The following is a 57,391-nucleotide window of genomic DNA, read 5'->3' as shown; positions in this document are numbered from 1 at the left end:
CCCGTGTGCTCTCGGCCATCGGCAAGGACCGGGCTGCCAGGCGCTGGCACTCCGGCGAGCACGGGCCGCATACACCGATCGCACACGCCGCTCCCGCGCAGTGCTCCACCTGCGGCTTCTACTGGCTGCTCGCGGGTGGGCTGCGGCAGACGTTCGGGGTCTGCACTAACGAGTACGCCCCCGACGACGGCAAGGTGGTCTCCGCCGACCACGGGTGCGGCGCCCATTCCGAGGCCGCCGTGCTGCCGCCGCCGGTGGAGCAGGCCATCCCGATCCTCGACGACCTCGGCTACGACCTGATGGAGGAGGAGCCGGGGGCCGTCGCCGGCTTCGCCGAGGAGCCGGGCTCGGCCGAGGAGCCGGGTTCCGTCGACGAGTCGGGGTCGGAGGAGCTCGGTCATTCCTGATCGAGGTGTCAGGCTGGGGGCAGAGCGATAACCGGGTTTCCTGTCGCCGGTGGCCGCTAACCTACCCTGGCCCACCCTCAACCTCATCAGGATCGTGATCGATGACCGACACCTTTGGCTGTGACCGGATGCGGGCCGCCGTCCTCGCCGCGTGGACTGCCTCGCCCGCCAGGTTCCGCGAGGACGCCAACGCCGAGGAGGACTTCGCGCTCGGCGGCTACCGCGACCGGCTGATCGTCGAGCTGGCGCAGAACGCCGCCGACGCGGCCCTGCGCGCGGGCGTGCCAGGGGTGCTGCGGCTGACGTTGCGGGGCGACGTGCTGACCGCGGCCAACACCGGCGCCCCGCTCGACGCGACCGGCGTGCAGAGCCTTTCCACGCTGCGGGCCTCCGGCAAGCGCGACGAGGCGGGCGCGGCCGGGCGCTTCGGCGTCGGGTTCGCCGCGGTGGTCTCGGTGACCGACGCGCCGTCCATCGGCTCGCGCGGCTTCGAGGCGGTGCGCTGGTCGCGCACCGACACCGCGGCGCTGGTCGCGGAGATCCCCGCGCTGGCCGGCGAGCTGGCCGACCGCTCGGGGCACGTGCCGCTGCTGCGGCTGCCGTTCGACGAGCCGCCCCTGGTCGACATCCCGGAGGGCTTCGACACGCTCGTACGCCTGCCGCTGCGCGACGCGGCCACGGTCGAGGCGGTGCGGCGGATGCTGGCCGAGACCAGCCCGGCGCTGCTGCTCGGCCTGCCCGCGCTGGAGCTCATCGAGATCGACGTCGAGGGCGAGACGCGCAGGGTCGTCGCCGACGGCTGGCACGTGGTCTCCGACTCCGGGGAGTTCACGCCCGAGCAGGTGGCCGCGCTGTTCGCGGACCGTCCCACCGAGGAGCGGTCCCGCCCCTTCTGGTCGCTGCGCTGGGCGGTACCCGTCACCGGCACCGGCGAGCCGGGGCCGCTGCCCGCGAGCGTGCCGCCCGTGGTGCACGCGCCCACGCCGAGCGACGAGCCGCTCGACCTGCCCGCGCTGCTGATCGCCTCGTTCCCGATGGCCACCGACCGGCGGCACGTCGCCAAGGGGCCGCTGGCCGACTTCCTCGTCGGGAAGGCGGCCGACGCCTACGTCCGGCTGCTGCGCGAGCTGCCCCGCACGTCCAAGCTGCTCGACCTGGTGCCCGCGTTCATGGGCAAGGGAGAGCTGGACGCCAGGATCCGGCGGGCCGTGCTGGACCGGCTGCCGGGCACGCCCCTGCTGCCCGCCCTGTCCGCGCCCGCGCCTGCCGTGCAGACGCCGTCGTTCGCCGACGCCGAGGTCTACGAGCCCGACGCCGCCTGGCAGGTCGAGCAGCCCGCGCCCGAGCCGGAGGCGGGCGGCTGGGTGGTGAGCGGCCGCGAGGCGGCCGTGCTGGCCGCCGGGTCGGCCGAGCTGCTGGCCACGGTCGCCGCTTTCGTGCCCGGCCTGCTGCCGGCCGGCTGGCCGCCGCGCCATCCGGCGATGACCGCGCTCGGTGTGCGCCGGGTCGAGCTGGCCGACGTGGTCGACCTGCTGTCGGGCGAGGCCGTGGAGGGGCGCGAGCCGTCCTGGTGGCGTTCGCTGTACGAGGTGCTGCCCGTCGACGACCCCGAGTCGCTGGGCGCGCTGCCGGTGCCGCTCGCCGACGGGCGCGTGGTGCGCGGGCCGCGCGGCACGCTCATCCTGTCCGACGGCGGGGCCGAGCTCGACCTGACGCCGCTCGGGCTGCGCATCGTGCACCCGGAGGCGGCCCACCCGGCGCTGCTGCGGCTGGGGGCGGCCGAGGCCACGCCGCGTACGGTCCTGGAGGACCCGCTGACCAAGGCCGCGGTGGCGCAGTCGCTCGACAGCCCAGAGCCCGAGCCGGTGGCGCGGGCCGTGCTCTCGCTCGTCCAGGCCGCCGGGCTGGCGCCGGGGGAGGCGCCCTGGCTGGCCGAGCTGGCCCTGCCGGCCGCCGACGGCGAGCTCTACCCGGCCGGTGAGCTCATGCTGGCCGACGGCGCGCTGGCCGGCGTGCTGGAGCCCGGCGGCCACCTGGGCATCGCCTCGGCGGCGCTGGAGGAGACGTACGGCTCGCGGGTGCTGGCCGCGGCGGGCGTGCTCGACGGGTTCGCGGTCGTCCACGACGAGGACGTCCTGCTCGATCCCGACGAGTGCGACCACGACCTCGACGGCGAGGTCGACTGGCTCGACCACGTGCTCGACCTGCTGCCCGAGCTCGACGTGCCCCCGCTGATCCCCGAGTTCACGGCCGTGCGCGACCTGGAATTGGTCGCCGACTGGCCGGCGGCGCTGGCGCTGCTGGCCAGGCCGCCGCTGCGGGCCGCGCTCCACCCGCTGCGGATCGCGGGCGTCGAGGTGCCGTCCTACACCGCGTGGTGGCTGGCCCGCCATCCGGTGCTCGACGGGCGCAAGCCGCTGGAGCTGCGCCTGCCCGGCGCGGACCCGCTGCTGCAGGGCCTCTACGCCGACGCGCCCGCGGGGCTCGACGAGGGGGCGCTGTCGATGATCGGCGTCCGCACCACACTGGCCGAGCTGCTGGCCTCGCACGGCGGCCCCGAGGAGCTGCTCGACCTCATGGCCGACGAGTCCGTCGAGGTCGACCGGGCCCAGTTGCGCGCGCTGTGGGTGGCGCTGGCCGGCGTCGATCCCGAGCGGGTGGCGCCGCCGTCGCGGGTGCGGGCGGTGCTGCGCGGGTCGATCGTGGTGGCGGCGGCCGAGGACGCCGTGGTCGTGGAGGCGCCCGACCTGCTGCAGCTCGTCGCCGACCGGCCGCTGGTGCTGGCCCCTTACGACCTGGCCGAGTCGCTGTCGGAGCTGCTAGACCTGCCGCTGGCGGGCGAGCTGACGACCGGTGAGGTGACCTCGGCGGGCGAGGTGCGCGAGGTGCCGGCCGAGGTGCGCTCGCTGCTGCCGGCGGCTCCCGGCACGTACGTCGAGCACGAGAAGCTGCTGGTCGACGGCGTGGAGTGCGCCTGGCGCTACTTCGAGGGCGCCGTGCACTGCACGGGGGTCGACGGGCTGGCCCGGGGGCTCGCCTGGGCGACGGGGCAGTGGGGCGACCGGCTCGCGGTGGCCGCGCTGCTGCGCGATCCCGACGCGGTGCCGCTGCTGCTGGCCGAGGCCGACCTGTCGTAGCCGCGTCTCAGGGGTCCGCTTGACGGCGGGCCCCTGAGGCTAGTTGTCGCGGGGGCGGCGCACCATCCACATCCCGAGGAAGCCGAACGCCACTCCCGTGACGCAGGTCCAGATCCACCACTCGTTCCCGGGTGCGGGACGGAAGATCAACAGGACGACCAGGGCGACGGCCCAGAGGGCCGTGCCGACGCCGACGGCGGCGACGTCGTTGGTCTTGATCGGCTCTGGGTCGGGGTGCCACTGCTTCACGTGGTTCAGCCTAGCTTCCAATAGTGTCTCGATCGTATTACTGACACTTTCCGCAGGTCATCCCATACTGTCACCCTTCGCGTCGTGAGCGACACAAAGAACACTGAACCCCGATCCGCACTGGACCGCTTCTTCGCGATCACCGCGCGAGGATCGACCGTCTCCCGGGAAGTCCGGGGCGGTCTGGCCACCTTCTTCACGATGGCGTACATCGTGGTGCTGAACCCGTTGATCATCGCCACCGGCAAGGACATCGACGGCGAGTACATCGGCGACGGCAGCGCGCCCAACATCGCGCTGGTGGCCGCCGGCACCGCCTTCGTGGCCGGCGTGATGACGATCCTCATGGGCGTCATCGGCAAGGTGCCCTTCGCGATGGCGGCCGGGCTCGGGCTCAACGCCTTCGTGACCTTCAACATCGCGACGGTGATGAGCTGGGAAGAGGCCATGGGCCTGGTCTTCCTGGAAGGCGTCATCATCGCGATCCTGGTGCTGACGGGGCTGCGCACCGCGGTCTTCCACGCCATCCCCGCCCAGCTCAAGACCGCCATCAGCGTGGGCATCGGCCTGTTCATCGCGCTGATCGGCTTCGTGGACGCCGGCTTCGTGCGCAAGGCCCAGGGCACGCCCCTGGAGCTGGGCATCGCCGGCAACCTCACCTCGTGGCCGATCTTCGTCTTCATCGTGGGCCTGCTCGCCACCGCCGCGATGGTGGCGCGCAAGGTGAAGGGCGCCATCCTCATCGGCATCGTCGGCACCACGGTCCTCGCCATCGTCGTCGAGGCGCTCACCAAGGCCGGCAGCTTCTCGGCCGAGAACCCCGGCGGCTGGCAGCTCAACCGGCCCACCGTCCCCGAGCAGATCTTCGGCTTCCACAACCCGCTGACGCTGTTCGCCGAGTTCGACCCGATCGGCGGTTTCCAGCGGGTGACGATCCTGCTGGCCGTATTGTTCGTCTTCACCCTGCTCATCACCGACTTCTTCGACACCATGGGCACGGTCGTGGGCGTCGGCCGGCAGGCGGGGCTGGTGCAGGAGGACGGCATGCTGCCGCGTACCAAGCAGATCCTGCTCGTCGACTCGATCGGCGCGGCGGCGGGCGGCGCGGGCTCCGTCTCCTCCAACACGACCTACATCGAGTCGGCGGCCGGCGTCGGCGAGGGCGCCCGCACCGGCCTGGCCAGCGTGGTGACCGGGGCGCTGTTCCTGGTGGCCATCTTCTTCGCGCCGCTCGTGACGGTGGTGCCGTACGAGGCCGCCGCGCCCGCGCTGGTCGTCGTGGGCTTCCTCATGATGACCGCGATCCGCGACATCGACTGGAACGACTACGAGATGGCCATCCCGGCGTTCCTCACGATCGTCATCATGCCGTTCACCTACTCGGTCTCCAACGGCATCGGCGCCGGCTTCATCAGCTACGTGCTGATCAAGGTGGTGCGCGGCAAGGCGCGCGAGGTGCACCCGCTGCTGTGGGGCACCGCGGTGCTGTTCGTGCTCTACTTCGCGATCGGTCCGATCCGGGCGCTGCTCGGCATCTGATCGCGCGTCACGCAGGCCCGGAGCCGCCCCGCACACGCGGGGCGGCTCCGGGGTATCAAGGGGTGAGACGCCTAAACGGTTGGGGAAATATCGTGGACTGCCGTATAGTTAGCAAAGGTAATGACTCATGCTAACCAACACCCCGCACAAGACAGGTCTGCGCGGCGACGCGGGTCTGGCTTCAGCCTTGCGCGTGTCGCTGACAAGGCTCAACCGACGACTCAGACGACAGGCGGCGGCGCACTCGCTGACGCCCACCCAGTTCGCGACGCTCGCCGCCGTGGAGCGGCACTCCGGGATTACGCCCGGAGAGCTGGCCGAGCTGGAGAAGGTGCAACCGCCCTCGATGACCCGCGTGATCGCCGGTCTAGAGGAGCGCGGACTGGTCGCCCGTGGCCCGCATCCGACCGACCGGCGCCAGGTGACCGTGACCGTGACCGAGGCCGCCCAGAAGCTGCTGAAGGAGGAACGCCGACGCAAGGACGCGTGGCTGACGCAGCGGCTGAAGGAGCTCTCCCCGGAGGAGAAGTCGATCCTCAGGCAGGCCGCGCCGATTCTGGAGAAGCTCAGCAGGATATAGAGCCTGAGCAACCCAGGACCGGGATGTTCCGGTCGCTCAGGATTCGCAACTACCGCATGTTCGCGGCCGGTGGCGCCGTCTCCAACGTCGGCACCTGGCTGCAGCGCACCGCCCAGGACTGGCTGGTGCTCGACCTGACCAACGGCAGCGCGGCGGCGCTCGGCACGGCGACCGCGCTGCAGTTCCTGCCGATGCTGCTGTTCGGCATGTTCGGCGGCGTGCTCGCCGACCGCTACCCGAAGCGCCCCATCCTCGTCGCGGCCCAGAGCCTCATGGCCATGCTGGCCCTCACCATCGGCGTGCTGACGATGACCGGCAGCGCCCAGGTGTGGCACGTGTACGTGATGGCGTTCCTGCTCGGCATGATCTCCTGCGTGGAGGTGCCGACCCGGCAGGCGTTCGTGGTCGAGATGGTCGGCCGCCGCGACCTGCCCAACGCGATCGCGCTCAACAGCTCCATCTTCAACCTGGCCCGCGTGGTCGGCCCGGCGCTCGCCGGCGTGCTGATCTACGTGCTCGGCGGCACCGGCCCCATCTTCCTGGTCAACGCGCTGACGTTCGGCGCGGTGATCTCCTCGCTGGTGTTCATGCGCGCCTCCGAGCTCAACCCGGCCGAGCCGGTGCCTAGGGCGAAGGGGCAGCTCCGCGAGGGCCTGCGCTACGTCGTACGGCGCGAGGAGCTGCTGCTGCCGGTGCTGCTCATCGGGTTCGTGTCGATGTTCTCGCAGTCGTTCTCGATGTCCATAGCGCTGATGGCGCGCGAGGTGTTCAAGGCGGGCGCGTCGTCGTTCGGCCTCGCCTCCAGCATGTTCGCGGTGGGCGCGCTGGGCGGCGCGCTGCTCGCGGCGCGCAGGGCCAAGCTGACGAACAAGGTGCTGTTCGCCGGGGCGATCGGGTTCGGGGCGTTCCAGATCCTCACGGCGCTGGCCCCGTTCTACCCGGTCTACCTGCTGCTGCTGGTGCCCACCGGGGTCGCGCTGATCACCGTCAACACGGCCGCCAACGCCAGCGTGCAGCTCGCCACGTCGGCCGAGATGCGCGGCCGGGTGATGGGCATCTACATGCTGGTCTTCACCGGCGGGGCCCCGCTCGGCGCGCCGCTGGTCGGCTGGCTGTCGGAGCTCGGCGGGCCGCGCCTCGGGGTGCTGCTGTCCGGCGTGCTGGTGCTGGCCGGGACCGGGCTCGCGGTCGTGGTGTCGCGGCTGATCAGCCGCAGGGTCTCCCGCCCCACCCTCGCGATGGCCTGACCCGTCCGCGCCCGCTCCCAGCGGGCACAATGTGTTGGCATGAGGCTCTTCGCGGCCCTGGTGCCGCCCGACGAGGTGCTGGACGAGATCGAACGCGCGATCGCGCCGCACGTCGGGCAGGTGCCGGGGCTGCGCTGGCCCGACCGGGCCACCTGGCACATCACGCTGGGCTTCTTCGGCGAGGTGCCCGAGCGGGCGCTGCCCGAGCTGGAGACCCGCCTGGCCCGCGCCGTGCGCCGGCATCACGCGCTCGACCTGGCCTTCGCCGGATTCGGCGCCTTCTCGTCCGCCCGCCGCGCCCGCGTCTTCTGGATCGGCGTCACCGGCGACTCCATGACCAGGCTCGCCGACTCCGTACGCGCCGGGGCCCGCCGCGCCGGGGCCACCGAGACCGACGCCAAACCCATGCACCCGCACCTCACGCTGGCCCGCGCCAGGACCGAGACCGACCTCCGCCCGCTGGTGGAGTCGCTGTCGGGGTTCAGCGGCTCGCCGTGGCGGGCGGAGACGGTGCGGCTGGTGCGCAGCCGTACCGGACCGCAGGTGAGGTACGAGTCACTCGCCGAATGGGCGCTCGCACCCGCCGAGCCGGGCTAGGCTCCAGGGCGTGGATCGTCCTCGTCCTTGGCTGCTGCCCCTGGTGCTCGGCCTGCTCCTGCTGATCGTGGTGCTCGGCGCGCTGCTCACCTGAGCCCTACCAGGCGTAGTCCTCCGGCGCGGTCCTGTGACCGGGGAAGATCTCGTCCAGGCGGGTCAGCACGGCGTCGTCCAGCTCGATCTCCAGCGTGCGCATGCTGCCTTCGAGCTGCTCCAGCGTGCGCGGGCCGATGATCGGCGCGGTGACCGCCCGCTGCTTGAGCAGCCAGGCCAGGCCCACGTGCGCCGGGTCCTCGCCCAGCTCGTCGCAGAGCTTCTCGTACGCCTCGATCTTGTCGCGGTGCTTCTCCAGCTGCTTGACGATCTGCTCGCTCGCCGAGCGGCCCTTGTCGATCTTGCGGAGCACGCCGCCCAGCAGGCCGCCGGCCAGCGGGCTCCACGGGATCACGCCGAGCCCGTAGTCCTCGCAGGCGGGCAGCACCTCCAGCTCGACCGCGCGGGTGAGCAGGTTGTAGTGGGACTGCTCGCTGACCAGGCCGAGGAAGTTGCGCCGGGCGGCGGTCTCCTGGGCCTTGGCGATGTGCCAGCCGGCGAAGTTCGAGGAGCCGACGTAGAGGATCTTGCCCTGCTGGCGCAGGACCTCCATCGCCTCCCAGAACTCCTCGAACGGGGTGTTCCTGTCGACGTGGTGCGCCTGGTAGATGTCGATGTAGTCGGTCTGCATGCGCTTCAGCGAGGCGTCGCAGGCCCGGCGGATGTTGAGCGCCGACAGCTTGCTGTCGTTCGGCCACTCGCTCATGCCGCCGTAGAGCTTGGTCGCGATGACGGTCTTCTCGCGCCGCCCGCCGCCCTGGGCGAACCACCTGCCGATGATGTTCTCGGTGATGCCCTCGCCCAGCTTCCAGCCGTAGACGTTGGCGGTGTCGAAGAAGTTGATGCCCAGCTCCAGGGCCCGATCCATGATCGCGAAGGAGTCTTCCTCCGAAGTCTGCGGGCCGAAGTTCATGGTGCCGAGGCAGAGGGGGCTGACCTGAAGGCCACTGCGTCCGAGGTTGACATAGTCCATGGATCCAACCCTAAAGACCTGGAGCGCACTCCAGGCCAGACGCTTCCCGGCGCGCCGGTGGGGCATGATGGCGGCGTGGGGGATGCCTTGATCCGGATGCTCGCGGCCGTGTTCGCGGCCTGTTGCCTGGCCGTCGTGCCCGTCCATGCGGCGGCGGCCGACGACGACGAGCGGATGGAGAAGCTCTTCACGTTCAAGGACCCGAGGATCACCGAGTCCAGCGGCCTGGCGGTGTCGCCCACCCATCCTGGCATCTACTACACGCACAACGACAGCGCCGCCGCCCCGACGTTCTACGCGGTGGACGGCGAGGGGCGCACCCGGGCGACGTACCAGCTGCGCGGCGCGGAGGCGCGCGACTGGGAGGCGATGGCCGCGAGCAAGGACCCGCGCACCGGGCGCGGCGTGCTCTGGTTCGCCGACATCGGCGACAACCTCGACGGCGCCTGGCCCGACGTGTCGATCTACAAGGTGATGGAGCCGCAGCGGCTCGGCGACGCCACGCTGCCCGCCGTCCGCTACCGGTTCCGCTACGCCGACGGCGCGCGCAACGCCGAGGGCATCATGGTCAACCCGAGGACCGGGCGGCTCTACGTGGTGTCCAAGGAGTTCGCGGGCTCGGTCTACGCCGCGCCGAAGACGCTGCGCACCGACCGGACGAACGTGCTGCGCAGGGTGGCCACCGCGCCCATCATGGCGACGGACGCGGCGTACGCGCCGGACGGCTCCTCGTACGTCGTGCGCACCTACTTCTCCGCCACCCTCTACAAGCCCTCGGGCGAGACGATCGCGAGGGTGACGATGCCGCAACTGGAGCAGGCGGAGTCGATCGCGTTCACGGCGGACGGCAAGGCCCTGCTCACCGGCAGCGAGGGGGCGCGGAGCCCGGTCTACCGGGTGCCGCTGCCCGCCCGCGCGCTGGCCTCCGCCTCGCCGGGCGCCACTCCTGCGCCCACCCCCACCCCCACCCACAGCCCGGCCAAGGCCGAGAGCGGCATGGACGCGCAGGCGGACAGTGCGGCGGGGGGCGGGCTGGCGCTGAAGGACGTGCTCATCTGGCTCGCCGCGGCGGCGACGGCCATCGGCGTGATCACCTTCATCGCCCGCCGGACCGCCTGAGGCGGCCGTCACCGACATCGCCCGGCGGACCGCCTGACCGACCTCAGCCGACCACCTGACCGGCCTCAGCGGCCGCCGCCGCGCATGGTCGCGGTGAACATGTCGCCGCGCAGCGCCCGCTCCACCACCTCGATCGAGCGCGACAGCCGGACCAGCCGCGGGCCCTCCTGCCGGTAGGCGTCGAGCACCGCCTCGATGGCGTGCGGCGGCAGGTGGCCCTTGAGGTCGACGGCGGCGGCGCGGTAGCCGGCGCGGGCGGCCTCGACCGCCGAGTGCACGTGGTGCCTGGCCATGCTGGCCAGGGCCACGGGGTGGCGGCGCAGCACCTCGTAGGCGCGGTAGTCGGGCGGGACCGCGTCGAGCAGCCAGGCCACGGCCGAGGTCTCCCAGTCGGGGACGCTGGGCGGTCGGACCTCGGCGGGCCACTCGGGCGGGACGTACATATCGGCATCGTACTCATGTTCGATTCGTCCTGATATGGCGGGGACGGGCGGTAAGCCGGGAAAATCGGTCATGTGACGGAGAGAATCGGGATCGTGGGCGCCGGGATCGTCGGGCTGGCGGTGGCGCGCGAGCTCGCCGCCACCCGGGGCGCCGAGGTGACGGTGCTGGAGAAGGAGGACGGCGTCGCCGTCCACCAGACCGGGCACAACAGCGGCGTCGTCCACGCGGGCATCTACTACCCGCCCGGCTCGCTCAAGGCCAGGCTGTGCCGGGAGGGCGTGGCGCTGCTCAAGGACTACTGCGCGGCGCACGGGCTGCCGTACGAGGAGGTGGGCAAGCTCGTCGTGGCGAGCACCCACGCCGAGCGGGCAGGTCTCGCCGCGCTGGCCGAGCGGGCCCGCGCGAACGGCGTCCCCGGCATCGCCGAGCTGGACGCTCTCGGGCTGCGCGAGGTCGAGCCGCACGCGGTGGGCGTCGGCGCGGTGCACTCCCCGCACACGGCGATCTGCGACTTCCCCGCCGTCGCCCGCCGCCTCGCCGAGGACGTCGAGGAGCTGGGCGGGTCCGTACGCCTCGCGCACCCCGTCCGCGGCATTCGCGAGCGCGCGGGCGGCGTGCAGGTGCTGGCCGCCCGCCGGATCTTCACCTTCGACCGCCTGGTGGTCTGCGGCGGGCTCGGCACGGACGCCGTGGCCGCGATGGCCGGGCGGCCGGGGGAGGTGCGGATCGTCCCGTTCCGTGGTGAGTACTACGCGCTCCAGGGCGCGGCGAAGGAGCTCGTACGCGGGCTGATCTATCCGGTGCCCGATCCGCGCTATCCGTTCCTGGGGGTGCACCTGACCCGTACGGTCGGCGGCGAGGTGCTGGTGGGGCCGAACGCGGTGCTGGCGCTCGCGTACGAGGGCTACAACTGGCGCAAGTTCGGAAATATCCGGCAAATTCTTGGTTGGCCCGGCACCCTCCGCCTGGCCCGGCAGCACTGGCGCACCGGGATCAAGGAGGTGCGCGGCAGCCTCGCCAAGGGCGCCTTCGTCCGGGCCGCCCGCCGCTACGTGCCCGAGCTGAGCGGCGCCGACCTCGTACGCGCGCCCGGCGGCGTCCGCGCCCAGGCCGTGGCCAGGGACGGCCGGCTGGTGGACGACTTCGTCGTGGACGTGCACGGCAACGTCGTGCTGGTCCGCAACGCCCCGTCGCCCGCGGCCACGTCGAGCCTGGCGATCGCCAGGCATGTTGCCGGAATTGTCCCAGCACTCGTCCGTTAAAGGCATCCTTATGGTGATGGAATCACGCCTGCTGATCGTCGAGGACGACCCCAACATCCTCGAACTCCTCGCCGCGAGCCTCAGGTTCGCGGGTTTCGACGTGACCACGGCGAAGAGCGGCGTCGACGCCGTCGCCTCCGTGCAACGACACCGCCCCGACCTGGTCGTGCTCGACGTCATGCTGCCCGACCTGGACGGTTTCGAGATCGTCAGGCGGCTGCGCGGCGGCGGGCTGCACACGCCGGTGGTGTTCCTGACCGCCCGTGACGAGACCGAGGACAAGATCCGCGGCCTCACGATCGGCGGCGACGACTACGTGACCAAGCCGTTCAGCCTGGAGGAGGTGATCGCGCGCATCCACGCGGTGCTCCGCCGTACCAGCGGCGACCTGCCGGCCGCGCCGCCGCGGCTCACGTTCGCCGACATCGAGCTGGACGAGGAGAGCCACGAGGTGTGGCGCGGGGGCACCGCCGTGCCGCTGTCGCCGACCGAGTTCAAGCTGCTGCGCTACTTCATGACGAACGCCGGGCGCGTCCTGTCCAAGCCGCAGATCCTCGACCACGTCTGGGACTACGACTTCCGCGGCGAGGTGGGCATCGTCGAGTCGTACGTGTCCGTGCTCCGCCGCAAGATCGACAACCGGAGCCCCCGCCTCATCCACACCCTGCGGGGCGTCGGGTACGTGCTGCGCCTGCCCCCGAGCTCCTGATGACCCGGCTGCCGCTGAGGATCAAGCTGATGGCGTCCATGCTGGCGCTGCTCGGCTTCGGCATGGTCTTCATCGGCCTGGTCAGCGTGTCGGTGCTGCACGGCTACCTCATCGACCGCGTGGACGGGCAGCTCACGCTGCTCAGCGAGCGCATGCACAAGAAGATCGTCAACGACCGGCGCAACGACAGGGAGACCCCCGAGCGGCCGATCCTCATCGAGTCGGACGCGATCGTCCTGGTCAAGGAGCCCGGCGGCGACTTCGTGCCGATGCTGACCGACCGCGACGTGGACGCCAAGCCCAAGCCCCTCCTCGGCAGCGCCCCCGGCCAGGACGCCTACACCGCCCTCGCCTCCAGCGGCGACGGCGAATGGCGGGTGCTGCAGCGGCAGGTGCATCGCACCACGCTCGTCGTCGCGGTGGACCTGGAGGAGGTCGACGCGATCACCAAGCGGCTCGTGCTCATCGAGCTGCTGGGCGGCGGCGGCAGCCTGCTCATCCTCGCCGTCGTGGGCGTCACCATCGTCCGGCGCAGCATGCGCCCGCTCGCCCAGATCGAGCGCACCGCCGAGGCCATCGCCGGCGGCGAGCTGGGGCGCCGGGTCCCCGACGCCGACCCCCGTACCGAGGTGGGCAGCCTGGCGAGGTCGCTCAATGGCATGCTCGCCCAGATCGAGGCCGCCTTCGCCGCCCGTTCGGCCTCCGAGGAGGCCGCCCGGCGCTCCGAGGACCGCATGCGGCAGTTCGTCGGCGACGCCTCCCACGAGCTGCGCACCCCGCTCACCTCCATCCGCGGCTTCGCCGAGTACGCCCGCCAGAACCCCGGCGCCGACCCCGTCGAGCTCATGCAGCGCGTGGAGAAGGCGGCCGGCCGGATGAGCCTGCTGGTGGACGACCTGCTCCTGCTGGCCAGGGTGGACCAGCAGCGGCCGCTGCGGATGCGCCCCGTGGACATGCTGGCGCTGGCCGCCGACGCCGTGCAGGACGCCCGGATCATCGCGCCCGACCGTACGATCAAGCTCGACGTCGTCGGCGGCGCGGCCCTGATCGTCTCCGGCGACGAGGTACGCCTGCGCCAGGTGGTCAGCAACCTCGTCACCAACGCCATCGTCCACACCGAGCCCGCCTCGCCGATCATCGTCCGGGTCGGCGCCGGCGGCGAGCAGGTCTTCCTGGAGGTCGCCGACCAGGGCCCCGGACTCACCCCCGAGCAGGTCGAGCACGTCTTCGAACGCTTCTACCGGGCCGACAGCGCCCGCGCCCGCCGCCGCTCGACCGAGGAACGGGGCAGCGGGCTCGGCCTCGCCATCGTCCAGGCACTCGTACGGGCCCACGGCGGCGAGGTCACCGTGACCAGCACCGTCGAGGACGGCTCCACGTTCCGGGTCGAACTCCCACTAGCTTTGGAGTGACCGTTCAGCTAACCCTCAGGTCGTTTTGTCACTGTAAGTAGGTGACGAAACCCGAGGCGCTGATCATGGTGGTGGACGACGAACCCAGCATCAGGGACCTGCTCTCCGCCAGCCTGCGCTTCTCCGGGTTCGAGGTCCTGACCGCCGCCGACGGGCAGGAGGCCGTCGAGGTCGCCGAACGCGCCTCGCCCGACCTCGTGGTCCTCGACGTGATGCTTCCCGACCTCGACGGCCTGGAGGTCGCCAAGCGCATCGACGCGCCCGTGCTCTTCCTCACCGCCCGCGACGCCACCGAGGACAAGATCGCGGGCCTGCGGGTGGGCGACGACTACGTGACCAAGCCGTTCAGCCTGGAGGAGGTGCAGGCCCGCATCCGGGCCGTGCTCCGGCGCACCCGCGTCGACGGCGCGCCCGCCACCCGGCTCAAGGTCGCCGACCTGGAGCTGGACGAGGACTCCCGCGAGGTCTGGCGCGGCGGCCGGTCGGTGCGCCTGTCGCCGACCGAGTTCAAGCTGCTGCACTACTTCATGGTCAACGCCGGGCGGGTGCTGTCGAAGGCGCAGATCCTCGACCACGTCTGGAACTACGACTTCGGCGGGGACGCCGGGGTGGTGGAGTCGTACGTGTCCTACCTGCGGCGAAAGGTGGACGACGTCGAGCCACGGCTCATCCACACCCTGCGCAGCGTCGGCTACGTGCTCCGCGAACCGCCGCCCGGCCCCTGACGGTCCGGGGCGTCGGGTCGGCCCTCCGCGGGTTGGTCACGGTACGACAGCTCGTAGAGATGGCCGCCCTTGATCAGAATCGAGACCTCGACCGGCCGTCCCGAATCGCTGTAGACCATCCGGAACTGCCGGAAGACGGGCACATCGGCCGGCAGGTCCAGACCCTCGGCCTCATCGAGGGTCGGTTGCCGTACCGAGATGCGGTCCTCGAAACGCCGCTCGGGGAAGCCGAGGTCCGCGAGTGCCTGCGGCGCACCGCCCCGGATCTTCTTACGGCTGCTCAAGGGGCTGTCGGCGGCGATGTCGAGCGGATAGTACGACCACGACAGCTCCACCGGCTCGCCGTCGTGCAGCAGCAGGCGGTGGCGCAGGACGACGTTCTCGCCGTCAGGTGTCGCGAGTGCCGTCGCTACGTCGTACGGCGGCGGCGTCTCGCTCACCTCAAGCAGTTCGTAGCTGTAGCCACCCGTGGTCGGCGGCTTGTAGGCGGTGGCCTCGACGACGAACTGCCGGCGTTCTCGTACGAACACGCCTTTGCCTGCATGACCACGGACGAAACCCTCGTCCTTCAGGGACTGAAGGGCTCGCTGGATCGTCGCGTTCGCCGCCTCGAACCGGCCGACCAACTGCGGCGTCGAAGGCAACTGCTCACCTGGTCGCAGTGCGCCGGACATGATCTCGGCTCGCAGCTCCGCCGCGATCTGCTGATGACGAGGGCGTGGGTCGGGCCGCCTTGCCAAGCTGTCACGTCTCCTTGCTGATGGTCATCTCGTAACGCAGCTCGCGCCCGTCGGCGACCATCGTCATCACGCTGACCTCGTACGGGGTCCCGGCGCTCGTACGCGACACCCTGGTGAGGACCAGGACCCAGTCCTGCGGGCGGAGGCCGAGCACGGCCTGCTCGGGCTCCGTCGAGGGGCGGGCGGTGACCCGTTCCTCGACCTTGTGCGGCCGATAGCCGAGCTCGGCCAGCAGGGTGACGGCTCCGCCAGGGATCTTGCGGGACTCGGCGAGCCTCGTGCCGCCCGCGATCCCGACGGGATAGTAGGAGTCGGCCAGCTCCGTCGGCCGCCCGTCCAGCAGCACCAGCCTCCGCCGGACGATCGCGGTGTCCCCGGGGCCGAGCCGCAAGGCGTCGGCCACCGCCTGTGGAGGACTGACCTCCTCCACGCCGCGTAGCTGGTTCGTCCCGACGTGGCCGTGCGCCTCCGCCTCCGCTGTCCAGGCGTCCGGGTCGCCGGCGCGGCGAGGCCGCAGGTAAGGGGCGGAGATGTCGGTCCAGCCCGTGTCCGACACGAGTCCTCCACGAGGTCGAGATCCGAGAGGTGTCACGGTACCGCTCCGCACCGCGACGCTCCCCACATGGCACCGCTGAATCGGCCCCCGCGTGGGTAGCGTGAGGCGTATGGATCTGCTGGGCGCGTTGGAGGCATTGCGCCGGCCGCTGGACCGCGAGCTGTTCCCGCTGGCGATCGGCGAGGCGGCGGCGGACCGGCGGGCGTTGCGCGAGCTGACCGGGCAGCTCGACGACTACCTGCTGCCGCGGCTGCGGGCGATCGACGCGCCGCTGCTGGCCGTCGTCGGCGGCTCCACCGGGGCGGGCAAGTCCACGCTGGTCAACTCGCTGGTCGGCGCGGACGTGGCCGAGCCGGGCGTGCTGCGGCCCACCACGCTGACCCCCACGCTCGTGGTCAACCCGGCCGACCGGCCCTGGTTCATGGGGCAGAACGTGCTCCCCGGGCTGTCCCGCGCCACCGGCGAGGGCCCCGGCGCGCTGCGCGTGGTGACCTCCGACGCGGTCGGGGCCGGGCTGGCGCTGCTCGACGCGCCCGACATCGACTCCGTCGTCACCGCCAACCGGGAGCTGGCCGCGCAGCTTCTCGCCGCCGCCGATCTGTGGCTGTTCGTCACGACCGCCGCCCGGTACGCCGACGAGGTGCCGTGGAGCTTCCTGCGTTCGGCCCGCGAACGGAGCACGGCCCTCGCCGTGGTGCTCGACCGGGTGTCGCGGGAGGCGATCGAGCCGGTGGCCCGCGACCTCAACCGGCTGCTCGACGAGAACGGGCTCGACGGCACCCGCCTGTTCACCGTCCCCGAGGCGGCCCTGCCGGACGAGAAGGCGCGCCTGCCCGAGGAGTACGTACGCCCCATCGCCTCCTGGCTCAACGGGCTGGCCGAGGACGCCGCCGAGCGCGCCCGCGTCGTACGCCAGACGCTCTCCGGCGCGCTGGACAGCCTGGAGACCCGGGTGCCCGCCCTGGCCACGGCGGTCGCGAGGCAGCAGGCGGGCTTCGACGGGCTGCGCGCGATCGTCGCGAACGCGTACGCGGGCGGCCTCGCCGACTTCGACGGCGGCATGCGCGACGGCTCGCTGCTGCGCGGCGAGGTGCTGGCCCGCTGGCAGGACTTCATCGGCACCGGCGACCTCATGCGTACGCTGGAGAGCCGCGTCGGCTGGCTCCGCGACCGCATTGTGGGCTTCTTCACCGGCCGGATGCCGGAGACGCAGCTCAAGGAGGCCCTGGAGAGCGGCGTCGAGTCGCTGATCCGTGGAGCCGCCGACGGGTCCGCCGAGCGGGCGCTGGAGGGCTGGTCCGCGGCGCCCGGCGGCGCGGGGCTGCTCGACCGGCTCGGGGCCGTCGAGTCGGCCCGGCTCGGGCGGGCCTCGCCCGACCTCGGCAGGCGGGCGGAGGCGGCGGTGCGCGGCTGGCAGGAGTTCGTGCTCGACCTCGTACGCGACGAGGGCGCCGAGCGGCGCACCGCGGCACGGGTGGCCTCGTTCGGGGTGAACGGGGCGGGGCTGCTGCTCATGCTGGGGGTGTTCGCCTCCACGGGCGGGCTGACCGGCATCGAGGTGGGGATCGCGGGCGGCACGAGCGTGCTGTCGCAGAAGGTGCTGGAGGCCGTCTTCGGCGACCAGGCGGTCCGTACGCTGACCGTCACGGCCCGCGAGGACCTGCGCGAACGGGTCCGCGTCCTGCTGGCGGAGGAGGCGGCCCGCTTCGACGCCCTCCTGGAGTCCGCCGAACCGCCGAAGGGCACGGCCGAGCAGCTCGACGAGGCCCTTGCCGAGATCAGGGCCCAGCGGGCGCGGCGCGCCGACCTCCCGGCGTCGGCCGTGGAGCCGGCGCTCCCTCCAGGGGCGTGGCAGCCCGCCGCCACCATGGAGCTGCCGGTCCAGTCCGGCGCCGAGGAGGAGGGCCGGTGAAGCTGCTGCGGCGCAAGGAGGGGCCGTCCCTCGACACGCGGGTGAGCGCGCTGCTGGAGGCGGCCACGCTCGGCGACGGCCGGCTGCCCGAGGAGGCGGTGACCGCCGCGCGGGCCGTCGCCGAACGGGCGGGAGCGCGGGCCGGTCTGTCCCTCGACCACACCGTGGCCGCGCTGGCCGGGGCCACCGGCAGCGGCAAGTCGTCCCTCTACAACGCGCTGGCGGGGCAGGAGCTGGCGGCGGTCGGCGTCACCCGGCCCACGACCTCGACCGCGCAGGCGGCGCTCTGGGACGGCGAGGGCGCGGGCCCGCTGCTCGACTGGCTGGACGTCCCGCACCGCCACTCCGCCGCGGACGCGGACGGGTCCGGGCTCGTCCTGCTGGACCTGCCCGACCACGACTCCATCCGGCTCTCCCATCGGCTGGAGGTGGATCGCCTGGTGGAGCTGGTCGATCTGCTGGTGTGGGTGGTGGATCCGCAGAAGTACGCGGACGCGGCGCTGCACGAGCGCTACCTGCGGCCGCTGGCCGGGCACCGGGACGTGATGCTGGTGGTGCTCAACCAGGTCGACCGGCTGCCGCCGCAGGCCGTCGAGCGTTGCGTCGGCGACCTGCGGCGGTTGCTGGAGGGCGACGGGTTGGCGGACGTCCCGGTGCTGGCGGTCTCGGCGCGTACCGGTGAGGGGATGGCCGGGCTCCGGGAGGTGCTGGGGGAGCGGGTCGCGGCCCGCGCGTCCTGGGCGGCACGCCTGGGCGCCGACGTCGCCGCGGCCGCCGCCCACCTGGGTGCGGCCGAGGGCGGGGGCGGGGGCGGGGGCGAGGTCCCGGCGCTGGAGCAGGGGTCTGGGAGGGGGCTGGAGCAGGGGTCTGGGAGGGGGCTGGAGAAGGGACCTGGGAGGGGGCCGGAGCAGGGGCCTGGGAGAGGACTCGGCAAGGGGGTCGACAAGGGGCTCAGGGAGGCGCTGGCGCGGGCCGCAGGGGTGCCGCTGGTGGTGGAGGCCGTGGCCAAGGGGCATCGGCACCGGGCCGTGGTGGCGACCGGCTGGCCGGTCACCCGCTGGCTGCGGCGCTTCCGCCCCGACCCGCTGCGCCGGCTCCGCCTGGGGACGACGGCGGTCCAGAACGCGCGCCCCCAGCTCCCCTCGCCAGGGGACGCGGAGATCGTCGGGCGGACGTCCGTGCCGGGCGCGTCCGCCGTGCAGCGGGCGCAGGTCGAGACCGCGCTCAGGGACGTCGGCGAGTCCGCCGCCACCGGCCTGCCCGGCCCCTGGGCGACGGCGGTGCGCCACGCGGCCCGCTCCCACGCCACCGAGCTGATGGACGCGGTGGACCGCGCGATCGCCACGACCTCGCTCGACGCGACCCGCCGCCCCCGCTGGTGGAGCGCGGTGAACGCGCTGCAGTGGCTGGTGTTCGCGGCCATGCTGGCGGGCGCGCTCTGGCTGGGGGTGCTGTTCGGGATGGACTATCTGCGCCTGCCCCAGCCGCCACTGCCCACCGCCGGGCCGGTCCCGTGGCCGACGGTGCTGCTGGCGGGCGGGGCGCTGGCGGGGGTGCTGGTCGCGCTGCTGTCCCGGCTGCTGGCCTGGCTGGGTGGCCGCCGCCGCGCCCGCCGTACGGGGAAGGCGTTGCGGACGGCCATCGCCGAGGTGAGCGATCGGCTCGTGCTGGAGCCGGTACGCGCGGAGCTGGACCGGCACGCCCGCTTCACCGAGGCGCTCCGCCTGGCCCGCGCCGAGGTGTGAGGGCCGGGGTCAGCCGCAGTGCTCCCAGTCGCTCTCCCACCACGTGCCGCCGTACGTGCCGCCCCACTTGACGCACTTGCCGGCCGCGTTGACCTTGACCGGCCCGGCGTAGTAGCGGTAGTTGTCCGCGTCCACCTTGCCCTCTCCGCCGTACGGCCAGATCACGGCGCGCACGTACGTGCTGTTGCCCGCCGCGCCCGTCTTCCACGTCACCACGCAGTTGGTGGTTCCGTTGTAGAGCAGGTACGTGACGGCGCTGGATCCATAGGCGTGGCTGTCGATGACGTGGTAGCTGCCGCCGCCGCACGCGCCGATGGGCGTGGACGCCGCGGCGGCCGGGCCGCTCAGGGTCACCGACGCGGCGAGGGCGGTCGCGAGGCCGAGGGAGAGGGTCGCACTCCGCTTGATCATGCGCACTCGGGATTCCTTCGATGTGATCCGATGTGAAGATCAACGATAGGGCACCAATGCGCCGTTAAATCAGGATGTATCGGGCTGGGTGCCGCCGATCGAGGACGCCACCTCCCGCAACGCCGCCAGCACCGGCCGCACCACCGGATGCGAGTCGGCCCCCCGCCGCACGGCCGCGAAGACCCGCCGCTCGGCCGCCCCCTGCGTACGGCACACGACCACCCCGGCGGGAGCCATGTCCCGGAGCGCCAGCCGGGGCACCAGCGCCACCCCGGCCCCCGCCCCGACCAGCGCCACTACGGCGCGGAAGTCGTCGGAGCAGTGGGCGACGTTAGGCGTGAAGCCCGCCTGCTGGCAGGCGAACGTGATCACGTCGTGCACCGGGTTGCCGGGATAGGGCCCGATCCACCGCTCGGCGGACAGCGACACCAGCGTGGCCGAGTCCGCGAGCGGATGGCCCCGGGGCAGCACCAGGTCGAACGGCTCGGCGTACAGCGGCAGCCGGGACAGCCGCCCGTCGGCGGCGTCGGGCGCCCCGCGGTACTCGACCGCGACCGCGAGGTCGGCCGCCGAGTCGAGCAGCATGGCGAGCCCCTGGTCGCCCTCGGCGTCGAGCACCCGCACCTGGATGCCGGGCGCGCTCGCGCGCAGCGCCGCGATCGCGGGGGAGAGCACGGCGCTGATCGCCGTGGCGAAGCAGGCCACGGTCACCTCGCCGGCCTCGCCCGCCGCGTACGCGGCCACGTCGGCACGGGCCCGTTCGAGCTGGGCCAGCACCTCGTTGGCGTGCCCGAGCATGATCCGGCCGACCGCGGTGAGCCGCACGCCGCGCCCGTCGCGGTTGAACAGCCGGTGCCCCACCTCGTGCTCCAGGGCCACGAGCTGCTGCGACACGGCCGACGGCGTGAGGTGCAGCGCGGCCGCCGCGGCGGTGACCGTGCCGTGGTCGGCCACGGCACGGAGCGTGCGCAGCCGCCGCGTGTCTATCACGCAGGTGAGGATACTCAGCTACGTGCGCGTACGAAGGCGTCCACCGCCCGGTCGACGTCTTCCTCGCGGTGCGCGGCCGAGAGCTGCACCCGGATCCGCGCCTGCCCCTGCGGCACCACCGGGTACGAGAACCCGACGACGTAGATCCCGAGGTCGAGCAGCCGCTCGGCCATCGCGCCCGCCTCGGCCGCGTCGCCGATCATGACCGGCACGATCGGGTGGTCGCCGGGCAGGATGTCGAAACCGGCCTCGGTCATCGCGGCGCGGAAGCGGGCGGTGTTGGCGCGCAGCCGCTCACGGGCCTCGCTGGTGGTCTCCAGCAGGTCGAGGATGCGCAGCGAGGCGGCCGCGATGACGGGCGCGAGGGAGTTGGAGAACAGGTAGGGGCGCGAGCGCTGGCGCAGCAGCGCGCAGATCTCCGCGCGGGCCGCGACGTAGCCGCCGCTGGCCCCGCCGAGCGCCTTGCCGAGGGTGCCGGTGATGATGTCCACGCGGTCGGTGACGCCGTGCAGCTCGGGCGTGCCGCGCCCGGTGGGGCCGACGAAGCCGACGGCGTGCGAGTCGTCCACCATGACCATGGCGTCGTAGCGGTCGGCGAGGTCGCAGATCTCGCGCAGCGGGGCGACGTAGCCGTCCATGGAGAAGACGCCGTCGGTGACGATGAGCCGCCGCCGCGCCTCCGACGCCTCCTTCAGCCGGGCCTCCAGCTCGGCCATGTCGCGGTTGGCGTAGCGCAGGCGCTGGGCCTTCGACAGGCGGATGCCGTCGATGATGCTGGCGTGGTTGAGCGCGTCGGAGATGACCGCGTCCTGGGCGTCGAGCAGCGTCTCGAAGACGCCGCCGTTGGCGTCGAAGCACGAGCTGTAGAGGACGGTGTCCTCCATGCCGAGGAACTCCGACAGCCGGGACTCCAGCTCCTTGTGCACCTCCTGCGTGCCGCAGATGAAGCGTACGGAGGCCATGCCGAACCCCCACCGGTCCAGCGCCTCCTTGGCCGCCGCGACCACCTCGGGGTGGTCGGCGAGGCCCAGGTAGTTGTTGGCGCAGAAGTTGAGCACCTCGCGCCCGGCCACGCCGACCTCGGCGCTCTGCGGGGTGGTGATGACCCGCTCGGGCTTGAGCAGCCCGGCCTCGGCGATCTCGTCGAGGGTCGCCCGCAGCTGCCCGCGCACGTTGGTGAACATCAAGCGCTCCAATCCAATATGACCTTGCCGGTACGCCCGCCCGCCGCCGTGTCGAAGGCCGCCTCGAAGTCGCGGTAGTCGAACCTGTGGGTGATGACGGGGGAGAGGTCGAGCCCCTTCTCCAGCAGGACGGACATGTTGTACCAGGTCTCGTACATCTCCCTGCCGTAGATCCCCTTGATGGTGATCATGGAGGTGACGACCGTGGCCCAGTCGATCGCGAACTCCTCGGCGGGCAGCCCGAGCATGGCGATCCTGCCGCCGTGCGTCATGTGCGCGATCATCTCGCGCACCGCCGCCGGGTTGCCGGACATCTCCAGTCCGACGTCGAAGCCCTCGCGCATCTGGAGCCGGCGCATGCCCTCCTCGATGGAGGTGCGGGAGACGTTGAGCGCGAGCGAGACCCCGAGCTTGGTGGCCAGGTCGAGGCGCTCGTCGCTGACGTCGGTGATCATCACGTTGCGCGCGCCGACGTGGGTGGCGACGGCCGCCGCCATCAGGCCGATCGGGCCGGCGCCGGTGATCAGGACGTCCTCGCCGACCAGGGGGAAGGAGAGCGCGGTGTGCACGGCGTTGCCGAACGGGTCGAAGATGGCGGCGATGTCGGGGTGGACCGGGGTGCGGTGCACCCAGACGTTGGTGGCGGGGAGGGTGACGTACTCGGCGAACGCGCCGTCCCTGTTGACCCCGAGGCCGATCGTGTTGCGGCACAGGTGGCGGCGGCCGGCCATGCAGTTGCGGCACTTGCCGCAGACCAGGTGGCCCTCGCCGCTGACGAGGTCGCCGACGGCGACGTCCTCGACGCCGGGCGCCACCTCGACCACGTGGCCGCAGAACTCGTGCCCGGCGACGAGGGGCAGCTTCAGCGTGTGCCTGGCCCAGTCGTCGTACTTGCGGATGTGCAGGTCGGTGCCGCAGATGCCGGTGCGCAGCACGCGGATCTTCACCTCTCCGGGCCCCACCTCGGGCTCCGGGACGTCCACCAGCCACAGACCGGGCTCGGCCTTCTCCTTGACCAGCGCTTTCATGGCCCTCTCTCCCCCTAGGTCGAACCTAACGCACTGTGCCCGGTCCACTCGTGAGGTGTCCATCGAGGACTTCTTAAGTGCCCCCACAGCTCAGCTTCACGCGGGCTCGCGAGCAGGCACAATTACGCAATAGGCTTGAAGATGACGCGATGTGGAGGTCATGTGCGACAGCAGAGCGGCGACGCCTCCCTCCTGCGCAGGCTCAACTCGGCGGCGATCCTGCGCGTGCTGCGCGAGGTGGACGTCGCCACGCTGTCGGAGCTGGCCAGGGCCGTCCGGGTGTCGCGGCCGACGGCCGAGACCATCGTGGACGACCTGGTCGCCGAGGGCTGGGCCGAGGAGTGGACGGAGGACGAGGGCGACCGGCAGCGCGGGCGGCCGGCCCGGCGGTTCAGGTTCCGCGCGGGGGCCGGGCACGTGCTCGGCGTCTCCATCGGCGGCTCCAGCGTGCGGGCCATGGTGGCCGACCTCGCGGGCACGGTGCGGGCCTCCGGCTGCGTGCCCACCCACCGGCACCTGAGCGCGGCCGAGCGGCTGGACGCGGCGACCGCGCTGGCCGCCGAGACCGCCGGCCGGGCGGGCCTGGCGCTGGAGGGCCTGGTGGCCGCCGGCGTCGGCACCACCGGCACCGTGGACGCGGCGGGCCGGGTGGTCAAGAGCGTCGCGCTGGACGACTGGACGGGGCTCGACCTGCGCGGCGAGCTGGCCCGCAGGCTGCCCGTCCCCGTGCTGGTGGACAACGACATGCGCCTCGCGGTGCTGGCCGAGCACTGGCGCGGCGCGGCGCGGGGCCGCTCCGACGTGGTCTACCTGTTCACCGGCGACCGCATCGGCATGGGTTTGCTGGTCGGCGGCCGGCCGCACCGGGGCGCGCACGCGGCCGGGGGCGAGATCGGCTCCCAGCCCAACGACAACTGGACGGCGTTCCGGCACGTCATCGACTACGCGATGGCGGCCGAGCCGGGGGAGCTGCGCTCGATGCGGCAGAGCGCCGACTTCGCGATCGGCCGGGCCCGCGCGGGCGAGGAGCGGGCCGCGACGGCCGTGCGCGAGCTGGCTCGCGGGCTGGCGGCGGGCCTGGTCACCGTGGTCAACCCGCTCGACCCCGAGATGGTGGTCATCGGCGGCGCGCTGGCCTCGGCCGGCGACCTGCTGGTGGAGCCGGCGCGTGAGGTCTTCGAGCGTCACTGCCTCTATCCGCCCGAGGTCGTGGCCTCGGCGCTGGGCGCCGACTGCATCGTGATCGGCGCGGTCCGCCTGGCCCTCGACCACGCCGACCAGCACCTGTTTGCGCTGGATTAAAGCTAGTTGTTTTAATAATTGACCGCTAGCCTGCAGGTCACACAACGCTCGAACGTGGAAGGACTCGTGTGAAAGACCTGCGCATCGGAGTCATCGGTCTCGGCCTGCGGACGAGTCTCGCGCTGCACGCGCACCGTCCCGGCGGCGGATCGGTCGTGGCCGCGCTCTGCGACTCCGACCCCGCGGTGCTCAAGAGCCAGTCGGCCCGCTTCGAGGCCGGCTTCCTCACCGAGGACTACCGCGCGCTCCTCGACCGGCCCGACCTCGACGCCGTCATCGTCAACACCCCCGACGACACCCACGAGCGCATCGCCATCGACTGCCTGGAAGCCGGCAAGGCCGTCTACCTGGAGAAGCCGATGGCGATCACCGTGGAGGGCTGCGACGCCGTCCTGCGCGCCGCCCGCCGCACCGGCACCCGCCTGTACGTCGGCCACAACATGCGCCACATGGGCGTGGTCCGGCTGATGCGCGACATCATCCGCAAGGGCGTCATCGGCGAGCCGAAGACCGTGTGGGTGCGGCACTTCGTCGGCTACGGCGGCGACTACTACTTCAAGGACTGGCACGCCGACCGCACCCGCACCACTGGCCTGCTGCTGCAGAAGGCCGCCCACGACCTCGACGTGATCCACTGGCTGGCCGGCGGCTACACCACCCGGGTCAACGCGCTCGGCGACCTCATGGTCTACGGCGACCTGCCGCGCCGCGCCCCCGGCACCCCGCGTCCGGACGACTGGCTGCGCACGTACGAGTGGCCGCCCACCGCCCGCCGCGACCTGCACCACGTCGTGGACGTCGAGGACGTCTCCGTGATGAACATGCGCCTGGACAACGGCGTCATCGCCGCCTACCAGCAGTGCCACTTCTCGCCCGACTACGTGCGCAACTACACCGTCATCGGCACCGAGGGGCGGCTGGAGAACTTCGGCGACGGGCCCGGCGACACGGTCAAGGTCTGGAACACCGGGCCGACCGGCTACCGGGACGACTGCGACATCGCGTACAAGGTGCCGCTGGCCGAGGGGTCGCACGGCGGGGCGGACGCCGAGATCATCGGCGAGTTCCGCAGGTTCGTCCAGGAGGGCGGGGCCACCGACACCTCGCCGGTGGCGGCGCGGATGAGCGTGGCGGCCGGCTACATGGCGACGATGTCGCTGCGCGACGGCGGCATGCCGTACGACGTGCCGCCGCTCGATCCGGACCTGGCCGCGTACTTCGCGGGCGGGCAGGCGTGAGCCACGACGGCCCGGCCCCGCGAGGGGACCGGGCCGGTGCGCCAGGGGCTCAGCGCTCGGCCTCCTTGGGCTGCGGGTCGAGGTCGGGGAAGGGGGACGGCTCCTGCATGGCCTGGGTGAGCTGGCGCGGGCCCTTGGGGTCGGCCTCCTGGGCGTCGGCGACGGCCTCGGCCGCGGCCTCCGCCGCGCGGGCGGCGTCCTCGTCGGCCGCCGAGTGCTCCGGAGCCACCTCCTCGCGGGTGGCCGCCGAACGCGGCAGCGCCTCGGTGAACGCCTTCGACACGCCCGTCAGCGCCGAGGTGACCTCGCTCGGGATCACCCAGAACGTGTTGCCCTGACCCTGGGCGAGCTGCGGCAGCACCTGGAGGTACTGGTAGGCGAGCAGCTTGGGGTCGGGGTCGTTGCGGTGCACGGCCTGGAAGACCTGGTCGATGGCGCGCGACTGGCCCTCGGCCTCCAGGATCGCCGCGGCCCTGGTGCCCTCGGCGCGCAGGATGCGGCTCTGCTTGTCGCCCTCGGCCGTGAGGATCTGCGACTGGCGCTGGCCCTCGGCGGTCAGGATCGCGGCCCGCTTGTCGCGCTCGGCCCGCATCTGCTTCTCCATCGCGTCCTTGATGGTCTTGGGCGGGTCGATCGCCTTGATCTCGACGCGGTTGACGCGGATGCCCCACTTGCCGGTGGCCTCGTCGAGCACCCCGCGCAACTGGCTGTTGATGGTGTCGCGCGAGGTCAGCGTCTTCTCCAGGTCCATCGAGCCGACGACGTTGCGCAGCGTGGTGACGGTGAGCTGCTCGACGGCCTGGATGTAGTTGGCGATCTCGTACGCCGCCGCCCGCGGGTCGGTGACCTGGAAGTAGAGCACCGTGTCGATCTCGACGACCAGGTTGTCCTCGGTGATGACCGGCTGCGGGCGGAACGAGACGACCTGCTCCCGCAGATCGATCATGGCGTAGACGCGGTCGATGTACGGGATGACGAAGTTGAGCCCGGGTTTGAGCGTGCGGTGGTAACGGCCGAGCCGCTCGACGTTGCGGGCCCGGGCCTGCGGCACGATCCGTACGGCTCTGAGCACGGTGAAGACGGCGAACAGGATGACGAAGATGCCGACCATCAAGAGCGGATCCATGCCTACTCCCGGGGATATACGAGGGCGGTCGCGCCCTCGATCTCGATGATGTCTACGGTCGCGCCCGCGGGGATCACGAGTGTCTCGTCGTAGGCACGTGCCGACCACTCCTCGCCCCCGACGCGGATCCGCCCCTCACGCCCGGTGACCTCCGAGACCGTGTACGCAGGCTTGCCGACGAGGGCTTCCACGCCGAACCGCTGGAGCTGCGGCTGCTTGATGTGCCGCAGGGCGAGCGGCCTGACGACGAGGAGACCGGCCGCGGAGGCGGCGGCGAAGAATATTAACTGCAGCGGGACGGGCAGGCCGATGGCCGCGGTCGCGGCGGTGAGGAGGGCCGCCGCGCCGAGCAGCCCGAGAGCCGCCGTGAAGGTGAAAAGCTCCGCCACGCCGAGGACGACTGCGAGGATTACCCAGATGACCCATTCATCCATGTCCGGCCCTCCTGTAAGAACAACGGGCCCGTGCCGCGGGTGGTTCCCCCCTCTTCTAACCTAGCCCCGGAGTCAACCCCGGCGGCACCCTCTCACCTGCGGCGTCGGCGGCCCGCAGGGCGCTCCCCTCGATCCACCTCTCCCAGGTGAGCTGCCAGAAACCCCACCCGTTGTCCCACGCGAGCTCGCGCCCGGTGCCGGTGATCGTGACGGGATCGCCGCGCAGCGAGCTCGCGTAGAACCAGGCGGCCTGGTCGGGGCGGGCGTTGAGGCAGCCGTGGCTGACGTTGCGGCGGCCCTGGGCCCACACGTTGTCCTTGGCGTGGATGTACTCGCCGCTGTCGGAGATGCGTACGGCGTGCTCGATGAGCAGGTCGTAGAAGCCGGGGTCGCCCTTCTCGCGGCCGGGGGAGATCATGCGGACCGGGTCGCCCTTGTCCATGGTGAGGTGCACGCCGCTGGTCGTGGTGTATTCGCGGGTGGTGGCCATGCCGGCGCTGATCGCCATGCGCTGGGCGGTGCGGCCGTCGCGCTCGACCGTCATCCGGTGGGTGCGGGTGTCGACCACGCTGGTCTGGGCGCGGCCGACGGTGAAGGCGAAGGTGGAGTCGACGGCTCCGTGCACGCCGTCGGCCGCGTGCACCCCGGCCAGGTGCGCGGTGACGGTGACCCGCTGCCTGGGCGTCCAGAAGCGGCGCGTGCGGTAGATGACGCGGGTGTCGCCGGCCCAGTGCCAGGCGCCCTCGGCGGGATGCCCGGACCTGACCTCAAGGGCCCGCTCGACGGCCGCCTTGTCCTCGATCGGGCGGTCGAAGTCGAGGATGACCGGCATGCCGACGCCGACCGTCTCGCCGGGCAGCGGCGCGGTGGCCGCGAGCCCGAAGGTCTCCTGGGCGGGACGGGTGCGGAAACGGCCGGCCAGCACGGTGGCGGGGCCGCCCGGCGAGGTGGCGGTGGCGGCCACGGTGTATTCGGCGCCGGGCTTCAGCGTCCAGTCCGAGCGCCAGACGCGGCGCTCGGCGTCGAGCCGGCCGGGCACCGGCTCGCCGCCGGTGAGCGCCGCCACCTCGCTCAGCGTGCCGCCCGTCGCCCTGATCACCAGGCCGCGGCCCGGCCGGGCGCGGACGCTGTCGAGGGCCGGCGCGATCTTCACGACCGGCGGGGCGGCGGGCGTCTCCGCGGTGACCGGCCCGCAGCCGCACGCCACGGACATCGCCGCCATGGCGCAGACCAGGAGGAAGGCGACACGAAGCGTCGCGGCACGCCGCATGAGAGATGACTCCTGCTGTCCGGGAGAAGGGGTCCCCCAAGATTAGCGGGGAGTCACTGATCAAGCACCTTGAGTGACATTCAGGGCCTGTACGACAGTTCCGGAAACCTCCCCCAAGGTCACGTCGCCGGCCGTCGCCCTGATCGTCACCGTGTCGCCGTCCTCCAGGAACGTGCGCGTCTCGCCGCTGCCGAGCTTGATCGGGTCGGCGCCGTTCCAGGTCAGCTCGATGAACGAGCCGCGCTGGCCGCGCTCGGGACCCGAGATCGTGCCGCTGGCGAACAGGTCGCCGGTGCGCAGCGACGCACCGTTCACGGTCAGGTGCGCGAGCATCTGGTCGGGCGTCCAGTACATCTCCGCGTAAGGGGGCCGGGCCACGACCTCGCCGTTGAGCAGGATCTCGACCGCGATGTCCAGCCCCCAGTCCGCCTTCCTGCGCAGGTAGGGCAGCGGCTCGGGGTCCTGCGCCCGACCTGGGATCCGGGGCAGCGCCTCCAGCGGCGTCACCCACGGCGAGACCGACGTGGCGAACGACTTGGCCAGGAACGGCCCGAGCGGGCGGTACTCCCACGACTGGATGTCGCGCGCGCTCCAGTCGTTGACCAGCGTCACCCCGAACACGTGGTCCTCGAACTCGCCGGCCGGCGTGCCCATCTCCGTCGGCACCCCGACCACGAACCCCAGCTCGGCCTCGACGTCCAGCTTCCCGCACGGCCCGAACCGGCCCGCGCCGAGCTGCCCCTGAGGCCGGCGCACCGGCGTGCCGGACACCACGACCGTGCCCGACCTGCCGTGGTAGCCGACCGGCAGGTGCCGCCAGTTGGGCATCAGCGGCTCGTCGTCCGGCCGGAACATCCGCCCGACGTTGCTCGCGTGCTCCAGCGAGCAGTAGAAGTCGACGTAGTCGGCCACCTCGACGGGCATGTGCAGCTCGACCTGCGCCAGGGGGACCAGGTGGCGCTCGACGACCGACAGGTCGCTCGTCAGCTTCTCCTGGATGAGCGCCCGGGTGTCCCGCCAGGCCGCGCGGCCCCGCGCCATGAACGGGTTGAGCGACGGCGCGGCGAACACCTCGTCGTGCAGCGCGGCGGTCAGGTCGAGCACCCTGTCGCCGTAGCGCACCCCGACGCGGGGCTCCTGCCCCGGCAGGGAGAAGACGCCGTACGGCAGGTTGTCGATGCCCCAGCTCACTGATCCTCCTCGATCAGGCCCAGCGTACGCAGGTCCTCCAAAGGCGTGTGGGTGGCGCAGGAGCCGTAGCTCACCAGCAGCCGCCGCGCCCGCGCCGCGATCTCCTCGGGCACCGCCCGCGCCATCCGCACGAGCTGCCCCACGTCGGTCATGCGCAGGGCGTGCGCGGGATCGCGCCCCTGCACGGCCTCGCAGACGGCCAGCAGCAGGTTGAGGAACCCGTGCCGGTCCACGCCGAGTGAGGGGTCGAAGTGCCGCACCGCGTGGTGCAGCCCCGCGGTGGCCTTGAACGGCACCCCGTGGTCCACGCACGACCTGATGAACGCCGCCAGCGGCTCCACCGCCGGGAACGCGTCGGCCGTCAGCCCGCCGCAGCGCACCTTGAGCCCCGTGCCCTCGGGCACGTCGATCGCCAGCTTGCGCGGCTGGACCTCGGCGAACAGCCGGACCCCCAGGGGCAGCCGGAGCCGCGCGGCGAGCGCCTCGACGGTCTCGCCCTCCGGCAGCGGCGTCTCGACCAGGTCGATCGGCAGGTCGCCGAAGTCGGGCAGCTCCTCGGTGTCGAGGATCAGCCCGATGCGCTCCGGCCGGAAGTCCTGGCCGCGCAGCCGGTCGAGACGGCCGGCCGGGCACAGGAAGCGGTTGGTGAGCACCGGGTTGCCGCTCTCCAGGTCGCGCCGGTTGCGGGCGAGCGCCTCCTCCATGTGCAGGGACGTCGGCGGGAACAGCCCGGCGTCGTCCACGAGCGCGGCGTACAGGGTGGCGCTCATCGGGCCCACGTCCAGGCGTAGCCGGAGTCCTCGCAGGACAGGGCGGCCGGGCCGAGGTCGAGCGGGCGGAAGGTGTCGACCATGACGGCCATCTCGCTGGTGGTCGTCACGCCGTTCGCCACCGCCTCGACGACCGCCTCGACCGCGCCGGGCTGCGGCCCGTGCGTGAACCCGGCCGGGTGCAGCGACACCGAGCCGACGTCGATGCCCGAGCCCCTGCGGGCGGAGTAGTCGCCGCCCACGTAGAACATGAACTCGTCGGAGTCCACGTTGTGGTGGTTGTACGGGATCGGCACGGCCTCGGGGTGGAAGTCCAGCGGCCGGGGGCAGAACGAGCACACCACGAACCCCGGCCCCTCGAACGTCTGGTGCACCGGCGGCGGCGCGTGCGTCTTCTTCACCACCGGCTCGAAGTCCTCGATGTTGAACGCGTAGGGGTAGAGGCAGCCGTCCCAGCCCACCACGTCGAACGGGTGGTCGCGGTATACCAGCCGGGTCAGCCCGCCGCGCGTGCGCACCAGCACCGGCACCTCCTCGCCCTCGGCGAGCAGCGGCTCGGAGGGGGCGCGCAGGTCGCGCTCGCAGTAGGGCGCGTGCTCCAGGAACTGGCCGTACTGCGACAGATAGCGCTTGGGCGGCCTGATGTGCCCGGACGCCTCGATGGCCAGCACGTTGACCTGGCCGTCCGGCACCCAGCGGTGGATGGTGCCGGTCGGGATGACGACGTAGTCGCCCTCGCCGGCCTCGATCACGCCGTAGGTGGACTCGAAGCGCACCCGGCCGCGCTGGACGTAGACGCACTCGTCGCCCATGGAGTTGCGGTAGAGCTCGCTCGGGCGGTCGCTGGTCGCGTACGACAAGCGGACGTCGCCGTTGCCCGCCAGCAGCATGCGCCCGCCCACCAGGTCGCCCGCGCTGTCCAGCTCCTGCGTGCGGAAGTGGCGCGGCGACAGCGGCAGGTTGGGCTCAAGCCGCGTCCCGGCGACCGGCTCGACGGCCTCGGCCTTGACGATCGCGGTCGGCAGGTGGCGGTGGTAGAGCAGCGAGGAGTCGGACGAGAAGCCCTCCTCGCCCATCAGCTCCTCGGCGTAGAGCCCGCCGTCCGGCCGCCTGAACTGCACGTGCCGCTTGCGCGGCACCTCTCCCACGACCCGGTAGTACGGCATACCGGCCCCTCCCAAGCTGTCCTGTTATCGGACGCAAGTGTCCTCTATGTGTACTAACCGTCCGTCATGTGCCCGAGGATGTCAACCCAGCGCGGCCGACAGCTCGGCCGCCGCCGCCACCACGCGCGCCCCCGCGCGCTCGTCCAGAGGCCCGAACGTCACCACCCCCACCGACGCCTCCAGCCACGGCAGCCCGGTCACCGGCGCGGCGACGCCCCGGGCTCCTTCCTGCAACTGCCCCTCAGAGACGAAGTAGTCGCCGCGCCCCTCGCGCAGCGCCAGGATCGCCTGCCCCGCCGCGCCCCTGGTCAGCGGATGCCGGGAGCCCTCCCGGTAGGCCACGTGCATGTCGGTCCACGACGGCTCCACCACCGCCACGGCGAGGCCGTCGTCCCCCTCGGCCACGGTCAGGTGCGCGGTCGCGCCCACCTCCTCGGCCAGCCGCCGCAGGGTCGGCACCGCCGCCGCCCGCAGCAGCGGCTGCACCGCCTGCGCCAGCACCAGCACCCCGAACCCCAGATGCACCCGCCCATCAGCGTCACGGCGGACGAACCCCTCCGCCATCAGGGCCGTCAGCAGCCGGTAGACCACCGGCCGGCTCAGCCGCAGCTCACCCGCCAGCTCCGTCGGCGTGCGCCCGGCCTTGCCGTCGGCGAGCAGTCGCAGCAGGCGAAGCCCGCGTTCCAAGGTCTGTACGGATTCAGCGGCCATCTCCCCATTATCTGGTGACGCTGCGCCGCGAAAGGGGTACGTACGGGAAGCAGCGGAACCGGGGGGTGCACGTGCGGCAAAGGTGGGTCTTCCTGCTGGCCGGGATGGCCGTGTGCGGGCTGTCCGCCACGGTGCCGTCGCTGACCGAGCCGATCGCGCCCGTCGAGCTGATGGCCCGGGAGACTCCCTACCACCGCCCCGAGGGCGAGCTGGTCGAGGACACCTTCTACGTCACCGAGGGCATCGAGGTCGCCCAGCAGCTCCTGCCCACCGCCAAGGGCGTCTCCGTCCGTCCGGCCTACCTCGCCGTCGGCGTCAGCGTGGACGAGGGCGGGCGCCTCCACGGCAAGCCCGCCCGCGTCGGCACCTACGTCGCTCCCGTCCAGATCTGTTCCGGCTCGTCCTGCCGGGAGACGCGGGTGACCCTGGTGGTGCTCGGCAACGTCCCCTGGACGCCGCGCGACCTGATCTTCCCCGGCAAGGCCGGGGTGCCGCTGAACGGCGAGATCGGGATCAACGGCGGCCCGCCCGGCGTGCTCCCCACCTTCACCGTCACCGACCACGGCAGGCTGCCCGAGGGCGTCTCCATCGGCCCCGACGGGCACGTCGGCGGCGTCCCAGCGAAGGCCGGCATCTCGGAGGTGCCGGTGCGGATCTGCGTGGCGGGCAACTGCGCGGGCGTGGTGGTCCGGCTCATCATCGAGTGACGGGCTCGACCGGCTCGACCGGCGCGCGCAGGTTCCGCACGCCGGGGGCCAGCAGCGCGCCCAGTGTGCACACCACGATGATCGCGGCGCAGGCCAGCAGCGACGTCTCCGCCCCGAACGCGTCCGCCGCGCCTCCGGCCAGCAGCAGCCCGAGCGGCCCGAACATGAGCGAGCCGAGCATGTCGTACGAGCTGACCCGCGACAGCGCCTCGGGCGGCACCTCCCGCTGCATCGTGGTCTGCCAGAGCACGCCGAAGACGTCGAAGCACACCCCGAGCACGAACGCCGCGGCCACGGCCGCCCAGAGCGGCGCGTCGCTGCCGAGCAGCAGGTACGGCAGCGCCACCGGCAGGCACAGCAGCACCCCCACCAGGATCGGCCGCCGGGGCCGCAGCCGGATCGACACCAGCACCCCGGCGATCATCCCGACGGCCTCGGCCGCGAGGAACGCCGACCAGGCCGCCGGCCCCCCGAGGCGATCCTTGAACAGCAGCGGCCCGAGCACGCCGTGCCCCGCCTCGAACGCCATGATCAGCAGCGAGAACTGCGCCACGACCACCCAGAGCCACTGCCGGCTGCGGAACTCCCGCCAGCCGTCCCGCAGGTCCTTCAGCACCGAGTGCCGCTCGCCCGGCGGGCGCTCGATCCGGTCGAAGCGCATGAGCGCGACGAGCACGCCCGCGCCGCCGAACATCGCCCCGCTGGCCACCAGCGCCCAGCCGCCGCCGAACAGCGTCACCGTGCCGCCGCCGAGCACCGCCCCGCCGACGCGGGAGGCGTTCGCGCCGAGGCCGAGCAGCGCGTTGCCGGACTGCAGCCGGTCGGGCGGCACGACGTCGGGGATGATCCCGGTGAGCGCGGGCAGCGCGAGCGACGTGGCGATGCCGGTGAGCGCCGCGGCCGTCATCAGCGCGGGCATCGGCGTCCAGCCGGTGAGCATCATGGCGCCGATCGCGAAGTAGCCGGCGGAGGCCAGGAACTCGCCGGTCATCATGACCTGCTGGCGCGGCAGCCGGTCGGCGACGACCCCGCCCACCAGCATGAACGCGATCATGGGCACCGAGGCCGCGGCGAGGACCATCGACAGTGTTCCGGCGCTCGCCCCGGGCAGTTCGAGCACGCCGAACGCCAGCGCCACCGGGGCGAAGGCGCTGCCGAGGACGGAGATGGTCCGCCCGGACAACAGCAGCGCGAAGCGGCGATCCCGGAGCAGGCCGAGATCGCGTGCGTAGTCGTGCACCAAGAACCCCCTACAAAACGGTCAAAGCCTGCCATCCGGCCCCGTGTCTTGTCACTCGATAAAAAAGACGGGCCGCGGAATGTGCAGGGGTTTGGCAAGAATCGCGGCCCGATCCTCCCGTAATTTGCTAGGTCCCTCCAGCTCCAGCCAAGGGGACGCGGGCATGCCGGACGAGATGCTGATCACACGGGTGGCGCGGTGGGCGCGCGAGGTCCCGGACGGGCCGGCGTACACGTTCGTGGACCACCTCGGGGACGGCTCCCGGCGGACGTACACGTGGGCGCGGGCCGACCTCAAGGCCAGGGCGCTCGCGGTACGGCTGCGCGAGCTGGCCCGCCCCGGCGACCGGGCGGCCGTGCTCGCGCCGTCCGGGCTGGACTACGTGGTCGCCGTGCTCGGCACGATGTACGCCAGGCTGGTGGCGGTCCCGCTGTTCGCCCCCGGGCTGCCGGGGCACGGCGAGCGGCTGGAACGGGCGTTCGCCGACGCCGCCCCCGCCGTCGTGCTCACCACGACGGCCGCGCGGCCCGGTGTGGACGCTTTCCTGGGGGAGGCCCGGCTTTTTGAAAAGGAGCCGCCTGTCGTCGTCGTGGACGCCGTCTCCGACCTGCTCGCCGACGAGTGGGAGCGGGAGCCGATCGCCGCGGGCGACCTCGCCTACCTGCAGTACACCTCCGGCTCGACCCGCGCCCCCGCCGGGGTCGAGATCACGCACGGCAACCTCACGGCCAACGCCGCCCAGCTCTGGGAGGTCTTCCGCGCCCGGCCCCGCGTCTCGGCGGCGGTGCTCTGGCTGCCGCTCTTCCACGACATGGGGCTGGTCGCCACCGTCGCCATGCCGATCATGGGGGCGAACCGGGCGGTGTTCATGGACCCGGTGGCGTTCGTCATGAGCCCGGTACGGTGGCTGCGGCTGCTGTCGGAGGAGGCCGACGCCTTCACCGGCGCGCCCAACTTCGCCTACGAGTTCACCGCCGCCCGCGTCCGCCCCGAGGACAAGGAAGGGCTCGACCTGTCCGGGGTCCGGGTCATGCTCAACGGGGCCGAGCCGGTCCGGCCGGGCGCGTTCGCCGCCTTCGACGCGGCCTTCGCCGGGTGCGGGCTGCGGCCCGAGGCGCACACGCCCGCGTACGGGCTGGCCGAGGCCACCGTGTTCGTCGCCGCCACCGGCCGCGACGAGCGGCCCGTCGTGACCGCCTTCTCCCGCGACGCCCTGCGCGAGGGGCGCGCGGTCCCCTGGACCGAGGGCCCGGCGAGTCACCTCGTCGCCTGCGGGCGGCCGCACGGGCAGCGGGTCAGGATCGTCGGCGACGCCGGCGACCAGCCGGACGGCCACGTCGGCGAGATCTGGGTGCGCGGGCCGAACGTGGCCCGCGCCTACTGGCGCGACCCGGCCCGCACCGCCGAGGTCTTCGGCGCCGACGGCTGGCTGCGCACCGGCGACCTCGGCGTGTGGCACGACGGCCGCCTCTACGTCACCGGCCGCATCAAGGACCTCGTCATCGTGGACGGCCGCAACCACTACCCGCAGGACATCGAGGCCACGGTCCAGGAGGCGCACGAGGCGGTGCGGCGCGACCGGGTGGCGGCCTTCGCGGTGCCGGGCGAGGACACCGAGCGGCTGGTCGTGGTGGCCGAGCGGTCCCGGCGCGGGCAGGGGGCCGACGCGGCGGAGGTCGCGCGGGTGGTGCGGGCCGCCGTACGGGCCGGGCACGACCTCGCGGTGCACGACTTCGTGCTGACCGAGGCCGGGGCCGTGCCCCGCACCTCCAGCGGCAAGCTCGCCCGGCGCGCCTGCCTGCGGGCGTACCTGGAGGGCGCCCTTGTTTGAGCGCGCGGGCCGCCTGGTCTACCGCGGCAGGTGGACGCTGCTGGTGCTGAGCCTGGCGGCCGCCCTCCTCGTCGCGCCGCTCGGCATGGAGCTGTTCGGGCGGATGGCCGACGGCGGCTTCGAGGACCCGCGCGCCGACTCCACCACCGCCGCCCGCTGGAGCGACGACTGGTACGGCGCGCACGCCCCCGACGTCGTCGTCCTCTACCACCACCCGTCCGTCAAGGCCCGCGACCCCCGCTACAAGAAGGCGGTGCACGACGCGCTGCGGGCGCTGCCGGCCGAGCACGTGGGGGCGCTCGCGACGTACTGGACGACCGGGTCGAAGCTGATGGTGTCGAAGGACGGGCGGTCCACGTACGCGCTGGTCACGCTCAAGGGCGACAAGCAGGCCGGCTACGCGGCCGTCGCCGACCGGCTGCGGCGGGCCACGAACCTCCAGGTCTCGGTGGGCGGGCCGGTGCCGCTGCTGAAGGAGCTCAACGACCAGACCGCCGCCGACCTCGCCCGCGCCGAGGCCATCTCGATGCCGGTGCTGCTGGTGCTGCTGGTCGTGGTGTTCGGCAGCCTGGTGGCGGCCGGGCTGCCGCTGCTCGTGGGGGCGTTCGCGGTGCTCGGCGCGCTGGTGCTGCTGCGGCTGCTCACCGAGGTCACCGAGGTCTCGGTCTTCTCGCTCAACGTCGTCACCATGCTCGGGCTCGGGCTCGCCGTGGACTACTCGCTGTTCGTGCTCAAGGCGTTCCGCGAGGAGATCGCGGCCGGGGCGACGAGCGAGCAGGCCGTGGTGCGGACCATGGCCACCGCCGGGCGTACCGTCGCCTTCTCCGGGCTGACGGTGGCGACGGCGCTGCTCGGGCTGCTGGTGTTCCCGCAGATGTTCCTGCGCTCGATCGGGCTCGGCGCGGCGGCCGTGGTGCTGGTCGCGATGGGCGCGGCGCTCGTCGTGCTGCCGGCCGCGCTCGGCGTGCTCGGGCGGCGGGTGAACGCGCTCCGGCTCACCCCCGACCTCGGGGACGGCGGGAGCGGCGGCGGCATGTGGCACGCCGTCGCCTCCAGCGTCATGCGCCGGCCCGTGCTCTACTTCGTGGCCGTGGCCGCCGTGCTGGTGGCGCTGGCCGCGCCGTTCCTGCACGTCACGTTCGGCAACGTGGACCACCGCGTGCTGCCCGCGGACTCCGAGAGCCGCCGGGTGGCGGAGATCGTCGATCGGGACTTCGGGCGCAACTCGATGGCCGCGATCGACGTGCACGTGCTGGTCGAGCGGTCCTTCACCGAGGCGCTCGCCCGGCCGGGGCCGCTCGGCCAGGGGCACGCGGCGATCAGCGCCGTCACCCCCGTCACGCCGGACGACGCCGACCCGCTCGCCGCGCGGCTGCGCCGGCTGCCCCACGTCACCGGCGTGGACGTCGCCGGGCTGTCCCAGGACAACGGGGCCGTACGGCTCGCCGTCCGCTACGACGTGGACCCCATGTCGGCGGAGGCGCAGCGCCTCGTCACCGCCATCAGAACGTTGTCGCCGGAGCCGAACGTACGGCGCGTCGTCGTCGGCGGGCCCACGGCCGCGCAGATGGACCTCATGGACAGCCTCGCCGCCCGGCTGCCGTGGATGGCCCTGGTGGTGGGGTCGGTGACCGCGGTGCTGCTGTTCGCCGCGTTCGGGTCCGTGGTGCTGCCGGTCAAGGCGCTGCTCATGAACGTGCTGTCCATCGGGGCCTCGCTCGGGGTGATCGTGTGGGCGTTCCAGGACGGGCACCTCGCGTCCGTGCTGGGCTTCACCTCCACCGGGACCGTCGAGGCGACCGTGACCGTGCTGATCCTCGCCGTGGTGTTCGGGCTGTCGATGGACTACGAGCTGTTCCTGCTGTCGCGGGTGCGGGCCGAATGGCTGCGCACCGGGGACAACACCGCCGCCGTGGCCGCCGGGCTGCGGCAGACCGGCGGGGTGATCACCAGCGCGGCGCTGCTGCTGCTGGTGGTGATCGGGGCGTTCTCGACCGCAGGGATCACCATCGTGAAGCTGCTGGGGGTGGGGTTGTTCGTGGCCATCGTGGTGGACGCGACCCTGGTGCGGGCGCTGCTGGTGCCCGCGACGATGCGGCTCATGGGCGGGGCCAACTGGTGGCTGCCCCGGCCGCTGCGCGCGCTGCACCGGCGCGTGGAGTTCCGCGAGCCGGCCGCGGCTCCGGGAAACCCGGCCCTGCGCGAGCCCGTGGCGGCTCCGGGGCCCCCGGCCCCGCGCGAGGACCCGTGCGCAGGAGGGCGTGGCCGGCCCAGGGCCGAGGGCGGGCCACGGTGGGAGCGGATCGGGCGCGAACGGGACCGCGTGGTGCGGGCCACCCCCGACGGGACCGGCTGGACCTGGGTGGAGGTGGACCGGTGACCGGCCGCACCGCGACCCGCCCGGCGACCGGCCGCCGGCTGCTGACCGCCGTCGCCCTCGCCGGGTTCCTCACCACCCTGGACAACACCGTCGTCACCGTCGCGCTCCCCAGCATCCAGCGCGACCTCGGCGCGAGCCTCGCCGCCCTGGAATGGGTGGCCACCGGTTACCTGCTGACGTTCGCCGGTCTCATGCCCGCCGGCGGGCGGCTGGCCGACGTCTGGGGGCACCGTACGACGTTGCTGACCGGGCTGATGCTGTTCACCGCGGCCTCGCTCGCGGCCGGGCTGGCCGGGACGGTGGGGCCGCTGGTGGCCGCCCGGCTCGTCCAGGGGGCGGGCGCGGCGCTGGTGCTGCCCGCGACGCTCGCCGTGCTCGCCGTGCTCGACGAGCGGCGGCGCTCGACGGGCGTGGCCGTCTGGATGGCGTCCGGGGCGGCCGCGCTCGCGCTCGGGCCGGTGGTCGGCGGCTACCTGAGCCAGCACGCCCACTGGAGCTGGGTGTTCCTCGTCAACGTGCCGCTGGGCGCGGCGGTCGTCGCGCTCGCCGCCGTGGCGGTGCCCGCCTCGCGGCCGGTACGGCGGGCGCTGGACGTGCCCGGCGTGCTGGCCTCGGCGGTGTTCCTGGCGTCGGGGACCTTCGCCCTGATCCACGGCGGCGAGCACGGGTACGGCTCTCCGGCGGTCGTCGCCGCGCTGGCGCTGTGCGCGGGCGGCGGGGCCGCGTTCGCCGTGGCCGAGCGGCGGGCCGCCGATCCGATGGTGGACCTGCGGCTGTTCGCGGTGCGGGCCTTCGCGGGCGGGGTGGCGGCCCAGGTGCTCTGGGGGCTCGGCGTGAACGGCGTGTTCTTCTACACGGCGATCTTCCTGCAAGGGGTGCTCGGGTTCACGCCGACCGGGTCGGGGCTCGCGTTCGTACCGCTCGCGCTGCTCGTGGTGCTGGTCACGCCGCTCGCTCCGCTCCTGGAGCGGCGGGTGGGCGCGGGGCGCACTGTGGCGGCCGGGCTGACGCTGGTCGCGGGCGGGATGGCGGTCGCGGCGACGCTGGAGGCGGGCGACGGATGGGGGCGGCTGCTGCCCGCCGTGTGCGCGATCGGGATCGGCTCGGCGCTCACCATGCCGCTGGGCTCGGCCGTGCTGGGCGCGGTGCCCGCGTCGCGGGCCGGGGTCGCGGGCGGGGTCTTCTCGGTCAGCAGGGAGGTGTCCGGGCTGTTCGGGATCGCCGCCGTCGGGGCGGTCGTGCAGGCCGCCCCGAGCTTCGCCGCCGGGTACGCCACCGGGCTGCTTGCGGCGGCCGGGCTGGTGCTGGCGGGCGCGCTGATCGCGCTGAGGACGCTCAAGTGACGCGGGGCCGGGTGCTGGCGTGAGGGTTCTGTCGTGAGGGCGCTGTCGTGAGGGTCGCGGTGCTGGCGCTGGGGTCGCGCGGGGACACGCAGCCGTGCGCCGCGCTGGCGCTGGAACTGGCCGGGCGCGGGCACGACGTCGTGCTCGCCGCGCCCGCCCGCTACGCCGCCCTGGCGGCTCCCGGCGTGCGGTTCGTCGCGCTGGGCGTGGATCCCGCGACCGTCCTGGACGGCGAGGAGGGGCGGGCGTGGCTGGACAGTGGGCCCCTCGGCTTCGTACGCGGGCTGAGGACGGTCGTCGAGCCGCTGGCCGCCAGGTTGGTCGCCGAGGTGGACGCCGCCTGCGCGGGCGCGGACCTGGTGCTCGCCCCCGCGCTGGGCGCGTTCGGGCGGCATCTGAGCGAGCGGCACGGGATGCCGTACCGGATCCTGCAGTTCCAGCCGAGCGAGCCGACCGGCGAGTTCCCCAACCCGCTGGTGCCGCTCGCCACGTTGGGGCGGCTCGGGAACCGGGCCTCGTACGCGGTCGTGGAGCGGGCCGGACTGCTGGTGCTGGCCCGTCTGATGAACCGGCTGCGCGTCGAGGTGCTGGGGCTGGGGCCGCTGCGGGGGAGCCCGTTCGCCGCCGACCGGCGGGAGCGGGTGCCGGTGCTGTGCGGGGTCAGCCCGCTGGTGGTGCCGCGCCCGCGCGACTGGCCGGGGTACGTGCACCTGACCGGCTACTGGCGGCTCCCGGGCAAGGGCGGCACCGAGGAATTGGAGGACTTCCTCGCGGCCGGCCCGCCGCCGGTGTTCGTCGGGTTCGGCAGCATGCCGTGCCCGGAGCGGGTGGCCGGGGAGGTCGTCGCCGCGCTGCGGCTGGCCGGGCTGCGCGGCGTCGTCCAGGGACTGCCGGTGGCGGCGGGCGACGACCTGCTGCCGGTGGGGGAGGTGGCGCACGACCTGGTGTTCCCGCGCATGGCGGCGGTCGTGCACCACGGCGGCGCCGGGACCACCGGGACGGCGCTCACGGCCGGGGTGCCGAGCGTGGTCTGCCCGTTCTTCTCCGACCAGCCCTTCTGGGGCCGCCGGGTCGCGGCACTCGGCGCCGGCCCGCCGCCGCTGCCGATCCGCCGGCTCGACCGGCGGGAACTGGCCGATCGGCTGCTGTCCGTACCCCGGCACCGCGAACGGGCCGCCCGACTCGGCGAGCGACTGACGGTCGAGAACGGAGTGCGGACGGCAGCCGATCTCATTGAACGTCCTTGATCAGCCAGATATGGTGCATATGGCCACGATCACCCCCAGGAAGTCAGGTGCCATGCGAAAGCGGCTGCGGCAGCTCCTCGTCCTCGGAATCACCTTGTCGTTCCTCGGGATCGGCCTGCCGGCCTGGTCGGCCGACGATCCGCGCAGCTGTAACGACCTGCTGGCCGCGGACACCCCCGCGTACGTCGTCTGCACCTGGATGGCCACCCCCGAGGAGGCCGCCGACATCGCGAAGTTCTGGCTGGGCAACGACGGCCAGAACATGATCGACTCCGGCCCGCAGGGCACCATCCGCGTCGACTGCACCGACCCAGCCAACGCGTGCGCCGTGGACTCCGAAGGCGACGGCGAGGCCCACGACGCGGGCGACCCGGACGTCGAGGGCGCCGAGGACGGCGGCACCCCCGAGTGCCAGAACGGCGAGCAGTGCTACACCGACGGCAGCGAGATCAGCGCCGCCGACAAGGCCGCCGCCAAGCAGACCGCCGCCGGCCAGGCCGCGACCGCCGCCACCCCGACCGGCCTGCGCCTCTGGATCGAGACCGAGCTGGCCGACGACTACAAGGCCGGCAAGCTGGACGAGGCCGTCAAGAAGGTCGCCGCGCTGGCCGCCACGCAGCCCGGCGTCGTCGGCATTCGCTTCACCTCGCAGCTCGGCTTCAACGAGACGTTCGACAGCGCCGACGAGATCGACAAGTTCGTCGCCACGGCCGCGACCGCGCTGCGCGCCGCCGTGCCGGGCCGCAAGCTGTCGGTGCACACGGTGGCTCCGGTGCTCGGCTGCGGCGCGAACGACGCCTGCAAGGCCGAGATGAGCAAGAAGTACCCGCTGCTCGACCCCGACCGCGTCGGCGCCTGGCTGACCAAGGGCTACGCCGACCAGCTCGCCCTGGACAACGTGCTCCTCGCGAGCGGGTACGCCACCTGGAAGATCGACGCCGCCGAGGCCCAGCGCAACCAGTCCATCCAGATCCGCGGCCGGGCCTGGGACGCCTTCGGTCAGATCGCCGTCGAGGACGCCACCGTCACCTCCGCGCTCACCGCCGAGCAGGTCACCCAGGCGCTCACCGAGCGCGTCGCCGCGCCGCTCCAGGAGGACGCCGCCGAGACCGTCACCCTGTGGACCCGCTGGGTGAACCCCGAGAACCAGACGGTCCGCGTCTACGGCGACAAGTGGGCCGCGACCCCGGCGTGGGAGCAGCTCGGGAAGCTCGGCTCGCTCCGCGCCCGCCTGGCCACCTTCTACGACCCGGCCCACCCCGAGGTCGACCTCGCCACCGACCTGAAGCGGCTGTCCGAGGTGTTCGGCCAGGTCTACCTGCACGTCGCCTGAGCCGCCTCGCCCACGACAGTCGTTGCCCGGACGGGGCCGGCGTGAGAGTTTCGGTAACCGACGGGGGTTGACCATCTCACGCAAGGGGGCTCCGCCATGACGGAGGACTTCGCCGAACTGCCCGCGCCGCAGTCCGTGCGGCTGATCGACTTCGACGAGGCGCGGGTGGTGCCGGGGATCGTGCCGAACACGTTCATCCTGGTCGTCAACGGCACCAAGCCGTACCTGACCATGCACGTCGAGCTGTCGCCGCTCGTGTACGTCCGGCAGCCCGAATACTGGGGGATCGAGGTCGTCGGGCGGCTGCGCGGCATCGGGCTGCCCGCGACCGCGCCCTACTCGGTGTCTCTGCCGCTCGACGGCATCCTCGGCACCAAGGGGATCGAGGTGATCGGGGCGGGCGGACGCAAGACGTTCGACGTCCCGTAGGCGGATGACGCGGCGGGCCGATGGCCCGCCGCGTCATCCCCGCCGCAGCCCCAGAGCGCGCACGATCATCGGGTACGACCTCTTGAACTCGCGCGTCCAGTACGGCCAGGTGTGCGTGCCGTCCCCGTACAGGTGCAGCGTGTGCCGGATGCCGAGTCTCTTCAGCCGCTCGCTCAGCGCCCGCGCCGTGTAGGCGGAGATCGGCTCGCCCAGGTGGGCGGGGTTCCAGGCGGCGTCGGGCCGGTCCAGGGGGCCGTTCAGCGACGTGCTGCCGCTGGAGATGTAGAGCGAGGTGCCGCGGAGGCCGGCGGCGAGCGCCAGGGGGTCGTTGGCGGCCCACACCTTCGCGTTCCGCTTCGGGTCGCCCCACAGCGCGAGCGGGTCCTGCTTCTCGCTGGCCTGCGCGTTCATGATGACCGCGGGGATGCCGGGCAGCCGGGTGGCCATGATGCCGCTGTACGCGCCCGCGAAGCGGAACATGCCGGGGTTGGCGGCGGCGTACTTGATCGCGCCGTACGCGCCCATCGACAGCCCGGCGACGGCCCGCCGGGTGCCGGCCCGGTAGCCGGACTCCAGCAGCCGCCGCACCTCCGAGGTGTGGAACGTCGCCCACTTCGGCGGCCCGCCCCGTCCGGCGTTGTGCCAGTCGGAGTAGTTGCCCGCCCGGCCCGCCTCCGGCATGACGACGATGGCGTCCAGGTTCGCGGTGTACGTGGCCACGTCCGTCATCCGGGTCCACGAGGTGTAGTCGTCGGCGCCGCCGTGCAGCAGGTAGAGCACCGGCCAGGTCCGTCCGGCCGTCCGCGACCAGCCTCGGGGCAGCAGCAGGCGGACCGGTGTGAGCTTCCCGACGGCCGGCGAGGAGACGAGCAGGTCCAGGGTGCGCGCGTCGAGCCGGCGTTCGGCGACCACGCGGGCGGGGCCGGGCAGCGCGCGCTGCCCGGGGGCGTACCCGCCGGTGGCCGGCTCGGCGCGCGGCGGCTCGCTCTCCTGGGCGAACGACCAGTCGGGGTCGGCGGAGGCGGGGGCCGCGCAGGAGAGCAGCAGCGCCGTCGCCGCCGCCAGTGCCGCCAGGGCACGCATGGGAGCCCTCCTTCGCTCGGGGTGCAGGCGAGAGTAGAGGCGGCGTCGGCCCGGGGCTATGAGGCGGCGCAACGAAATCGGCCCGTCCCTTGTGGCCCGTCGGACAATTTCGCCCGGATTGTCACCGGCGTGACAAAACATGACCGAGGAATGTTCCGTACGGTCGTGCCGCCCGTCCGGCGCTCCTCAGTAGGGTGGCCGATCACCCCGGCCCCGGCGCACTCGGGAGTGTTTCGTGGACGTACCCGATGAGAGCGAGATCCGGACCTTCCTCATCGAGCGGCTCGGCGGGCACGTGGACCCCGGCCGGCCGCTGGAGGAGCACGGGCTGTCCTCGCGCGAGGCCGTCGCGGTGGCGGGCGAGCTGGGCGAGCTGCTGGGCCGCGAGCTGAGCCCCACGATCGTGTGGGAGCACCCGACGATCGACCGGCTCGCCCGCGCGCTGTCCGCGCCCCAGGAGACCGCCGTGGTCGGCGGGACGGCGGGGGAGCCCATCGCGGTGATCGGCGTCGGCTGCCGCTTCCCCGGCGCGCACGGCCCCGAGGCGTACTGGAAGCTGCTCGTCGACGGCCGGGACGCGGTCGGCGAGGTGCCGGAGGGGCGCTGGGAGGCGTTCGACGACGGCTCCGCGCGCACCCGCGAGGCGCTGGCCGGCGTCACCCGGCACGGCGGCTTCCTCGCCGACGTGGCGGGGTTCGACGCCGAGTTCTTCGGCATCTCGCCGGGGGAGGCCGCCGCCATGGACCCGCAGCAGCGGCTGCTCCTGGAGACCGCCTGGGAGGCGTTGGAGCACGCCGGCCTCGCCCCGCGCACGCTCTCCGGCACCCGCACCGGCGTGTACGCAGGTCTCTCCGGCACCGAGTACGCCCACCTGACCGGCGCCGACCTCGCCGCCGTGGACGCCTGGACCGCCACCGGGGCCGCGCTCAGCATCGCCGCCAACCGGGTGTCGTACCTGCTGGACCTGCGCGGCCCCTCCCTGGCCGTGGACACCGCCTGCTCCTCCTCCCTCGTCGCCACCCACCTGGCCGTCACCGGCCTGCGCGCCGGCGAGTGCGACCTGGCGCTCGCCGCCGGGGTGAACCTCCTCCTGTCGCCGCTGGTCACCGTGGCCTTCGACCGGGGCGGCGGCACCGCGGCCGACGGGCGCTGCAAGGCGTTCGACGCGGCGGCGGACGGGATGGTGCGGGCCGAGGGCTGCGGCGTCGTGGTGCTCAAGCGGCTCGCGGACGCCGTACGGGACGGCGACCGGGTGCTCGCGGTGATCAGGGAGAGCGCCGTCGGCCAGGACGGCCGTTCCAACGGCCTGGTCGCACCCAACCCGGAGGCGCAGGAGTCGCTGCTGCGGCAGGTGTACGGGTGGCTCGGCCGCGGGCCCGACTACATCGAGGCGCACGGCACCGGAACCCTGCTCGGCGACCCGATCGAGGCCAGGGCCATCGCCGCCGCCGTGCCGACGCCGGTCCTGCTGGGCTCGGTCAAGACCAACCTCGGGCACCTGGAGGCGGCGGCGGGCGTCGCCGGGCTCATCAAGGCCGTGCTCGCCCTGCACCACGGGGTGATCCCGCCCAGCCTGCACTTCCGCGAGCCGAACCCGCACATCCCGTGGGAGCGGCTGCGCGTCGTCACCGCGCCCACGCCGTGGCCGCGCCGGGAGGGTGGTGACCCGGCGAGGGCGGGGGTGTCGGCGTTCGGCTTCGGCGGCACGAACGCCCACGTCGCCCTGGACGCCTTCCCCGCTCCTCAGGCCGCTCTCCCGGTCCGTGCCAAGCACGTCTTCCTGCTCACCGACGCGACCCCCCGCCGGGTCGAGCGCCACGCCCGCGTCCTCGCCTCCTGGCAGCCCCCCGCCGACCTGGCGGACGTGGCTCACACCCTCGCCAGGCGGGCCGGGCGCGGGCGGGTGGCGGCGGCCGTCGTGGCGGGCGACGCCGGGGAGCTGGCCGCCAAGCTGCGCGAGATCCGGCCGGTCGGCCCCGTCGCCGCCGCCGAGGGGCCCGTCTGGGTGTTCAGCGGCTACAGCCCGCACCGGCCGTCCCTTGAGCTCTACGCCGCAGAGCCCGCCTACCGCCGCACCCTCGACCTGCTGGCCCCCATGCTGCGGGACGAGGCCGGCATCGACGTCCACGACCCCGGCGCGGCCGGCGTGGCCACGCTCCAGCCGATCATCTTCGCCGCGCAGCTCGCGCTGGCCGAGACCTGGCGGGCCTACGGCTTCGAGCCCGCCGCCGTGATCGGGCACTCCATGGGCGAGGTGGCCGCCGCGGTGGTGGCGGGCGGGCTCGGCGTCGAGGACGGCGTACGGGTGATCTGCGCGCGGGCCCGGCTGCTCGGCGGGCTGGGCGGCGGCGGGGCCATGGCGGTCGTCGAGACCGGGGCCGAGGAGGTGCCGGACGACCTGCACGTCGCCGTGTACGCCTCGCCGTCGCAGACCGTGGTGACGGGGGAGCCGGAGCGGGTGGCGGAGTTCGCGGCGTCGGTGGCGGCGCGGGGGCTGTTCGCACGGACGCTGACGGCCGAGGGGGCGGGGCACTCGCCGCAGGTACGGTCGCTGGTGCCGCTGCTGCGTGAGGATCTGCGCGGGATCGCGGGGGGCAAGCCTGACATCCCGTACTATTCGCCGGTCTTCGAGGATCCGCGCGAGGCGCCGGCGTTCGAGGGCGCGTACTGGGCGGCCGGACTGCGCCGTCCCGTACGGCTCATGCAGGCCGTACGGGCGGCGGCCGAGGACGGGCACACCCTCTTCACCGAGCTGGGGCCGCGCCCGCTGCTGTCCGGGGCGCTCCGCGACACCCTGCCCGCGACCGCCCGCGTCACCGAGGGGCCCTTCCACGACCAGCTCGCCGCCGTCGCCGTGGCCGTGCCGCCCCGGACGCGCGGGCGGCTCGCCGACGTGCCGCACTCGCCCTGGGAGCACGTACGGCACTGGGCCGAGCCGAAACGGCCGCCGACCGGGCATCCGCTGCTCGGCGCGCACGTCGAGACGCCGTCCTGCCACTCGTGGACCACCACGCTCGACGACCTCGCCAACGCCCCCTGGCGGCTGCCGCCGGAGGAATGGCACCGGGACGGCCATCCGGTGCTCACGCCCGCCGTCCTGGCGCGGCTCGCCCGCGCGGCCGTCGCGGAGACCTCCGACGAGATGGAGCTCCGGCAGGTGACGCTGCACGCCCACCTGCCGCTTCCCGCCCAGGTGACGATCACCCTCGCGGACGGGCGCGTCGAGCTCTCGGCGAAGAACGCCGCAGGCCGGTGGACCGTCCACGGGAGCGCCGTGTTCGGCCCGGCGGCCGGGGCTGCCGAGCTCATCGACCTGCTCCCGGGGCCCGTCCCCGTCACGCTGGACGCCAAGCTCGTCGCGCGGGCGTGGGTGAGCGTGCCACCGCCGCCGGAGGCGGGCATGTCCCGCCCCTGGCTCGTCCTGGCCGAGGAGGGGGATGCGCGGGCCGCCCGCCTCCGCGCCCTCCTGCCCGCCCCTTCGGGCGAGGGGGCCCCGGCGGGTGGCGGCGTCCTGCCTGGTGACGGGGTGCTGGTTCTGGTGCCGCCGGGGCTCGGGGTGGCGGGGGTGCAGCGGGTCATGCTCCGGGTGGCCGAACTGGCTCGGCGGGGCGCGCGGATCGTGATCGCGACCGAGCGGGCCCAGGCCGTACGCGACGGCGACCTCGCCGACCCCGGGCCCGCCGCCCTCCGGGCCCTGGTCCGGGTCCTCGCCCTGGAACATCCCGAGACCCGCGCCCGCCTCGTCGACCACGACGACCTCGACGCGCTGGTCAGGGAACTGTCCTGCGACGCCGAGGACGACGAGGTGGCCTGGCGGGCCGGCATCCGCTACGCGGCCCGCCTCCGCCGTGTCACCCTCCCGTCCCCCCATGGCCCCGTGGCCGGACCCGGGGCGTACGTCATCACCGGCGGCCACGGACACCTCGGCCGCCTCACCGCCCGTCTGCTGCTCGAACGCGGCGCCACCCGCGTCGTGCTGAACAGCCGCACTCCCCATCCGGACGCAGGGCCTGTCAGGACGGTCACCGGCGATCTCGCCGCGCCGGGCACGGCCGAGCGGCTGGTGGCCGCCGCCACCGAGGGCGAGCTGCGGCTGCGCGGCGTCGTGCACGCCGCCGGGGTGCTCGACGACCGCCTGATCGCCGACCTCGAACCGGACGGCCTCGCCCGCGTGTGGGCCGCCAAGGTCGTCGGCGCCCAGCGGTTGCACGACGCCACCAAGGACCTGGATCTCGACTGGTGGGTGGCGTTCTCGTCGGCGGCGTCCCTGCTCGGCTCGCCGGGCCAGGCGGCCTACGCCGCCGCGAACGCCTGGCTGGACGCGCTGTGCGAGCGCCGCCGCGCCGAGGGGCTGCCCGCTCTCGCCGTCAACTGGGGTCCCTGGGCGGGGACCGCCGCGCCCGCCACCCCGGGCGTCGAGCCCCTGACGGAGGACGAGGGGCTGGAGGCGCTGGAGGCGCTGCTGCACCGTGACTTCCCGGCGGGGGTGGTCAAGCTCGATCCTGCGCGGGCGGTCGCGCTCTTCCCGTCCCTGGTGCGCATCCCGTACTTCTCCGAGGTCGCCGAGGCCCCGGCCCTGGAGGACCTGTCGGGGCCGGTGGGCGTCTCTCACAAGCTGCGGGAACGGGCCGCCGCCGTGCTCGGGGTGGAGCCGTCCCGGCTGGGGGACGACGTCGTCCTCACGGACCTCGGTCTCGACTCGCTGGCCGCCACCCGGTTGCGGGGCATGATCGAGCACGACTTCGGCGTACGGGTGGCGGCGGCCCCGCTGCTCAACGGCGGCACCCTGGGCGCGCTGGCACGGACGGTCACCGAGAGCCTGGGTCTCGCCGTCGTCGAGCCCAGGGACGCGGCCGAGCGCCAGGTCACCCGCGTGCTCGCGGGGCTGCTCGACCGTGAGCCCTCCGTCACCGAGCCGCTGCCGCCCGGCATCCTGCCCGAAGCCCTCGCCCTCCTCGGCCAGGAGTCCGCGCGGGAGGTCGTCACCCCCGCCGACCTGGCCGTGGCCATCAGGCGGGTGGACGAGGCCGAGGCGGGGCGGGGGGTCGTCCGGTCGCTGAACCCGGCCGCTCCCGCCGGCGCGCCGATCTTCCTGGCGCACCCGGCGGGCGGCACCACCGGCGTGTACGCCCTCCTCGCCGCCCGGCTCCCCGTCCCCGTCCTCGGGCTGGAACGCCTGGACCAGCCGGACGACATCCCCGACCGCGCCGCCCGCTACGCCGAAGCCATTCGCCGGGCCGCGGAGCCCCCGTACCGGCTGGGCGGGTGGTCGTTCGGCGGGATCCTGGCGTTCGAGATCGCGAGGCTGCTCGGCGAGGACGACGTCGAGCTGCTGGCCATGATCGACTCCGGCCTCCCCGACGAGGTCGGCGAGCCGGACCGCCGCAGGCTCGCCGCCCGCCGCTACGCGGCCTTCGCCGCCTATCTCACCAGGACGTACGGCGCCCCGATCCACCTGGACCGCGCCGAGCTGGAGACGCTGGACGAGCCGGCCCAGTTCGCGCTCACCGAGGCCAGGATCGCCGAGTCGGGCGTGCTCGCCACCCTGCCGCCCGCGATCCTGCGCCACCAGCTCACCTCGCACGACGACACCCGGGCCATCGAGCGCTACCGCCCCGCCGGCCCGTACCACGGCCGCGCGGTCCTCTACCGCTCCACCGAGCCCGCCCCCTGGACCGTCGAGGACCCCCGGTACGCCCACGCCGACGACCCGGCCAGAGGCTTCGCCCCGTACGCGCCCCGGCTGGAGGTCGTCGAGATCCCCGGTTCGCACCACCTCAACCTGCTCGACCCGCCCCACGTCGAGGTCATCGCCGAGCACCTGAAGGGACTACTCCTGTGAAGACGACAGCACTCGCCGAGGCGGTGGTGGCCGGCGCCGAGCCGGCCGAGCTGGCGCGCCTGGACGTGCCCTCCGCCTACCGCGCCGCCCACCTGCGCAAGGACGAGGTCGGCAGCTTCGACCAGGACGAGCAGGACAAGGACGTCCGCCGCACCCTGCACGTCGGCGAGGTGCCGATGCCGGAGCTGGCCGAGGACGAGGTGCTGGTCGCGGTCATGGCGAGCGCGATCAACTACAACACGGTGTGGTCGGCGATGTTCGAGCCGGTGCCGACGTTCGCGTTCCTGGAGCGGTTCGGGCGCAGCGACGCGCGGCACGACCTGCCGGTGCACGTGCTCGGCTCGGACGCGGCCGGCGTGATCGTCAGGACCGGCCGCGCGGTCCGCCGCTGGCGGGTGGGGGACCGGGTGGTGACCAGCCCCGCGTACGTGGACGGCGAGGACCCGGTGATCCAGCACGACGGCATGCTGGCGGGCGACCTGCGCGCCTGGGGCTTCGAGACGAACTTCGGCGGCCTCGCCGACTTCGCCGTGGTCAAGGCCACGCAACTGCTCGCCAAGCCCCGGCACCTGAGCTGGGAGGAGGCCGCCTGCAACATGTTGTGCGCCTCGACCGCGTACCGGATGCTCGTCGGGGAGCGTGGCGCGCGCATGAAGCAGGGCGACGTGGTGCTGCTGTGGGGGGCGACGGGCGGCCTCGGCGGGTACGGCGTGCAGCTCGTCAGGAACGGCGGCGGCATCCCGGTCGGCGTCGTCGGCAGCCAGGAGAAGGCCGAGCTGCTGCGCCGCATGGGCTGCCCGTACGTCGTGGACCGTTCGCAGCTCGACGGCGGCCTGGCGGACGAGAAGGGCTGGCGGCGGCTCGGCGCGGAGATCAGGCGGCAGGTGGGGGAGGACCCGGCCATCGTCTTCGAGCACACGGGCAGGGAGACGTTCGGGGCGTCCGTGTACGTCGCCAGGCGCGGCGGCGCGGTCGTGACCTGCGGCTCCTCCAGCGGCTACGCCCACGAGTACGACAACAGGCACCTGTGGATGAAGCTCAAGCGCATCATCGGCTCCCACGGCGCGAACTACCAGGAATGCCACGAGGTGAACCGGCTGATCTCGCTCGGCATGGTCCACCCCACGCTGTCGGCCGTCTACCCGCTGGAGGGGGCGGCGGAGGCGGCCCGCGCCGTGCAGCTCAACCAGCACGTCGGCAAGGTCGGCGTGCTCGCCCTCGCTCCGTCGGAGGACCTGGGGATCGAGGACCACGCGCTGCGGGCGCGGATCGGCGAGGACCGGCTCAGGCTCTTCCGCCGGCCCCTCTGAACGTCCTGTTCACGGCCTGGCGGGCGCGGAGCGCGATCTCCAGCTCGAACCGGACGTCCGGGTCGGCGAGCTGCTCGCCGTACAGCTCTTCGAGCTGGCGTAACCGGTAACGCACGGTCTGAGGATGTACGTGGAGGCGGGCGGCGACCTCGCCGGCTCCGCGCCCGTACCGCAGCCAGGCCAGCAGCGTCTCGGCCAGCCGGTCCTGCTGGGTGGGGCGGAGGTGCGCGAGGGGCGCGAGCCGCGCCTCGGCCAGGGCGTTGACCAGCTCCTCGTCCTTGAACACCACCAGCGTCGCCATGTGGTCCTCGCAGCGTGGCAGCCCGCGCGGCAGCACCCCGCGCCGCGACAGCTCCAGCGCCTCCCGCGCCCAGCGCAGGGACGTCGCCGCCGCGGCCAGCGGCACCGCGGGCCCGATCGCGCCCCAGTAGCCGCGCAGCCCGTGCTCCAGCATCTGCGCCTGCCCCGGCCCGCTCGGGTCGGGCACCAGCAGGCACGGCGTGGTCCGCTCCAGCCCGGCGAGCACGTCGGGCGGCAGCGCCGGCATCCGGGCCGGCGTCCGGTACACCGTCCCACGCCGCCCCTGCGCGGGCCCCTGTGCGGGCCCCTGTGCGGGAACGCCGGGCAGGTCGTCGAGCGCCACGCAGGCGACCGTGCGCGGCAGCCGCCACCCGGCCGCCTTGGCCAGGTCGGCGATCGCCTCGGGGCTCGCGGCCGGCTGGCTGAGCAGCAGGTCGAGCAGCCGGCCGCGGCGACGTTCGATCTCGCCGGCGGCCCGCGCCCTGGCCTCCTCGAACCCCTCGGCCGCGGCGTCGGCGAGCTGGTCGAGGTAGACGAAGATGGTCTCGCCCAGGTCGTACAGGCACTGAGGGGAGAGCCCGAGCGGGTCGGCGATCTCCGTGAGCCGCCGCCAGCCCACCCGCGCGCCGAGCCGGAGCGCGGTCTGCAGCGGCTCCAGGTTGCGCCCTTCGGCGGCCTCGCCCTTGCCGACCATGCGGAACGGCTCGGGGTCCCAGGCGGCGTCGGGGCTCTCGACGCGGTCGAGGAAGCCCTCGATGGCCTGCTCGACCGCGGTGCGCAGGACCTTGATGTAGAGCTCGTCCTCCCGCCTGGCGTACTCGGGGATGCGGTTCTGGATCTCCTCGATCACCTCTTCGGAGACCCGGCCGATGCCCGACCTGAGCGTCTTCACGAGGCCCGCGGGCGCCCGGCTTTCGCGTACGTCACTCTTGATGGCCATCGTCCCTCCTGTCGCCATTGTGACCCAGGCGACAGGAGTTTTGTAGCAAGTGCTTGCTTTTATCACATCCGGCTATACCGCTCACCGGCTGACGAAGGCGCCGAACTCCTCCACGTCGATCAGCCCGTCGCCGTCCTTGTCGAGCCTGCGCACGCCTTCCTGCGCCGCCTCCAGCGTCACCGGCTGACCCATGATCTCCATGAGCCGGACGAGCTCCTCGGCCGAGATCCGGCCGTCCTTGTCGACGTCGATGAGATCGAAGGTGATCGCGTAGTCGCTCATGCGGGGGGCCTTTCTGGTTGTCGTCGCGTTCGAACCTTAGTGGCGCGGATCGCAGCCCGTCGATGGAACGCCATTCCCCCGCAAACGCCGCCCTAACGGACCTGCTCGGGGCTCTGGAGCTCGTCGAAGAAGGCGAGCGCGTCGGCCGGGTCGGGGCTGACGATGCGGTCGAGCCCGGCCGCGGTGAGCCTCGCCCACCTGACCGCCCGCCCCTGCATCCGCTCCTCGAAGGCGGCGACGGCCTCGTCCAGGCGGCCCGGAGCGGCGGCGGCCACGGCCTCGGCCAGCTCGGCTCCCTCCAGCAGCGCGAGGTTCGCGCCGGCCCCGAGCGGCGGCATCAGGTGGGCGGCGTCGCCGAGCAGCGTCACCCCGGGGACGTGCGCCCAGGTGTGCGGCACGGGCAGGACGTGCAGCGCGCGGTGGACGACGGGGCCGCCGCGCCTGAGCAGGTCGAGCAGCGGATCGGCCCAGCCGTCGAACAGGGCGAGCAGTTCCTCCCGCGCGCCGTCCGGCTCCGCCCGCCGCTCCAGCGGGGCGCGGAACTGGGCGTACACCTTGACGTGGCCGCCGCTGTTGCGCTGCGCCACGAGGGCCTTGTTCACCCCGTACACGGCCATGGAGCCGTCGCCGATCAGGCGCGCGAGGTCGGGATGGCGGGCGTCCACGTCGTCCAGCGACGTCTCGGCGTAGCGCACGCCGGTGTAGCGCGGGGTCGCGGGCGAGAGCGCCGGACGCACCCGCGACCAGCCGCCGTCCGCGCCCACCACCAGGTCGTACGTCTCCTCGCCGCCGTCCGCCGTGCGCACCCGCGCCGTGGAACCGGCGGACGGCACGACCTCGGTCACGGCCCGGCCCCACTGGACGTCGAGCGGCCCGAGCAGCAGGTCGCGCAGGTCGCCGCGGTCGATCTCGGGATGCTGGGGGTCGCCGGGCCGTGGCGCCCAGTCGCGCAGCACGGTCCCGTCCTCGGCCAGGATGCGCATGGCCTGGCCCTCGGGACGCGCGCGGGCCCGGAAGCCGTCGAGCACCCCGGCCCGGTCGAGCGCCCACTGGCCCATGTTCTCGTGCAGGTCGAGGGTGCCGCCCGGGGGACGGGCGTGGGGGCCGGGGTCGCGTTCGTAGACGGTGACGGGGTGGCCGTGGCGGTGCAGGACGCGGGCGAAGGCGAGGCCGCCGGGCCCGGCGCCGACGACGGCGATACGTTGTCTCATGTCGATACACTGTATTGAGTAGATACGCCGTATCGCAATCGTACGATGTATTCCATGACTGTCTGGGACCGGCCAGAGCCGCAGCCCCGGCCCGCGCCCGTGCCGCTCGACCGCGAGCGCATCGTCGCCGCCGCCGTCGAGCTGGCCGACGAGGGCGGGCTGGAGGCGGTGTCGCTGCGCAAGGTCGCGGCCCGGCTCGACGCCGGCCCGATGCGGCTCTACGGCTACCTCGCCACCAAGGAAGAGCTGTTCGATCTCATGCTGGACGCGGTCTACGCCGAGATCCTGCCCGCCCCGGATGGCCGGGCCACCGGCTGGCGCGAGACCCTGCGCGCCCACGCCCGCCGCACCCGGCAGGCCGCACTCCGCCACGAATGGCTGGCCGACCTGCTCGGCGGCCGGCCGAGCCTCGGGCCCAACGCCCTCGCCGCCGCCGAGGTCACGCTGGCGGCGTTCGACGGCCTCGCCGACGTGGACACCGTGGCGCGCGCCGTGGCGACCGTCAACGCCTACGTCACCGGCGCGATCAGGCGCGAGATCGCGAACCTGCGCGCCGAGCGCGCCACGGGGCTGTCCGAGCACGACTGGCAGCGCGCCCACGGCCCCCACCTGACGAGGATGCTGGACACGGGCCGCTATCCGGCGCTGGCCAGGTTCGTGCACGAGGGCACGGAGACGGACGCGGGGACGTCCTTCGACCTGGAGCTCGACTGGGTGCTCGACGCCGTCGCCGCGCGAATCGCCTGAAACGGCAAAGCAGGGGTAGTCGGGGGGTCATGCGACTGACGTACACCTCTGACGTCTGGTGGAAGAACGCCGTCGTCTATTGCCTGGACGTGGAGACCTTCAAGGACGGCAACGGTGACGGCGTCGGCGACTTCCGCGGGCTCACCCAGCAGATCGACTATCTCGCCGGGCTCGGTGTGACGTGTCTGTGGCTGATGCCGTTCTTCCCGACCCCCAACAAGGACGACGGGTACGACATCACCGACTTCTACAGCATCGACCCCCGCCTCGGCACGCTGGGCGACTTCGTGGAGTTCATGCGCACCGCCCACGACCGCGGCCTGCGCGTCATCGCCGACCTCGTCGTCAACCACACCTCCGACCAGCACCCCTGGTTCAAGGAGTCCCGCAGCAGCAAGAACTCGCCGCTGCGCGACTGGTACGTCTGGTCCGACAAGCCGGAGCCGGACGACCCGAGCAAGGTGGTCTTCCCCGACAAGGAGGACTCCCTCTGGGAGTGGGACAACCGTTCCAAGCAGTACTACCTGCACAGCTTCTACAAGCACCAGCCCGACCTCAACGTGGCCAACCCCGAGGTCAGGGACGAGATCACCCGCATTCTCGGGTTCTGGATGGAGCTCGGCCTGTCGGGCTTCCGGGTGGACGCCGTCCCGTTCCTCATCGAGAACGTCGACCCGAAGCTGCCCGATCCGCACGAGTTCCTCCAGGACATGCGGGCGTTCATGACCCGCAGGAAGGGCGGCTCGATCCTGCTCGGCGAGGTCAACGTGCCCTACCCGGAGTTGGTGAAGTACTTCGGCGACGGGCTCGGCGACCAGGTCACCATGTGCTTCGACTTCATCAGCATGCAGAAGGCGTGGCTGTCGCTGGCCCGCCAGGACGCCGGCCCCCTCGCCGACGCCCTCCGCGAGCGTCCCAAGCCGCCGAAGGACGGCCAGTGGGCCATGTTCCTCCGCAACCACGACGAGCTCACCCTCGACAAGCTGACCGACGAGGAGCGGCAGGAGGTCTTCGACGCGTTCGGGCCGGAGAAGGACATGCAGATCTTCGGCCGGGGCCTGCGCCGCCGGCTGCCGACGATGCTGGGCGGTGACCTGCGCCACGTCAAGATGGCCTACAGCCTGCTGTTCTCCCTGCCCGGCACCCCCGTCATCTTCTACGGCGAGGAGATCGGCATGGGCGAGAACCTCGCCGAGGAGGGCCGGCTCGCGGTCCGCGTCCCGATGCAGTGGACGCCGGACGGCGGTTTCAGCCAGGCCGATCCGGTGCGCGAGATGCCGGAGGGCTCCTTCGCCCCCGACCGGGTCAACGTCGCCGACCAGAAGCGGGACACGGCCTCGCTGCTGCGCTGGTTCCAGCTGCTCATCGAGCGTTACCGGGAGTGCCCGGAGCTGGCGTGGGGGACGTACACCGTGCTGGACGCCGGGCACCCCGCGGTCTTCGCGCACCGCTGCGACGCCGACGGCGCCACGGTCGTGGTGGCGCACAACCTGTGCGACACGGCGGTGGACGCCGAGCTGGAACTGCCGGGGTTGGAGGGTCAGCAGCTCACGGACCTGCTGGTGGACGGCACGCTCGACGTGTCGGCCGACGCCAAGGTGAAGCTGCCGCTGGGGCCGCACGACTGCCGCTGGCTGCGGGCCTCCCCGCCGGAGATCGCCCCCGAGGACGCGGGGGTCATGTCGCAGTAGCCGGAGCAGCAGCCGGAGCAGCGGCCGGATCAGCAGCCGGATAGGCCGCCATGGCGAGGGCGGCGATCCGCCGCAGCTCGGCGGGTCCCGCCCCGTCGCGCGACTGCGTCGACATCCCCTGGATGACGCAGGCGTAGAAGGCGGCCAGCCCGGCCGTGTCGGTGCCGGCCGGGATGCGGCCCGCCGCGAGGTCGTCGTCGATGCGCCGTTTCAGCGCGGCCGTGGCCTCCTTCCTGTGCTCGCGCAGCAGCTCCTCCACCTCGGCGGACTCCGGCCCGCAGTTGACCGCCGAGGAGACGATCATGCAGCCGGGCGGGTGCGCGGCGTCGGCGTACTCGGCCGCGGCCTCCCTCAGCACGCGCTCGATCGCCTGCCGCCCGGTGGGCTCCTCGTTCAGGGCGCGGGTGGTGAAGGCGCCGTAGGTGCGCTGGTAGCGGGCGACGACCTCCTCGAACAGGCGGCGTTTGTCGCCGAAGGCGGCGTACAGGCTGGGTGGTTTGATGCCCATCGCGGCGGTGAGCTCGGCGATGGAGGTCGCCTCGTAGCCGCGCCGCCAGAACGCCCGTAGCGCCTGCTCCAGCGCGAGGTCCCGGTCGAATGTCCGCTGCCTTGCCATGCCGTCATTCTATAGCGATCGCTATGTTATTGTCTGTTCTGTAGCGATCACTAAAGAAAGGTTGAGGAGAACCATGCCCATCGCGCAGCACCCCGCGGGCCCCGTCCACTACGGCCGCGCCGGCGAGGGTCCCGGGCTGGTCCTGGTCCACGGCACCGGCGGCGACGCCGCGACCAACTGGGCCCACCTCGTGCCCGGCCTGAGCGACCTGCGCACCGTCATCACCCCCGACTACGCGGGCAGCGGGGCCACCGCCGACCCCGGCGGCGAGCTCACGCTCGACCTGCTCGCCGGGCAGGTCGCCGCGGCCTTCGAGGGGCCGTCCGACCTGGTGGGGTTCTCGCTCGGGGCGGTCGTGGCCGCCGCGGTCGCCGCCGAGCGGCCCGAGCTGGTCCGGCGGCTGGTGCTCATCGCGGGCTGGACGCACCTCGCCGACGACCGGCTCGAACTCGGCCTGCGCACCTGGGCCAGGCTCGCCCGCACCGACCCCGAGAGCTTCGCCGCGTACGGGCCGCTGGTGGGCTTCAGCCCCGAGTTCGTCCGCGAGGCAGGCGTCGCGGCGCTCATGGGGGAGCCGCCGCGCGGCACGCTC

The 57,391-nt window shown here is 73.2% G+C and carries 49 protein-coding genes (2 of these 49 running past the window's edge); 27 read left to right on the top strand and 22 right to left on the bottom strand.

From position 1 onward, the window contains the following. Positions 1-407 carry the final stretch of a DUF3027 domain-containing protein gene (locus ABD292_RS26020; protein ID WP_344211605.1) on the top strand. Its footprint begins 442 nt before the window's first position, so the window shows 407 of its 849 coding nt (coding positions 443-849); the start codon falls outside the window, past its left edge; its stop codon occupies positions 405-407. A gap of 101 nt (positions 408-508) precedes the next feature. Further along, complete coding sequence (locus tag ABD292_RS26015) at positions 509-3,544, top strand: sacsin N-terminal ATP-binding-like domain-containing protein (RefSeq protein ID WP_344211603.1); 3,036 nt, start codon at positions 509-511, stop codon at positions 3,542-3,544. A gap of 39 nt (positions 3,545-3,583) precedes the next feature. Here ABD292_RS26015 and ABD292_RS26010 read toward each other — a convergent pair whose 3' ends face one another. Next, complete coding sequence (locus ABD292_RS26010; RefSeq protein WP_344211601.1) at positions 3,584-3,793, bottom strand: DUF2530 domain-containing protein; 210 nt, start codon at positions 3,791-3,793, stop codon at positions 3,584-3,586. A gap of 84 nt (positions 3,794-3,877) precedes the next feature. Between ABD292_RS26010 and ABD292_RS26005 the strand changes: the two genes are divergently transcribed. The 4 genes from ABD292_RS26005 to thpR all read left to right on the top strand — a co-directional run bounded on the left by ABD292_RS26005 (position 3,878) and on the right by thpR (position 7,756). Then, a complete protein-coding gene (locus tag ABD292_RS26005; RefSeq protein ID WP_344211599.1) occupies positions 3,878-5,332 on the top strand; it encodes an NCS2 family permease in 1,455 nt (484 codons plus the stop codon). Between the two features lie 127 nt (positions 5,333-5,459). Further along, entirely contained in the window at positions 5,460-5,912 is a 453-nt protein-coding gene (locus ABD292_RS26000) for a MarR family winged helix-turn-helix transcriptional regulator (protein ID WP_329589302.1), read from the top strand. A 23-nt stretch (positions 5,913-5,935) separates the two neighbouring features. Beyond that, complete coding sequence (locus tag ABD292_RS25995; RefSeq protein WP_344211596.1) at positions 5,936-7,159, top strand: MFS transporter; 1,224 nt, start codon at positions 5,936-5,938, stop codon at positions 7,157-7,159. 39 nt (positions 7,160-7,198) lie between these two features. Further along, entirely contained in the window at positions 7,199-7,756 is a 558-nt protein-coding gene (gene thpR / locus ABD292_RS25990) for an RNA 2',3'-cyclic phosphodiesterase (protein ID WP_344211594.1), read from the top strand. A gap of 97 nt (positions 7,757-7,853) precedes the next feature. Here the strand turns inward: thpR and ABD292_RS25985 are convergent, their stop codons facing one another. Beyond that, positions 7,854-8,822, bottom strand: a complete 969-nt coding sequence (locus ABD292_RS25985; RefSeq protein WP_091092816.1) for an aldo/keto reductase — start codon at positions 8,820-8,822, stop codon at positions 7,854-7,856. 75 nt (positions 8,823-8,897) lie between these two features. Here ABD292_RS25985 and ABD292_RS25980 point away from each other — a divergent pair, with 75 nt between their 5' ends. Then, positions 8,898-9,941 carry a hypothetical protein gene (locus ABD292_RS25980; protein WP_344211592.1) on the top strand — a complete coding sequence of 348 codons (1,044 nt, stop codon included), beginning with the start codon at positions 8,898-8,900 and terminating at the stop codon, positions 9,939-9,941. 65 nt (positions 9,942-10,006) lie between these two features. Here the strand turns inward: ABD292_RS25980 and ABD292_RS25975 are convergent, their stop codons facing one another. After that, on the bottom strand, positions 10,007-10,384 hold the full coding sequence (locus ABD292_RS25975) for a hypothetical protein (RefSeq protein WP_344211590.1): 378 nt from the start codon (positions 10,382-10,384) through the stop codon (positions 10,007-10,009). Between the two features lie 72 nt (positions 10,385-10,456). On the opposite strand from ABD292_RS25975, the gene lhgO reads away from it, so the two are divergent. From lhgO to ABD292_RS25955, 4 genes are all read left to right on the top strand, one after another. Then, positions 10,457-11,647 (top strand): L-2-hydroxyglutarate oxidase, encoded by a 1,191-nt coding sequence (lhgO, locus tag ABD292_RS25970; RefSeq protein WP_344211588.1) that lies wholly within the window; start codon positions 10,457-10,459, stop codon positions 11,645-11,647. 10 nt (positions 11,648-11,657) lie between these two features. Further along, positions 11,658-12,356 carry a response regulator transcription factor gene (locus ABD292_RS25965; RefSeq protein ID WP_344211586.1) on the top strand — a complete coding sequence of 233 codons (699 nt, stop codon included), beginning with the start codon at positions 11,658-11,660 and terminating at the stop codon, positions 12,354-12,356. Between the two features lie 29 nt (positions 12,357-12,385). After that, positions 12,386-13,768, top strand: coding sequence for a sensor histidine kinase (locus tag ABD292_RS25960; RefSeq protein WP_344211584.1), 1,383 nt, complete (start codon positions 12,386-12,388; stop codon positions 13,766-13,768). Between the two features lie 65 nt (positions 13,769-13,833). Continuing rightward, complete coding sequence (locus tag ABD292_RS25955; RefSeq protein ID WP_344211661.1) at positions 13,834-14,493, top strand: response regulator transcription factor; 660 nt, start codon at positions 13,834-13,836, stop codon at positions 14,491-14,493. Here the strand turns inward: ABD292_RS25955 and ABD292_RS25950 are convergent. Continuing rightward, positions 14,460-15,233, bottom strand: coding sequence for a GntR family transcriptional regulator (locus tag ABD292_RS25950; protein WP_344211582.1), 774 nt, complete (start codon positions 15,231-15,233; stop codon positions 14,460-14,462). The genes ABD292_RS25955 and ABD292_RS25950 overlap by 34 nt on opposite strands. Before the next feature lie 4 nt (positions 15,234-15,237). Beyond that, the gene (locus ABD292_RS25945; protein WP_344211580.1) at positions 15,238-15,789 is read right to left on the bottom strand and encodes a GntR family transcriptional regulator; all 552 of its coding nucleotides are present in this window, start codon (positions 15,787-15,789) and stop codon (positions 15,238-15,240) included. A gap of 109 nt (positions 15,790-15,898) precedes the next feature. Here ABD292_RS25945 and ABD292_RS25940 point away from each other — a divergent pair, with 109 nt between their 5' ends. Both ABD292_RS25940 and ABD292_RS25935 read left to right on the top strand, forming a co-directional pair. Next, a complete protein-coding gene (locus ABD292_RS25940; protein ID WP_344211578.1) occupies positions 15,899-17,701 on the top strand; it encodes an ABC transporter in 1,803 nt (600 codons plus the stop codon). Further along, the gene (locus ABD292_RS25935) at positions 17,698-19,446 is read left to right on the top strand and encodes a YfjP family GTPase (protein WP_344211576.1); all 1,749 of its coding nucleotides are present in this window, start codon (positions 17,698-17,700) and stop codon (positions 19,444-19,446) included. The genes ABD292_RS25940 and ABD292_RS25935 overlap by 4 nt, the downstream gene beginning before the upstream one ends. 9 nt (positions 19,447-19,455) lie before the next feature. On the opposite strand, the gene ABD292_RS25930 is transcribed toward ABD292_RS25935, so the two are convergent. The 4 genes from ABD292_RS25930 to tdh all read right to left on the bottom strand — a co-directional run bounded on the left by ABD292_RS25930 (position 19,456) and on the right by tdh (position 23,059). After that, the gene (locus ABD292_RS25930) at positions 19,456-19,857 is read right to left on the bottom strand and encodes a hypothetical protein (RefSeq protein ID WP_344211574.1); all 402 of its coding nucleotides are present in this window, start codon (positions 19,855-19,857) and stop codon (positions 19,456-19,458) included. A 69-nt stretch (positions 19,858-19,926) separates the two neighbouring features. After that, a complete protein-coding gene (locus tag ABD292_RS25925) occupies positions 19,927-20,847 on the bottom strand; it encodes a LysR family transcriptional regulator (protein ID WP_344211572.1) in 921 nt (306 codons plus the stop codon). A gap of 14 nt (positions 20,848-20,861) precedes the next feature. Next, positions 20,862-22,031: a glycine C-acetyltransferase gene (locus tag ABD292_RS25920; RefSeq protein ID WP_344211570.1), complete on the bottom strand. Its 1,170-nt coding sequence runs from the start codon at positions 22,029-22,031 to the stop codon at positions 20,862-20,864. After that, on the bottom strand, positions 22,031-23,059 hold the full coding sequence (tdh, locus tag ABD292_RS25915) for an L-threonine 3-dehydrogenase (RefSeq protein WP_344211568.1): 1,029 nt from the start codon (positions 23,057-23,059) through the stop codon (positions 22,031-22,033). The genes ABD292_RS25920 and tdh overlap by 1 nt, the downstream gene beginning before the upstream one ends. Positions 23,060-23,221: 162 nt before the next feature. Between tdh and ABD292_RS25910 the strand changes: the two genes are divergently transcribed. Together ABD292_RS25910 and ABD292_RS25905 are read left to right on the top strand one after the other, a co-directional pair. Continuing rightward, complete coding sequence (locus tag ABD292_RS25910; RefSeq protein WP_344211566.1) at positions 23,222-24,361, top strand: ROK family transcriptional regulator; 1,140 nt, start codon at positions 23,222-23,224, stop codon at positions 24,359-24,361. Positions 24,362-24,429: 68 nt separating this feature from the next. Continuing rightward, the gene (locus tag ABD292_RS25905; RefSeq protein ID WP_344211564.1) at positions 24,430-25,599 is read left to right on the top strand and encodes a Gfo/Idh/MocA family protein; all 1,170 of its coding nucleotides are present in this window, start codon (positions 24,430-24,432) and stop codon (positions 25,597-25,599) included. A gap of 49 nt (positions 25,600-25,648) precedes the next feature. Here ABD292_RS25905 and ABD292_RS25900 read toward each other — a convergent pair whose 3' ends face one another. The 7 genes from ABD292_RS25900 to ABD292_RS25870 form a co-directional block, all read right to left on the bottom strand. Then, entirely contained in the window at positions 25,649-26,725 is a 1,077-nt protein-coding gene (locus tag ABD292_RS25900) for an SPFH domain-containing protein (RefSeq protein WP_344211562.1), read from the bottom strand. Positions 26,726-26,727: 2 nt separating this feature from the next. Then, the gene (locus ABD292_RS25895) at positions 26,728-27,159 is read right to left on the bottom strand and encodes an NfeD family protein (RefSeq protein WP_344211560.1); all 432 of its coding nucleotides are present in this window, start codon (positions 27,157-27,159) and stop codon (positions 26,728-26,730) included. A gap of 55 nt (positions 27,160-27,214) precedes the next feature. Beyond that, positions 27,215-28,429 (bottom strand): L,D-transpeptidase, encoded by a 1,215-nt coding sequence (locus ABD292_RS25890; protein WP_344211558.1) that lies wholly within the window; start codon positions 28,427-28,429, stop codon positions 27,215-27,217. Between the two features lie 60 nt (positions 28,430-28,489). Then, a complete protein-coding gene (fahA, locus tag ABD292_RS25885) occupies positions 28,490-29,620 on the bottom strand; it encodes a fumarylacetoacetase (RefSeq protein WP_344211556.1) in 1,131 nt (376 codons plus the stop codon). Beyond that, complete coding sequence (locus ABD292_RS25880) at positions 29,617-30,390, bottom strand: hypothetical protein (RefSeq protein WP_344211554.1); 774 nt, start codon at positions 30,388-30,390, stop codon at positions 29,617-29,619. The genes fahA and ABD292_RS25880 overlap by 4 nt, the downstream gene beginning before the upstream one ends. Next, positions 30,387-31,556: a homogentisate 1,2-dioxygenase gene (locus ABD292_RS25875; protein ID WP_344211552.1), complete on the bottom strand. Its 1,170-nt coding sequence runs from the start codon at positions 31,554-31,556 to the stop codon at positions 30,387-30,389. Before ABD292_RS25875 ends, ABD292_RS25880 begins: the two co-directional genes overlap by 4 nt. Before the next feature lie 81 nt (positions 31,557-31,637). Next, complete coding sequence (locus ABD292_RS25870) at positions 31,638-32,267, bottom strand: IclR family transcriptional regulator (RefSeq protein WP_344211550.1); 630 nt, start codon at positions 32,265-32,267, stop codon at positions 31,638-31,640. 71 nt (positions 32,268-32,338) lie between these two features. On the opposite strand from ABD292_RS25870, the gene ABD292_RS25865 reads away from it, so the two are divergent. After that, positions 32,339-32,974 carry a hypothetical protein gene (locus ABD292_RS25865; protein ID WP_344211548.1) on the top strand — a complete coding sequence of 212 codons (636 nt, stop codon included), beginning with the start codon at positions 32,339-32,341 and terminating at the stop codon, positions 32,972-32,974. On the opposite strand, the gene ABD292_RS25860 is transcribed toward ABD292_RS25865, so the two are convergent. Further along, complete coding sequence (locus ABD292_RS25860; protein WP_344211546.1) at positions 32,964-34,214, bottom strand: MFS transporter; 1,251 nt, start codon at positions 34,212-34,214, stop codon at positions 32,964-32,966. The two genes, ABD292_RS25865 and ABD292_RS25860, sit on opposite strands and share 11 nt — an antisense overlap. Positions 34,215-34,377: 163 nt before the next feature. Here ABD292_RS25860 and ABD292_RS25855 point away from each other — a divergent pair, with 163 nt between their 5' ends. The 6 genes from ABD292_RS25855 to ABD292_RS25830 all read left to right on the top strand — a co-directional run bounded on the left by ABD292_RS25855 (position 34,378) and on the right by ABD292_RS25830 (position 42,777). Then, complete coding sequence (locus ABD292_RS25855) at positions 34,378-36,045, top strand: fatty acyl-AMP ligase (protein ID WP_344211545.1); 1,668 nt, start codon at positions 34,378-34,380, stop codon at positions 36,043-36,045. Next, complete coding sequence (locus ABD292_RS25850; RefSeq protein ID WP_344211543.1) at positions 36,038-38,425, top strand: MMPL family transporter; 2,388 nt, start codon at positions 36,038-36,040, stop codon at positions 38,423-38,425. Before ABD292_RS25855 ends, ABD292_RS25850 begins: the two co-directional genes overlap by 8 nt. Then, positions 38,422-39,768 (top strand): MFS transporter, encoded by a 1,347-nt coding sequence (locus tag ABD292_RS25845; protein WP_344211541.1) that lies wholly within the window; start codon positions 38,422-38,424, stop codon positions 39,766-39,768. Before ABD292_RS25850 ends, ABD292_RS25845 begins: the two co-directional genes overlap by 4 nt. A 47-nt stretch (positions 39,769-39,815) precedes the next feature. After that, positions 39,816-41,015 (top strand): glycosyltransferase, encoded by a 1,200-nt coding sequence (locus ABD292_RS25840; protein WP_344211539.1) that lies wholly within the window; start codon positions 39,816-39,818, stop codon positions 41,013-41,015. Between the two features lie 52 nt (positions 41,016-41,067). Continuing rightward, entirely contained in the window at positions 41,068-42,348 is a 1,281-nt protein-coding gene (locus tag ABD292_RS25835) for a hypothetical protein (protein ID WP_344211537.1), read from the top strand. Positions 42,349-42,444: 96 nt separating this feature from the next. Next, positions 42,445-42,777: a hypothetical protein gene (locus tag ABD292_RS25830; RefSeq protein WP_344211535.1), complete on the top strand. Its 333-nt coding sequence runs from the start codon at positions 42,445-42,447 to the stop codon at positions 42,775-42,777. A gap of 33 nt (positions 42,778-42,810) precedes the next feature. On the opposite strand, the gene ABD292_RS25825 is transcribed toward ABD292_RS25830, so the two are convergent. After that, complete coding sequence (locus ABD292_RS25825) at positions 42,811-43,860, bottom strand: alpha/beta hydrolase (protein WP_344211533.1); 1,050 nt, start codon at positions 43,858-43,860, stop codon at positions 42,811-42,813. Between the two features lie 235 nt (positions 43,861-44,095). On the opposite strand from ABD292_RS25825, the gene ABD292_RS25820 reads away from it, so the two are divergent. Beyond that, a complete protein-coding gene (locus tag ABD292_RS25820; protein WP_344211531.1) occupies positions 44,096-49,702 on the top strand; it encodes a beta-ketoacyl synthase N-terminal-like domain-containing protein in 5,607 nt (1,868 codons plus the stop codon). Next, a complete protein-coding gene (gene ccrA, locus ABD292_RS25815; RefSeq protein WP_344211529.1) occupies positions 49,699-51,012 on the top strand; it encodes a crotonyl-CoA carboxylase/reductase in 1,314 nt (437 codons plus the stop codon). Before ABD292_RS25820 ends, ccrA begins: the two co-directional genes overlap by 4 nt. Here the strand turns inward: ccrA and ABD292_RS25810 are convergent. The 3 genes from ABD292_RS25810 to ABD292_RS25800 all read right to left on the bottom strand — a co-directional run bounded on the left by ABD292_RS25810 (position 50,987) and on the right by ABD292_RS25800 (position 53,745). After that, positions 50,987-52,252: a PucR family transcriptional regulator gene (locus ABD292_RS25810; RefSeq protein ID WP_344211527.1), complete on the bottom strand. Its 1,266-nt coding sequence runs from the start codon at positions 52,250-52,252 to the stop codon at positions 50,987-50,989. The genes ccrA and ABD292_RS25810 overlap by 26 nt on opposite strands. An 81-nt stretch (positions 52,253-52,333) precedes the next feature. Beyond that, entirely contained in the window at positions 52,334-52,534 is a 201-nt protein-coding gene (locus ABD292_RS25805; protein WP_091092764.1) for an EF-hand domain-containing protein, read from the bottom strand. Positions 52,535-52,626: 92 nt separating this feature from the next. Continuing rightward, a complete protein-coding gene (locus tag ABD292_RS25800) occupies positions 52,627-53,745 on the bottom strand; it encodes an FAD-dependent oxidoreductase (protein WP_344211523.1) in 1,119 nt (372 codons plus the stop codon). Between the two features lie 54 nt (positions 53,746-53,799). Here ABD292_RS25800 and ABD292_RS25795 point away from each other — a divergent pair, with 54 nt between their 5' ends. Both ABD292_RS25795 and ABD292_RS25790 read left to right on the top strand, forming a co-directional pair. After that, positions 53,800-54,492, top strand: coding sequence for a TetR/AcrR family transcriptional regulator (locus tag ABD292_RS25795; RefSeq protein ID WP_344211521.1), 693 nt, complete (start codon positions 53,800-53,802; stop codon positions 54,490-54,492). Between the two features lie 29 nt (positions 54,493-54,521). After that, positions 54,522-56,183 carry an alpha-amylase family protein gene (locus tag ABD292_RS25790; protein ID WP_344211519.1) on the top strand — a complete coding sequence of 554 codons (1,662 nt, stop codon included), beginning with the start codon at positions 54,522-54,524 and terminating at the stop codon, positions 56,181-56,183. Here ABD292_RS25790 and ABD292_RS25785 read toward each other — a convergent pair. Then, positions 56,170-56,799, bottom strand: a complete 630-nt coding sequence (locus tag ABD292_RS25785; protein WP_344211517.1) for a TetR/AcrR family transcriptional regulator — start codon at positions 56,797-56,799, stop codon at positions 56,170-56,172. The genes ABD292_RS25790 and ABD292_RS25785 overlap by 14 nt on opposite strands. A gap of 73 nt (positions 56,800-56,872) precedes the next feature. Here ABD292_RS25785 and ABD292_RS25780 point away from each other — a divergent pair, with 73 nt between their 5' ends. Continuing rightward, positions 56,873-57,391, top strand: partial view of an alpha/beta fold hydrolase gene (locus tag ABD292_RS25780; protein WP_344211515.1) — the 5' portion only. The gene runs 252 nt beyond the window's last position; only the first 519 of its 771 coding nucleotides appear in the window; the start codon lies at positions 56,873-56,875; the stop codon falls past the right edge of the window.

This window comes from Nonomuraea bangladeshensis (genome assembly GCF_039529455.1).
GTDB classification, from domain to species: Bacteria; Actinomycetota; Actinomycetes; order Streptosporangiales; family Streptosporangiaceae; genus Nonomuraea; species Nonomuraea bangladeshensis.
This window is presented reverse-complemented; position numbering and strand designations above follow the sequence as displayed.

Bases quoted from the DNA above. Each gene is read 5' to 3' on its own strand.
- ABD292_RS25985 (WP_091092816.1), bottom strand. From the start codon at position 8,822: ATGGACTATGTCAACCTCGGACGCAGTGGCCTTCAGGTCAGCCCCCTC.
- ABD292_RS25855 (WP_344211545.1), top strand. From the start codon at position 34,378: ATGCCGGACGAGATGCTGATCACACGGGTGGCGCGGTGGGCGCGCGAG.
- ABD292_RS25810 (WP_344211527.1), bottom strand. From the start codon at position 52,252: ATGGCCATCAAGAGTGACGTACGCGAAAGCCGGGCGCCCGCGGGCCTC.
- ABD292_RS25975 (WP_344211590.1), bottom strand. From the start codon at position 10,384: ATGTACGTCCCGCCCGAGTGGCCCGCCGAGGTCCGACCGCCCAGCGTC.
- ABD292_RS25800 (WP_344211523.1), bottom strand. From the start codon at position 53,745: ATGAGACAACGTATCGCCGTCGTCGGCGCCGGGCCCGGCGGCCTCGCC.
- ABD292_RS25805 (WP_091092764.1), bottom strand. From the start codon at position 52,534: ATGAGCGACTACGCGATCACCTTCGATCTCATCGACGTCGACAAGGAC.
- ABD292_RS25825 (WP_344211533.1), bottom strand. From the start codon at position 43,860: ATGCGTGCCCTGGCGGCACTGGCGGCGGCGACGGCGCTGCTGCTCTCC.
- ABD292_RS25790 (WP_344211519.1), top strand. From the start codon at position 54,522: ATGCGACTGACGTACACCTCTGACGTCTGGTGGAAGAACGCCGTCGTC.
- ABD292_RS25930 (WP_344211574.1), bottom strand. From the start codon at position 19,857: ATGATCAAGCGGAGTGCGACCCTCTCCCTCGGCCTCGCGACCGCCCTC.
- tdh (WP_344211568.1), bottom strand. From the start codon at position 23,059: ATGAAAGCGCTGGTCAAGGAGAAGGCCGAGCCCGGTCTGTGGCTGGTG.
- ABD292_RS25920 (WP_344211570.1), bottom strand. From the start codon at position 22,031: ATGTTCACCAACGTGCGCGGGCAGCTGCGGGCGACCCTCGACGAGATC.
- ABD292_RS25880 (WP_344211554.1), bottom strand. From the start codon at position 30,390: ATGAGCGCCACCCTGTACGCCGCGCTCGTGGACGACGCCGGGCTGTTC.
- ABD292_RS25830 (WP_344211535.1), top strand. From the start codon at position 42,445: ATGACGGAGGACTTCGCCGAACTGCCCGCGCCGCAGTCCGTGCGGCTG.
- ABD292_RS26015 (WP_344211603.1), top strand. From the start codon at position 509: ATGACCGACACCTTTGGCTGTGACCGGATGCGGGCCGCCGTCCTCGCC.
- ABD292_RS25890 (WP_344211558.1), bottom strand. From the start codon at position 28,429: ATGCGGCGTGCCGCGACGCTTCGTGTCGCCTTCCTCCTGGTCTGCGCC.
- ABD292_RS25965 (WP_344211586.1), top strand. From the start codon at position 11,658: ATGGTGATGGAATCACGCCTGCTGATCGTCGAGGACGACCCCAACATC.
- ABD292_RS25995 (WP_344211596.1), top strand. From the start codon at position 5,936: ATGTTCCGGTCGCTCAGGATTCGCAACTACCGCATGTTCGCGGCCGGT.
- thpR (WP_344211594.1), top strand. From the start codon at position 7,199: ATGAGGCTCTTCGCGGCCCTGGTGCCGCCCGACGAGGTGCTGGACGAG.
- ABD292_RS25875 (WP_344211552.1), bottom strand. From the start codon at position 31,556: ATGCCGTACTACCGGGTCGTGGGAGAGGTGCCGCGCAAGCGGCACGTG.
- ABD292_RS25795 (WP_344211521.1), top strand. From the start codon at position 53,800: ATGACTGTCTGGGACCGGCCAGAGCCGCAGCCCCGGCCCGCGCCCGTG.
- ABD292_RS25895 (WP_344211560.1), bottom strand. From the start codon at position 27,159: ATGGATGAATGGGTCATCTGGGTAATCCTCGCAGTCGTCCTCGGCGTG.
- ABD292_RS25870 (WP_344211550.1), bottom strand. From the start codon at position 32,267: ATGGCCGCTGAATCCGTACAGACCTTGGAACGCGGGCTTCGCCTGCTG.
- ABD292_RS25940 (WP_344211578.1), top strand. From the start codon at position 15,899: ATGGATCTGCTGGGCGCGTTGGAGGCATTGCGCCGGCCGCTGGACCGC.
- ABD292_RS25835 (WP_344211537.1), top strand. From the start codon at position 41,068: ATGCGAAAGCGGCTGCGGCAGCTCCTCGTCCTCGGAATCACCTTGTCG.
- ABD292_RS25960 (WP_344211584.1), top strand. From the start codon at position 12,386: ATGGCGTCCATGCTGGCGCTGCTCGGCTTCGGCATGGTCTTCATCGGC.
- ABD292_RS25955 (WP_344211661.1), top strand. From the start codon at position 13,834: ATGGTGGTGGACGACGAACCCAGCATCAGGGACCTGCTCTCCGCCAGC.
- ABD292_RS26000 (WP_329589302.1), top strand. From the start codon at position 5,460: ATGCTAACCAACACCCCGCACAAGACAGGTCTGCGCGGCGACGCGGGT.
- ABD292_RS25785 (WP_344211517.1), bottom strand. From the start codon at position 56,799: ATGGCAAGGCAGCGGACATTCGACCGGGACCTCGCGCTGGAGCAGGCG.
- ABD292_RS25900 (WP_344211562.1), bottom strand. From the start codon at position 26,725: ATGGATCCGCTCTTGATGGTCGGCATCTTCGTCATCCTGTTCGCCGTC.